Source organism: Halomonas cibimaris, assembly GCF_055379665.1.
Window position 1 is genome coordinate 2384013 of record NZ_AP043828.1, and the last position, 57671, is coordinate 2441683.

Annotated in this window: 46 protein-coding genes (2 of these 46 cut by a window edge); 27 read left to right on the forward strand and 19 right to left on the reverse strand. The window is 64.2% G+C overall.

What is annotated here, in order from left to right:
• The 7 genes from gloB to ycaO form a co-directional block, all read left to right on the forward strand.
• Positions 1-630: the 3' portion of a hydroxyacylglutathione hydrolase gene (gene gloB / locus ACZ415_RS11155; RefSeq protein WP_344704750.1), read on the forward strand. 138 nt of this gene lie to the left of the window's left edge; the window shows 630 of its 768 coding nt (coding positions 139-768); its start codon lies beyond the left edge, outside the window; its stop codon occupies positions 628-630.
• A 68-nt stretch (positions 631-698) separates the two neighbouring features.
• Positions 699-1856, forward strand: coding sequence for a transglycosylase SLT domain-containing protein (locus ACZ415_RS11160; protein ID WP_344704751.1), 1158 nt, complete (start codon positions 699-701; stop codon positions 1854-1856).
• Positions 1857-1986: 130 nt separating this feature from the next.
• Positions 1987-3777, forward strand: coding sequence for an extracellular solute-binding protein (locus ACZ415_RS11165; RefSeq protein WP_344704752.1), 1791 nt, complete (start codon positions 1987-1989; stop codon positions 3775-3777).
• 18 nt (positions 3778-3795) lie between these two features.
• Positions 3796-4869, forward strand: coding sequence for a microcin C ABC transporter permease YejB (locus ACZ415_RS11170; RefSeq protein WP_344704753.1), 1074 nt, complete (start codon positions 3796-3798; stop codon positions 4867-4869).
• Positions 4870-4872: 3 nt separating this feature from the next.
• The gene (locus tag ACZ415_RS11175) at positions 4873-5913 is read left to right on the forward strand and encodes an ABC transporter permease (RefSeq protein ID WP_344704754.1); all 1041 of its coding nucleotides are present in this window, start codon (positions 4873-4875) and stop codon (positions 5911-5913) included.
• Between the two features lies 1 nt (position 5914).
• Positions 5915-7513: an ABC transporter ATP-binding protein gene (locus ACZ415_RS11180; RefSeq protein ID WP_344704755.1), complete on the forward strand. Its 1599-nt coding sequence runs from the start codon at positions 5915-5917 to the stop codon at positions 7511-7513.
• An 87-nt stretch (positions 7514-7600) separates the two neighbouring features.
• Positions 7601-9325, forward strand: a complete 1725-nt coding sequence (gene ycaO / locus ACZ415_RS11185) for a 30S ribosomal protein S12 methylthiotransferase accessory factor YcaO (protein WP_344704756.1) — start codon at positions 7601-7603, stop codon at positions 9323-9325.
• Between the two features lie 20 nt (positions 9326-9345).
• Here the strand turns inward: ycaO and ACZ415_RS11190 are convergent, their stop codons facing one another.
• Together ACZ415_RS11190 and ACZ415_RS11195 are read right to left on the reverse strand one after the other, a co-directional pair.
• A complete protein-coding gene (locus tag ACZ415_RS11190) occupies positions 9346-10050 on the reverse strand; it encodes a pseudouridine synthase (RefSeq protein ID WP_344704805.1) in 705 nt (234 codons plus the stop codon).
• A gap of 49 nt (positions 10051-10099) precedes the next feature.
• Positions 10100-10930: an amidohydrolase gene (locus ACZ415_RS11195; protein ID WP_344704757.1), complete on the reverse strand. Its 831-nt coding sequence runs from the start codon at positions 10928-10930 to the stop codon at positions 10100-10102.
• Positions 10931-11041: 111 nt separating this feature from the next.
• Between ACZ415_RS11195 and rarD the strand changes: the two genes are divergently transcribed.
• On the forward strand, positions 11042-11938 hold the full coding sequence (rarD, locus tag ACZ415_RS11200; RefSeq protein WP_344704758.1) for an EamA family transporter RarD: 897 nt from the start codon (positions 11042-11044) through the stop codon (positions 11936-11938).
• On the opposite strand, the gene ACZ415_RS11205 is transcribed toward rarD, so the two are convergent.
• Complete coding sequence (locus ACZ415_RS11205; protein ID WP_344704759.1) at positions 11924-13591, reverse strand: methyl-accepting chemotaxis protein; 1668 nt, start codon at positions 13589-13591, stop codon at positions 11924-11926. The two genes, rarD and ACZ415_RS11205, sit on opposite strands and share 15 nt — an antisense overlap.
• A 176-nt stretch (positions 13592-13767) precedes the next feature.
• Positions 13768-15030 (reverse strand): O-acetylhomoserine aminocarboxypropyltransferase/cysteine synthase family protein, encoded by a 1263-nt coding sequence (locus ACZ415_RS11210; RefSeq protein WP_344704760.1) that lies wholly within the window; start codon positions 15028-15030, stop codon positions 13768-13770.
• A gap of 110 nt (positions 15031-15140) precedes the next feature.
• On the opposite strand from ACZ415_RS11210, the gene ACZ415_RS11215 reads away from it, so the two are divergent.
• Positions 15141-16853 carry a SulP family inorganic anion transporter gene (locus tag ACZ415_RS11215; protein WP_344704761.1) on the forward strand — a complete coding sequence of 571 codons (1713 nt, stop codon included), beginning with the start codon at positions 15141-15143 and terminating at the stop codon, positions 16851-16853.
• Positions 16854-16940: 87 nt separating this feature from the next.
• On the opposite strand, the gene ACZ415_RS11220 is transcribed toward ACZ415_RS11215, so the two are convergent.
• The 6 genes from ACZ415_RS11220 to ACZ415_RS11245 form a co-directional block, all read right to left on the reverse strand.
• Complete coding sequence (locus ACZ415_RS11220; protein WP_464387728.1) at positions 16941-17708, reverse strand: ABC transporter permease; 768 nt, start codon at positions 17706-17708, stop codon at positions 16941-16943.
• Positions 17692-18657 (reverse strand): ABC transporter ATP-binding protein, encoded by a 966-nt coding sequence (locus ACZ415_RS11225; RefSeq protein ID WP_344704763.1) that lies wholly within the window; start codon positions 18655-18657, stop codon positions 17692-17694. The genes ACZ415_RS11220 and ACZ415_RS11225 overlap by 17 nt, the downstream gene beginning before the upstream one ends.
• A complete protein-coding gene (locus ACZ415_RS11230; RefSeq protein ID WP_344704764.1) occupies positions 18654-19826 on the reverse strand; it encodes an ABC transporter permease in 1173 nt (390 codons plus the stop codon). Before ACZ415_RS11230 ends, ACZ415_RS11225 begins: the two co-directional genes overlap by 4 nt.
• Positions 19827-19862: 36 nt before the next feature.
• Positions 19863-20801, reverse strand: coding sequence for a glycine betaine ABC transporter substrate-binding protein OsmF (osmF, locus tag ACZ415_RS11235; RefSeq protein WP_344704765.1), 939 nt, complete (start codon positions 20799-20801; stop codon positions 19863-19865).
• A 97-nt stretch (positions 20802-20898) separates the two neighbouring features.
• Entirely contained in the window at positions 20899-22299 is a 1401-nt protein-coding gene (cysS, locus tag ACZ415_RS11240; protein WP_344704766.1) for a cysteine--tRNA ligase, read from the reverse strand.
• Between the two features lie 25 nt (positions 22300-22324).
• Positions 22325-24004 (reverse strand): glutamine--tRNA ligase/YqeY domain fusion protein, encoded by a 1680-nt coding sequence (locus tag ACZ415_RS11245; RefSeq protein WP_344704767.1) that lies wholly within the window; start codon positions 24002-24004, stop codon positions 22325-22327.
• A gap of 147 nt (positions 24005-24151) precedes the next feature.
• Between ACZ415_RS11245 and ACZ415_RS11250 the strand changes: the two genes are divergently transcribed.
• Together ACZ415_RS11250 and ACZ415_RS11255 are read left to right on the forward strand one after the other, a co-directional pair.
• On the forward strand, positions 24152-24676 hold the full coding sequence (locus ACZ415_RS11250; protein ID WP_344704768.1) for a peptidylprolyl isomerase: 525 nt from the start codon (positions 24152-24154) through the stop codon (positions 24674-24676).
• Positions 24677-24689: 13 nt separating this feature from the next.
• Positions 24690-25475, forward strand: a complete 786-nt coding sequence (locus tag ACZ415_RS11255; RefSeq protein WP_344704769.1) for a UDP-2,3-diacylglucosamine diphosphatase — start codon at positions 24690-24692, stop codon at positions 25473-25475.
• A gap of 89 nt (positions 25476-25564) precedes the next feature.
• Here ACZ415_RS11255 and rpsA read toward each other — a convergent pair whose 3' ends face one another.
• The 6 genes from rpsA to gyrA all read right to left on the reverse strand — a co-directional run bounded on the left by rpsA (position 25565) and on the right by gyrA (position 35309).
• Positions 25565-27241, reverse strand: a complete 1677-nt coding sequence (rpsA, locus tag ACZ415_RS11260; RefSeq protein ID WP_344704770.1) for a 30S ribosomal protein S1 — start codon at positions 27239-27241, stop codon at positions 25565-25567.
• Positions 27242-27437: 196 nt separating this feature from the next.
• The gene (gene cmk, locus ACZ415_RS11265) at positions 27438-28127 is read right to left on the reverse strand and encodes a (d)CMP kinase (protein WP_344704771.1); all 690 of its coding nucleotides are present in this window, start codon (positions 28125-28127) and stop codon (positions 27438-27440) included.
• Positions 28117-30390, reverse strand: coding sequence for a bifunctional prephenate dehydrogenase/3-phosphoshikimate 1-carboxyvinyltransferase (locus ACZ415_RS11270; protein ID WP_344704772.1), 2274 nt, complete (start codon positions 30388-30390; stop codon positions 28117-28119). The genes cmk and ACZ415_RS11270 overlap by 11 nt, the downstream gene beginning before the upstream one ends.
• Positions 30391-30395: 5 nt before the next feature.
• Positions 30396-31490 (reverse strand): prephenate dehydratase, encoded by a 1095-nt coding sequence (gene pheA, locus ACZ415_RS11275; RefSeq protein WP_344704773.1) that lies wholly within the window; start codon positions 31488-31490, stop codon positions 30396-30398.
• 5 nt (positions 31491-31495) lie between these two features.
• On the reverse strand, positions 31496-32599 hold the full coding sequence (gene serC / locus ACZ415_RS11280) for a 3-phosphoserine/phosphohydroxythreonine transaminase (protein WP_344704774.1): 1104 nt from the start codon (positions 32597-32599) through the stop codon (positions 31496-31498).
• The gene (gyrA, locus tag ACZ415_RS11285) at positions 32589-35309 is read right to left on the reverse strand and encodes a DNA gyrase subunit A (protein WP_344704775.1); all 2721 of its coding nucleotides are present in this window, start codon (positions 35307-35309) and stop codon (positions 32589-32591) included. The genes serC and gyrA overlap by 11 nt, the downstream gene beginning before the upstream one ends.
• Before the next feature lie 337 nt (positions 35310-35646).
• On the opposite strand from gyrA, the gene ACZ415_RS11290 reads away from it, so the two are divergent.
• The 10 genes from ACZ415_RS11290 to ACZ415_RS11335 all read left to right on the forward strand — a co-directional run bounded on the left by ACZ415_RS11290 (position 35647) and on the right by ACZ415_RS11335 (position 47463).
• The gene (locus tag ACZ415_RS11290; protein ID WP_344704776.1) at positions 35647-36573 is read left to right on the forward strand and encodes a recombination-associated protein RdgC; all 927 of its coding nucleotides are present in this window, start codon (positions 35647-35649) and stop codon (positions 36571-36573) included.
• An 85-nt stretch (positions 36574-36658) separates the two neighbouring features.
• The gene (locus tag ACZ415_RS11295; RefSeq protein WP_344704777.1) at positions 36659-37834 is read left to right on the forward strand and encodes a 1-acyl-sn-glycerol-3-phosphate acyltransferase; all 1176 of its coding nucleotides are present in this window, start codon (positions 36659-36661) and stop codon (positions 37832-37834) included.
• A gap of 119 nt (positions 37835-37953) precedes the next feature.
• Positions 37954-38235: a hypothetical protein gene (locus ACZ415_RS11300; protein ID WP_344704778.1), complete on the forward strand. Its 282-nt coding sequence runs from the start codon at positions 37954-37956 to the stop codon at positions 38233-38235.
• A 108-nt stretch (positions 38236-38343) separates the two neighbouring features.
• Positions 38344-40380: a methionine--tRNA ligase gene (gene metG / locus ACZ415_RS11305; RefSeq protein ID WP_344704779.1), complete on the forward strand. Its 2037-nt coding sequence runs from the start codon at positions 38344-38346 to the stop codon at positions 40378-40380.
• Between the two features lie 11 nt (positions 40381-40391).
• Positions 40392-41195 (forward strand): RnfABCDGE type electron transport complex subunit B, encoded by an 804-nt coding sequence (locus ACZ415_RS11310; RefSeq protein WP_344704780.1) that lies wholly within the window; start codon positions 40392-40394, stop codon positions 41193-41195.
• Positions 41192-41827, forward strand: a complete 636-nt coding sequence (nth, locus tag ACZ415_RS11315) for an endonuclease III (protein ID WP_344704781.1) — start codon at positions 41192-41194, stop codon at positions 41825-41827. Before ACZ415_RS11310 ends, nth begins: the two co-directional genes overlap by 4 nt.
• A 176-nt stretch (positions 41828-42003) precedes the next feature.
• On the forward strand, positions 42004-42393 hold the full coding sequence (locus ACZ415_RS11320; protein WP_344704782.1) for a response regulator transcription factor: 390 nt from the start codon (positions 42004-42006) through the stop codon (positions 42391-42393).
• A complete protein-coding gene (locus ACZ415_RS11325; protein ID WP_344704783.1) occupies positions 42380-44473 on the forward strand; it encodes a 3'-5' exonuclease in 2094 nt (697 codons plus the stop codon). Before ACZ415_RS11320 ends, ACZ415_RS11325 begins: the two co-directional genes overlap by 14 nt.
• On the forward strand, positions 44470-44694 hold the full coding sequence (locus tag ACZ415_RS11330) for a hypothetical protein (protein WP_344704784.1): 225 nt from the start codon (positions 44470-44472) through the stop codon (positions 44692-44694). The genes ACZ415_RS11325 and ACZ415_RS11330 overlap by 4 nt, the downstream gene beginning before the upstream one ends.
• A gap of 3 nt (positions 44695-44697) precedes the next feature.
• On the forward strand, positions 44698-47463 hold the full coding sequence (locus ACZ415_RS11335; protein WP_344704785.1) for a sensor histidine kinase: 2766 nt from the start codon (positions 44698-44700) through the stop codon (positions 47461-47463).
• On the opposite strand, the gene ACZ415_RS11340 is transcribed toward ACZ415_RS11335, so the two are convergent.
• Both ACZ415_RS11340 and ACZ415_RS11345 read right to left on the reverse strand, forming a co-directional pair.
• On the reverse strand, positions 47457-47804 hold the full coding sequence (locus tag ACZ415_RS11340; protein WP_344704786.1) for an HlyU family transcriptional regulator: 348 nt from the start codon (positions 47802-47804) through the stop codon (positions 47457-47459). The genes ACZ415_RS11335 and ACZ415_RS11340 overlap by 7 nt on opposite strands.
• A gap of 132 nt (positions 47805-47936) precedes the next feature.
• Complete coding sequence (locus ACZ415_RS11345) at positions 47937-49157, reverse strand: argininosuccinate synthase (protein ID WP_344704787.1); 1221 nt, start codon at positions 49155-49157, stop codon at positions 47937-47939.
• A 208-nt stretch (positions 49158-49365) separates the two neighbouring features.
• Between ACZ415_RS11345 and rnt the strand changes: the two genes are divergently transcribed.
• Both rnt and ACZ415_RS11355 read left to right on the forward strand, forming a co-directional pair.
• Complete coding sequence (gene rnt / locus ACZ415_RS11350) at positions 49366-50034, forward strand: ribonuclease T (RefSeq protein ID WP_344704788.1); 669 nt, start codon at positions 49366-49368, stop codon at positions 50032-50034.
• A 132-nt stretch (positions 50035-50166) separates the two neighbouring features.
• Positions 50167-51426 carry a 6-phosphofructokinase gene (locus ACZ415_RS11355; protein WP_344704789.1) on the forward strand — a complete coding sequence of 420 codons (1260 nt, stop codon included), beginning with the start codon at positions 50167-50169 and terminating at the stop codon, positions 51424-51426.
• A 112-nt stretch (positions 51427-51538) separates the two neighbouring features.
• Here the strand turns inward: ACZ415_RS11355 and ACZ415_RS11360 are convergent, their stop codons facing one another.
• Entirely contained in the window at positions 51539-53251 is a 1713-nt protein-coding gene (locus ACZ415_RS11360) for a protein kinase domain-containing protein (protein WP_344704790.1), read from the reverse strand.
• Positions 53252-53510: 259 nt separating this feature from the next.
• On the opposite strand from ACZ415_RS11360, the gene ppa reads away from it, so the two are divergent.
• The 4 genes from ppa to accC form a co-directional block, all read left to right on the forward strand.
• Positions 53511-54041, forward strand: a complete 531-nt coding sequence (gene ppa / locus ACZ415_RS11365) for an inorganic diphosphatase (protein WP_344704791.1) — start codon at positions 53511-53513, stop codon at positions 54039-54041.
• 169 nt (positions 54042-54210) lie between these two features.
• Entirely contained in the window at positions 54211-56097 is a 1887-nt protein-coding gene (gene dsbD / locus ACZ415_RS11370) for a protein-disulfide reductase DsbD (protein WP_344704792.1), read from the forward strand.
• Between the two features lie 375 nt (positions 56098-56472).
• Complete coding sequence (gene accB / locus ACZ415_RS11375) at positions 56473-56949, forward strand: acetyl-CoA carboxylase biotin carboxyl carrier protein (RefSeq protein ID WP_344704793.1); 477 nt, start codon at positions 56473-56475, stop codon at positions 56947-56949.
• A 31-nt stretch (positions 56950-56980) separates the two neighbouring features.
• Positions 56981-57671 carry the 5' portion of an acetyl-CoA carboxylase biotin carboxylase subunit gene (gene accC, locus ACZ415_RS11380; RefSeq protein WP_344704794.1) on the forward strand. It continues 650 nt past the right edge of the window, so 691 of the gene's 1341 nt are visible here — the first part of the coding sequence; its start codon is at positions 56981-56983; the stop codon falls past the right edge of the window.

Below are 57671 nucleotides of genomic sequence, written 5' to 3' on the forward strand. Positions count from 1 at the left end.
GAGTTGGAAACCATCCTGATCACCCACCATCATCACGACCATACCGGCGGGCTTGACGAGCTGACCAGCCGCTATTCGCCCCAGGTTATCGGGCCGGACAACCCAGCCATTGCCGGCATTACCCGAGCGGTAGGCGAAGGCGACGAAGTGCGCGTTATGGGGCGTCTTTTCGAAGTCATGGCGACCCCGGGGCACACGCTGGATCACATCAGCTTTTTTACCCCGGGTATTCCATCGCTGCTGTTTTGCGGCGACACGCTTTTTTGCGCCGGCTGTGGCCGGCTGTTCGAGGGCTCACCGGAGCAGCTGCATCAGTCACTGAAGCGCTTCGCTGCGCTGCCGGAAGAAACTCTGGTCTTTGCCGCCCACGAGTATACCCAGGCCAATTTGACCTTTGCCCGCCAGGCCGACCCGGACAACGAAGACGTCGCCTACGCGCTGCAGGAAAGCCGGCGTGCCCGCGAAGCCGAACGCCCCACGCTTCCCAGCACCATCGGCCGTGAACTCAATATCAACCCCTATCTGCGTGTCCATACCGCAAGCGTGCGCCACGCCGCCGGGACCCAGGGGGCCAACAATAGCGATCTTGCCACCCTCACCACGCTCAGGGAATGGAAAAATCGTTTCTAGCCGCCGCCGGCTGGCCGGTGCGGCGGGGAGCAGACACTGTTGATCAACGCTTTTATTGTGACTCGCCCATGACCTACCACGCCCTATGCCCGCGCTTTTTACGGGCCACCGCCGGCGCATTTATTGCCGGTGTGCTGATGCTCGCCGCCGGCCAGCCGGCGATGGCCGAAAGCCAGCATATAGACGCCGCGCCCGCAATCGACTCGGCGCCTTCTTCATTTTGGGACGCTCTGGACGCCACGCCGCAAAACGCCTGGTCGCAGCTGCGCAAAAGCTTTGCCTGGGATATCAACGCCCTGCCGCCCGATGCCCGGGCGCGCGTTGACAAGTGGATCGCTCGCTACCGCCAAAGCCCGCAAAACATTGCCAGCATCACCCGGGAGGCCAAGCCCTGGCTTGCCTGGATTATCCAGCAGGTAAACGCACGCGACCTGCCGGGCGAAATCGCTTTGCTGCCGTTTATCGAAAGCTCGTTTGACCCGGCGGCACGCAGCCACCGCGGCGCCGCCGGCCTTTGGCAGTTCATGCCGCGCACCGGCGATGCGCTCGGGCTTTTGCGCAACGGCCGCTACGACGGCCGGCTTGACGTCACCGCCTCCACCCAGGCCGCCCTGGGCTATATTGAATCCCAGGCCGAGCGCTGGTACGGCGGCGATATCGCGCTTTCCCTGGCAGCCTACAACGCCGGCGCCGGCACGGTGAACAAAGCCCGCCGCCGTGCCCAGCGTCAAGGGCGGGGCAGCGACTACTGGTCGCTCGATCTGCCGGGCGAAACCATGCAGTACCTGCCCAAGCTGTACGCCATCGCGGAAATTATCGGCCATCCCGAGCGCTACAGCGTCCGCTTGCCCGACATCGGCGCCGCCCCGGCTTTTGCCGAGATAGCGCTGGACCGGCCCATAACGCTGACCCGTCTTTCCCGCCGGCTGGACATCAGCTCGCAGCGCCTGGCCAAGCTCAACCCTGGGGCGCTGCAAAACACCCTAAGCCCCCGCGACGGCTCGGTGCTGCTGGTACCGCGGGAGGCCAACCGGCGCACGCTGACAGCTCTTGCGGGCGCCGATGATTCACCGGCGCAGGCGACCCACCGAGTTGAAAGCGGCGACAGTTTAACCGCGATTGCCATGCGCTACGATGTCAGCACCCGGGACCTGATGCGCTGGAACGCCATTGAACAGCCCCGTACCCTGCAGCCCGGGCAGCTGCTCACGCTGACAGACGGCTGACCCCAGCGCCCGCGCGCCGCTGCACAGGAGGCAAGCTGCCATGCGTCACAGGCTACGTAGCGGGAACCGAAAAGCATTCGCTGCCGCCCGGCTCGCGTTCGGGGCGGCCCTAGGCATCGCCCTGAGCGCCATGCCGGCAAGCGCCGCCGATGACAGCGGCGCGCCGCCCTCCTTCCAGCCGGCGCTTTCGCTGTACGGCGAGCCGGCCCTTGGCGACGACTTCGACCACTTCCCCCACGTCAACCCGGACGCCCCCCGGGGCGGCACCATGGTGCGTACCGCCGTAGGCGGAAGCTTCGATTCCACCAACCCCTTTATCATTCGCGGCACGCCGGCCAGCAACGTAAACCTGATCTACGACACCCTGATGGAAGCCAACCCCGGCGAGCCGTTCAGCCTCTACGGCCTGGTGGCCGAAGACGTGCGCATCGCCCCGGACCGCCGCTGGATCGAGTTTGACCTGCGCCCAGCGGCGCGCTTTCAGGACGGCGAGCCGCTCACCGCCGAGGACGTGGTCTTCAGCCTGAATATTCTCCGTGAGGAGGCCAACCCTTTCTACCGCAGCTACTACGCCGGCGTGGATGAGGCCGTGGCGATGTCGCCCCACCGAGTGCGCTTTACCCTCAACGACCCCGAATCCCGGGAGCTGCCGCTGATCGTCGCCCAGATGCCGATTCTGCCCAAACACTACTGGGACGCGCGCGATTTCACCAAGCCTACTCTGGCCGCCCACCCGGGCTCCGGCCCCTACCGTATTGATGAGGTCGACCCCGGCCGGCGCATCGTCTACGCCCGGGACCCGGACTACTGGGGAAAAGACCTGCCGGTCAACGTCGGCCGGCACAACATCGGCCGGCTGGTGTTCGACTACTACCGCGACCGCGACATCGCCTGGGAGGCGTTCAAGGCCGGCCTCACCGACTACCGCACTGATGCCCGCGCCGCCACCTGGGCCATCGGCTACGACTTTCCCGCCTATGAAAAGGGACTGGTCAAGCGCATCACCGTGCCCGACGTCAACCCGTCGCGAATGCAGGCCTTCGTCTTCAACCTGCGCAAAGATAAATTTGACGACCCCCGCGTGCGCGAGGCGCTGAGCCTGACCTTTGACTTTCCCTGGCTCAACACCAATATTTTTTACGATAGCTATCGGCGCACCCGGAGCTTTTTCCAGAACTCGCCCATGCAGGCCGAGGGGCTGCCCTCGGATGACGAGCTGGCGCTGCTTGCACCCTTTCGCGACGAGCTGATCGCCTCCCACGGCTCCGACGCGCTGTTTACCCGGCCGCTGCCCATTGACCAGCCCGAGGCCCTGCGCCCGCGGCTGAAAAAGGCCCTTGAGCTGCTGTATGACGCCGGCTATACGGTCAAGGACGGCACGCTGATCGACGCAGACGGTGCCCCGCTGCGCCTGGAAGTGCTGCTCTACGACTCCGGCCTTGAGCGGGTGGTTCAGCCGATGCTGCGCAACATGGCGCGCCTGGGCGTGCAGACCTCGATTCGCATCGTGGATATCAGCCAGTACCTGAACCGGCTGCGAAGTTTTGACTTTGACATGGTCATCAGCCAGTTTCCTCAGTCCAACAACCCCGGCAACGAGCAGCGGGATTTCTGGACCAGCGACGTGGCCAACCGCCCCCAGAGCCGCAACGTGATGGGCCTTGAAAACGAGGCGGTGGATGCGCTGGTGGAAGAGCTGATTAGCGCCGACAGCCGCGAAGCGCTCAATACCGTCACTCACGCGCTGGACCGGGTGCTGCGCTGGGGCTTTTACGTGATTCCGCACTATCATTCCGGAGAAACCCGCATCGCCGTGTGGGACAAGTTCGGCTACCCCGAGCCGTTTCCCGCGTACGGCATGGATCTGGACGCCTGGTGGGTCGACCCCGAACGCGCCGAGCAGCTGGAAGAGCGGCGTTAACCACACAAGGAGCTGCCCGTGGCCCGCTACACCCTGCGCCGACTGCTGTTGATGATTCCCACTCTGGTGGGCATTTTGCTGCTCAACTTTATTATCGTGCAGGCCGCGCCCGGCGGCCCCATCGATCAGATGCTGGCGCGCTTCGAGAACGCCGATGCCATGGCCAGCACCCGGCTGGATACCGGCGGCGGCGACATTACCGTCAGCGACGATTCCCGGGGTGCGCGGGGCATCGACGAGCGCTTCATCCAGCAGCTGGAAGAACAGTTCGGCTTCGACAAGCCCGCCCACGAGCGCTTTCTGGGCATGCTCGCCGACTACGCCACCTTCGATTTCGGCACCAGCTTCTTTCGCGACCGGCCGGTGATCGACCTGATGATCGAACGGCTGCCGGTATCGATTTCGCTGGGGCTGTGGAGCACGCTGCTGGTGTATCTGGTGTCGATCCCGCTGGGCATTCGCAAGGCGCTGCGCCACGGCTCACGCTTTGACGTCTACTCCTCGGGGTTTGTCATCGTCGGCTACGCCGTGCCCGGCTTTCTGTTCGCCATCCTGCTGATCGTGCTGTTTGCCAGCGGCGCGTATTTCGACTGGTTCCCCCTGCGCGGGCTGACCTCGCCGGGCTTTGCCGAGCTGTCGGCCTGGGGCAAGGTCAAGGATTACGCCTGGCACATGACGCTGCCGGTGCTCGCCGCCTCCATCGGCAGCTTTGCCACCCTGACCATGCTGACCAAAAACAGCTTTCTCGACGAAATTCACAAGCAGTACGTGCTCACCGCCCGGGCCAAGGGTGCCGACGAGCGGCGGGTTCTCTACGGCCACGTGTTTCGCAACGCCATGCTGATCATCATCGCCGGACTGCCCGCCGCGCTGGTGGGCATCTTCTTTACCGGCGCGCTTCTGATCGAGGTGATTTTCTCGCTGGACGGGCTGGGGCTTCTGGGCTTTGAGGCGGTGATGCAGCGGGACTACCCGGTGATCTTCGGCACGCTTTTCTTGTATACGCTGGTGGGGCTGGTGCTCAAGCTGGTGTCGGACTTGACCTATGTGTGGGTGGACCCGCGCATCGACTTTGCCACTCGGGAGGCTTAAGCCATGCGCCTGTCACCGCGTCTATCCCCCATTACCCGCCGGCGGCTTGCGGCGTTCAAGAGCAACCGCCGGGCGCGGGTCTCGCTGTGGCTGTTCGTGGCGCTGTTTGTGCTGAGCTTGGGTGCCGAGCTGATCGCCAACGACAAGCCCCTCGTCATGCAGTTTGACGGCGAGTGGTACGCGCCGCTTTTGTACGACTACCCGGAAACCGAGTTCGGCGGCTTTCTACCCACCCGGGCGGACTACCTGGACCCTTTCATGCAGGAGCAGATCAGCGAACGCGGCTGGGCGCTGTGGCCGCCGGTGCGCTTTTCCTACCAGACGCTGGACATGCAGATGACCCGCCCCTCGCCCGCACCGCCCAGCGCGCGCCACTGGCTGGGCACCGACGACCAGGGCCGGGACGTGCTGGCCCGGGTGATCTACGGCTTTCGCCTGTCGGTGGTGTTTGCCCTGGTGCTCACCGCGGGCTCGCTGGTGCTGGGCGTGGTGATTGGCGGCGTGCAGGGCTACTTTGGCGGCAAGGTGGATCTGATCGGCCAGCGCCTGACCGAGATCTGGTCAGGGCTGCCGGTGCTGTTTCTGCTGATCATTCTGGCAAGCTTTGTTCAGCCCGGCTTCTGGTGGCTGCTGGGGGTGATGCTGCTGTTCTCCTGGCTGGGGCTTGTCGATATCGTCCGCGCCGAGTTCCTGCGCGCGCGCAACCTGGAGTACGTGCGCGCGGCCAGGGCCATGGGGCTGCCGTCCCGGCTGATCATGTGGCGTCACGTGCTGCCCAACGCCATGGTGGCAACGCTGACATTCATTCCGTTTCTGTTTACCGGCGCGATCAGCACGCTGACCGCGCTGGACTTTCTCGGCTTTGGCCTGCCGCCGGGCTCGCCGTCGCTCGGGGAGCTGGCCGCCCAGGGCAAGAACAACCTGCACGCGCCCTGGCTGGGCATCACCGCCTTTTTGACGCTGGGGGTTATGCTTTCGCTTTTGGTATTCATCGGCGAAGGGCTGCGCGATGCCTTCGACCCGCGCCACGCCGGAGGACGCTGATATGACGCCACCTGTAACGCCGGCGCTTGTGTCCGTTGAGGGATTGTCTATCGCCTTTGACGGCGTACCCGTGGTGGAAGACCTCTCACTTGAAGTAAACGCCGGGGAAACCCTGGCGCTGGTGGGCGAGTCCGGCTCGGGCAAGTCGGTCACCGCGCTGGGGCTTTTGAACCTGCTGCCGCCCAACACCCGGGTAAGCGGAGCGCGCCGTCTTGAAGGCGTGGACCTGGCCACGCTTTCACCGCGCCAGTGGAACGCCGTGCGCGGCGGCCAGGTGGGCTTTGTGTTTCAGGAGCCCATGACCTCGCTCAACCCGCTGCATAAAATCGGCAAGCAGATCGCCGAAACCCTGCGCCTGCATCAGGGGCTTAGCGGCGCGGTGGCGAAAGCCCGCTCCCGAGAGCTTTTAGAGCGGGTTAAGCTGCCCCGGGCAGACGAGCTGCTCAACGCCTGGCCGCACCAGCTCTCCGGCGGCCAACGCCAGCGGGTAATGATCGCCATGGCCATTGCCAACAACCCCCGAGTGCTGATCGCCGACGAGCCCACCACCGCGCTGGACGTCAGCGTGCAGCAGGAGATTTTGGCGCTATTGCGCGAGCTGCGCGACGAATACGGCATGGGGCTTTTGTTCATTACCCACGACCTGAATCTGGTGCGCCGCCACGCTGACCGCGTATGCGTGATGCGCGCCGGCCGCGTGGAGGAAACCGGCGCGGTAGGCGACGTGTTTCACGCACCGCAAACCGCCTACACCCAAGCGCTGTTAGCCGCCGAGCCCGACGGCCGCCCCGCACCGGTAACGAACGTGGCACCGCTGCTCACCGCTAAACAGCTCGCCGTAAGCTTCCCCCGCCCCAAACGCGGGCTGTTGGGTGCCGCCCCGCCGGCGTTTAACGCCGTTCAGCCGCTGGATTTAAGCCTGCGGCCGGGGGAAACCCTGGGCATTGTCGGCGAGTCCGGCTCGGGCAAGACCACGCTGGCCTCGGCGATTATGCGGCTGGTGGCAAGCCGGGGTGAGGTAGCGCTCGGGGAGGACCGGCTGGATCGGCTCAAGGGGGCTGCCCTGCGCCGCCGGCGTCACCGCCTGCAGATGGTATTTCAGGACCCCTACGGGGCGCTGTCGCCGCGGATGCCGGTGTTCGATATCGTCAGCGAAGGCCTGCGCTTTCACTTCCCGGGGCTTGACGAGCAGCAGGTGCGCGAGCGGGTCTATCAAACCCTTGAAGACGTGGGCCTGCCCCAAAGCGTGGCGGCGCGCTACCCCCACGAGTTTTCCGGCGGCCAGCGCCAGCGCATCGCCGTGGCCCGGGCGATTATTCTGGAGCCTGAGCTTTTGGTGCTGGACGAGCCCACCTCAGCGCTGGACCGCCAGGTGCAAAAGCAGCTCATCGAGCTTTTACGCCGGCTGCAGGCCGAGCGCGGGCTGGGGTATCTGTTTATCAGCCACGATCTGGCCGTGGTCCGCGCCGTGGCGCACCGAGTCATCGTGCTCAAGGACGGCGAAGTAGTCGAACAGGGCGAGTGCGAGGCGCTGTTCAACGCCCCGCAGCACGCCTACACCCGCCGGCTGGTGGAGGCGGCCAAACCGGCTTGCGTATAGCGACATACCGGGGGGAATGATACAGTTCGCGCCCTGTTTTTGACGCCTCGCTATCGGGGCCATTTTGTTCACACTCCCGGACGCCCCATGACCCATACGTTTATTCCCGGCAAGGATGCCGCGCTTGAAACTTCGCTGGATACGCTCAAAGGCCACATCGAAGGGCTCGGCTTTACTATTGTCGAGGCGCGCTGGCTTAACCCGGCGCCCTATATCTGGTCGGTGCATATTCGTGATCGCGACTGCCCCCAGGTGTTTGCCAACGGCAAGGGCGCGACCCGCAAGGCAGCACTGGCAAGCGCCTACGGCGAGATGCTCGAACGCCTGGCCACGCGCTATCTATGGGCGGATTTTTACCTGACCCCGGCGCAACAGCATTTTCCGTTTATTCACCAGGCCGAAGAGCAGTGGTTTGCCCCGGAAACGCCGCTGGCCGACGTGCTTGACGCGGTGTTTTATCAGCGCTACGGCGACGACCTGACGCTTGCCGAGCTGAGCGACATGAACGGCGGCGACAGCGGCCGCGGCATTTGCACCCTGCCCTACGTGCGCCAGCGCGACGGCAAAACGGTCAACGTGCCGGTTAATCTGATCGGCAACATGTTTGTCTCCAACGGCATGTCCGCGGGCAACACCCGAGACGAAGGCCAGGTGCAGGGGCTGTCGGAAATTTTCGAGCGCGCAATCAAAGAGCGCATCATCCGCGATGCGATCACCCTGCCCGAGATTCCCGCCGACGTGCTGGGCCGCTATCCGCATATCCAGCAGGGCATCGCCGCCCTTGAAGACAGCGGCTTTCAGCTGCGCGCGCTGGACGCCTCGCTGGGCGGCACGTACCCGGTCATCAGCGTGGTGCTATTGAATCCCGATGACGGCGGGCTTTACGCCTGCTTTGGCGCCCACCCGCGCTTTGAGGTGGCGCTGGAACGCGCGCTCACCGAGCTGGTGCAGGGCCGCGCGCTGGACGAGCTGGGCGGCTTCCCCCCGCCGACCGCCGACATGGACCTGGTCACCGACCCGCACAACCTGGAGCTGCACTTCATCGACGCCAGCGGCTACGTCAGCTGGGCGCTTCTGGGCGAAACCCCGGACGTTGCCTTCAGCGACTGGGACGACACCCGCAGCAACGCCGAGCAGCGCGAAAGCCTCATTGCGCTTTTGCACGACGAAGGCCACGAGGTCTACATCGCCGAGCACACCGAACTTGGCGCCTACGCCAGCCGCATTCTGGTACCCGGGTTTTCCGACATCTACCTGCCCGACGAGCTGAAGTGGCACAACAACAACCAGGCCGTACCCCACCGCGCCACGCTGTTTACCCTGGCCCAGGCCGGCGAAGCCGCTTGGCAGGCGCTGCTGGCGTGCCTGGAAGACAACAACGTCAACGACCAGATGAGCGTGCTGGAATGGGCCGGCATTGTCCCCGATCCTGACACCGCCTGGGAACGGCTGCGCGTGGGCGAGCTCAAGCTGTGGCTGCTGCTGGCGCTGGGGGAACAGGACGCGGCGCTGGAGCAGCTTTCCATGGTGCGCGCCTCGGGCAACCTGGTCGCAGAGGACGAGCGCCGCTTTAGCGCTCTGGCAAGCGTGCTGGAGCTGACGGTCGCCGGAGAAGCGCTGGACGACTACGCCCGAGCACTTGCCTTCTACCACGGCAACGCCTTTGCCGAGGCCCGGGCGCTAACCTGCGGCGAGACCGTCTTTCCCGGACTCGACGCCATGGATCCGGACGCACCCACTGTAGGCCACAAGCGTCTTTTGGAAGGCTACGCCAAGGTGCTCAAGGGCCAGCAGCGCGCCGCCGGCGGCTAAAGCCGCGGGCCTTTAGCCGCTTAAAACCGTGCGATCTCGTCGTCGGTCAGCGCCCGCCATTCGCCGGGGGCGAGACCCGCAGCCAGCTCAAGCGGGCCGATGGCTCGGCGATGCAGGGCCGTAACCCGGTTGCCCAGTGCACCGAACATGCGCTTGACCTGATGGTAGCGCCCTTCGCTGATGGCAAGCTCGGCCTCAACGGGGCCCAGCATGGTCAGCGTGGCCGGGCGCGTGGGGCGGTCATCGTCCTCAAGCAGCAGGCCTTCGGCCATGCGCTCGATGGCCCAGGCGGCAGTATCGCCCTCCCAGGGCTCGGCAAGGGTGGCCCGATAAACCTTGTCGCAGCGGTGCTTGGGCGAGGTAATACGATGCAGCCACTGGCCGTCGTCGGTCATCAGCAAAAGCCCGGTGGTGTCCACGTCCAGCCGGCCCACCGGCTGCAGCCGCTCTACCCTGGGCACGTCCAAAAGATCGATAGCCCGCGGATAGAGCCCGCGCCGCGCCGTGCATTCCACTCCCAACGGCTTGTGCAGCATCAGGTAGCGTTTGCCGACCAGCTCAAGCGGCTCGTCCTGCCAGGTCACGGCGTCTTCGTCGGGGCTGATCTGCTGCGCCGGCTGCTTGACCGGCTTGCCGTTCAGCGTGACTTCGCCGGCTTTCAGCGCCTTCTTGGCCAGGCTGCGGGTCAGGGGCGTGGTTTCACTCAGAAAACGGTCAAGGCGCATGGTAGCGGGCTTATTCATGAAAACGGGTACTCATTGATACGTTGACGGATCAGGGCGTCGCGTCACCGGACGCCGTGTCGGGCAGCAGCTGGAAGTGGTCGGCGTCCTGCCAGGCGGGAAACTTGTCGCGAAAGGCGCTCAGCGCATCGCCATCCAGCGTACCGGTGTAGATACCGGCGGTATCGACCGGCGGATCCAGCAGCGCCTCGCCTTTGAAGTTTACCAGCATCGAATCACCGCTGTAGGCAAGGCCGTTGCCGCTTTCCCCTACCCGGTTGACGCCGATAACGTAGCTGAGGTTTTCGATGGCCCGTGCCTGAAGCAGCGTGCGCCAGGCGTGGCGGCGCGGCGCAGGCCAGTTGGCCACGCACAAAAGCGCATCGTACTCGAACGCCTCGCCCGCCGCGGGCTGCTGGCGCAGCCAGACGGGAAAGCGCAGATCGTAGCAGACGCTGAGCAAAAGGCGCACGCCCTTGTATTCGACCACCGGCCGCGCTGTGCCGGGGGCATAGCGTTCGTGCTCGCCGGCCATGCGAAACAGATGGCGCTTGTCGTAAACGGTCAGCTCCCCGTCGGGCCGGGCCCAGATCAGGCGGTTATAGTGCTGACCGTTCTCTTCCACGGCAATGCTGCCAGTCATCACGCAGCCGCGCGCCTTGGCCTGCTGGCAAAGCCAGGCCACGCTTGGGCTTTGCCCCATGGGCTCGGCCATTTTTCGGGCGTTCATGGTAAAGCCGGTGGCAAACATTTCCGGCAGTACGATCACGTCGGTATCGTCGCCGCCCAGATCACCCAGCTGCCGCTCCAGCCGGCGGCGGTTGGCGGCCGGGTCTTCCCAGCGCAGGTCGCTCTGTATCAGGCTTACGGTTAGCTGGCCCATGGCGTTTCTCCCTATATCAGACACGTATGCTACATTAACGCGCTACGCCGTATTTTTTCGACATTTGCACGCTTGCTATTGTGCAAACACCTTCCCCCCAGCGAGGCCGCCATGTCCAGCCATTCCGTTCGCGATCCCGACGCCGCCAAAGGGGTCGGCTTCGGTCTTGTTGCCTATCTCATGTGGGGATGTTTTCCGCTTTTTTTTGCCCTTTTTGAAGGCGTCCCGGCGTTTGAAGTGGTGCTGCACCGCATTATCTGGTCGTGTCTGTTTCTTGCCGCACTGATTACGCTGCTGCGGCGCTGGGCACCGGTGAGGGCAGCGCTGCGCAGGCCCGGGCGCCTGGGGCGGGTGCTGGCCTGCGCGGTGCTCATCGGGTTGAACTGGGGCATTTATATCTATGCGGTTGAAACCCAGCACGTGCTGCAGGCAAGCCTGGGGTATTTTCTCACGCCGCTGGTCAACGTCGGACTGGGCATTGTGGTGCTGCGCGAAACCATGGTGAAAGCCCAGCTGGCCGCACTGGGCCTGGCCACCGTGGGGATCGCCATGCAGTTTGTGCTGCTCAACGAGCTGCCTTGGCTTAGCCTGGTGCTGGCTTTTTCTTTCGGCACCTACGGGCTATTTCGCAAACAGGTAGCGCTTGATGGCCTTTCGGGGCTGTTTGTGGAGACGCTGCTGCTGCTGCCGGCGGCACTGCTGGTGTTTGCCTGGCTGGAAATTCAGGGGCTTTCGCACTTTACCCAGTTCCCCCGGACGACAACGCTGCTGATGGCGGCCGGGGTCATCACCGCGCTGCCGCTTTTGGCCTTTGCCGGGGCGGCACGGCGGCTGCGGCTGGCAACGCTGGGTTTTTTGATGTACATAAACCCCAGCATGCAGTTTCTGATCGCGCTGCTGGTTTTCAACGAGCCGTTAAGCCCTGTCCAGCTGGGCACCTTCGCGCTGATCTGGACAGGGCTTGCGCTCTATTCCTGGTCTGCCTGGCAGCAGTCAAGCGCGCGTTAGCCGCCCGCTTGCCGCCGATGCTTTCGCAGACGGGGATACATCCGGCGTCCTCGCTTTCTGCGAAACGTCGGACGAGGCGCCTTCCGGCTTGTAGCCAATGCGCAGCCCGCCCCAGTGTTCGCCGTTGACGTATACGGGCACAGACAGATCATGCATGATTTCGCCGGTATCACGCTTATAGGTTTGCAGCAGCAGCGGCTTTTCATGAGCGCCGCAGCGACGACCTGTGGGGTCATCAAAAATGCGCTTGCTGCGACAGTATGCCAGGTCGTGCTCGTAGTCGCCGGTGGGCTTGCGGCTTACCGCGCTGTTATGCGTTGGCACATACCCCCGACGATCGCAGGCGATGGCGTAGCTTAGCCCTAGCGCCTCCAGCATGGGCTCTTGCAAAGACGGCAGATAACGATCGGCCACGTCATCAAACGCCGTTTTATATAGCGGTGGCCGGGTGTTGGCTATTTTTTCGTAGCGGGCCTCAAAAAGTCCTTCCCGGGTGAGCTCACCGCGGCGCAGCGCTTGTTCAAAAAGCGTACCGATCTGGTCGGCGACTTTTCTGGTCTGATGGAAAATCGCCTGGTGACGGCCGCTTAGCCGCTGCTGCGCCAGCTCTTCGTCCACGCCCTCGGCATCGTCCATCAGCGCACGCGCCTGCTCGGCAAGGTCGTGCATGTTGCTGTTGCCCTTGTCTACGTCCTCTTCCAGCCGGCGTAGGCTATCGGCTACGGTTTGGCTGTGTTGGCGGGTGCTTTCCATGGCATCGGCCACGCTTGTGATTTCCTGGTGCACGTTTTCAACGTCGTCGCTCATGTGGCCAAGGCTTGTGCCGACGTTTTGAACATCGGATGTGCCCTGTGTGACCCGATTCATCAGCTGGCTGATTGTCTCCACTACGCTGTGACCGCTCTGGCGGATATCCTTGACAAGCCCTTCCACGTCTTTGGTGGCGTTGGACGTTTTCAGCGCCAGATTACGCACCTCGCCGGCCACAACGGCAAACCCTCGCCCGTGCTCGCCCGCTCGTGCCGCTTCGATGGAGGCATTGAGCGAAAGCAGATGCGTTTGCTCTGCAATGCCTTCAATCATCGAAGTGACGTTTCCGACCCGTTCAATGCGCTCGTTCAGCGTACCCAGCATGTCGATCGCGTCTCCCGAACGCGCTGATACATCGGTCATTTCCTGAATGATGCCGTCCAGTTCCCGGCGATTATCGTGGCTGGCCGTCCGCGCGCGCTGCGCCAGCGAAGCCACCTGCGCGGCACTGCTTGATACCTGCGTAATCGCTGCATTGATCGCGGCCATGCTCGCCGAGGCCTCCTCTGTCATGGCTTTTTGGCTATCCAGCCGCTGATCCATCAGATCGGCGTAGTAAGACACCTCGGTCGAGGCGATGGCGGTACGGCTGGCCCGCGCCATTAGCCGATAGGCCATACTGCGCAAAGAGCGATAGTCGCGCACCGGCCAAAGCCACGATCTTTCTTTGGCAAGCGCGTTTCGGTCACCGTAATACACGGCCAGCATACCGCTGAACGCCAGTGCTGCTCCCCCGAGCGCTGCACTAAACAGTCCCGCATATTGCCAAAAGCCATCCACATTAACGCCGGCAATGGAAAAAGCCAGCAGCAGCAAAGCCGCTATAACAGACGCAAAACGCATGATTATTTTTCTCTATGCTGATATGAGCGAGAGCAACAGACGGCTTTTTTCGCCGTTACCGTGGCAGAACGGAGGCGTAGCCTCCGTTGAACAGCATAAACATCTAGCGTTATATACGACGTAGCACTTTGGACGAAGGACGCAGAAGCCGACGGGCCGGCGCTGTGTGTCCCGGCCTATGCAAGCGCCTGATCGAGATCCGCCAGCAGGTCATCCAGGTGCTCGATGCCAATGGAAAGGCGCACCATTTCCGGGGTAACGCCGGCGTTTTTCAGCTCTTCGCCGTTGAGCTGGCGATGCGTCGTGGCCGCGGGAATCGACGAGCAGCTCTTGGCATCGCCAATGTTGACCAGCCGCAGGATCAGCTTTAGGGCGTCGTAAAAGCGTTCGGCAGCCGCTTGGCCGCCTTTGACGCCGAAGCTTAAAATTCCCGAGGCTTGGCCGTTCATATAGCGCTTTGCCAGGGCGTGATCGGGGTGGCTTTCAAGGCCGGCGTATTGCACCCAGGCCACCTGAGGATGGGCTTGCAGATGGCGCGCCACGGCCAGAGTGTTAGCGCAGATGCGCTCGATACGCAGCGCCAGCGTTTCCAATCCCTGCAGCAGATTCCACGCCGCCTGAGCGGACAGTGCAGCCCCCATGTTGCGCAGCGGCACAACCCGCGCTCGGGTAATAAAAGCCGCTTCGCCTACGTCTCGGGTATAGCTGATACCGTGATAAGAGGCGTCAGGCTCGGTGAGCAGCGGAAAACGGCTGGCATGGGTCGCCCAGGGAAAGCGGCCGGAATCCACAAGCACTCCGCCAAGCGTTGTACCGTGGCCGCCGATGTATTTGGTGGCTGAATGAATCACGATATCCGCGCCGTGTTCGATGGGGCGCCACAAAAACGGCGTGGCCGTGGTGTTGTCAACGATCAATGGTACGCCGTGGCGGTGGGCCACCTCGGCAAGCCCGGCTACATCAACGATGCCGCCGGACGGATTGCCCACGCTCTCACAGAAGACCGCCTTGGTACGGCCGTCAATGCACGCTGCGATGGCGTCGGGATCTCCCTTGTCGGCGAAGCGGACGTTAATACCCTGACGCGGCAGGGTATGCGCAAAAAGGTTATAGGTGCCGCCGTACAGTTCGCTGATCGACACAATATTGTCGCCGGCTTCGGCAATGGTCTGAATCGCGCAGGTAATCGCACTCATGCCTGACGCCAGCGCCAGCCCGGCAATGCCTCCCTCAAGGGCGGCAACGCGCTGTTCCAGCACATCGCAGGTCGGGTTCATGATGCGTGAGTAGATGTTGCCCTTTTCCTTTAGATCAAAAAGGTCTGCCGCGTGCCGGGCACTGTCAAAGCTGTAGGACGTGGTCTGATGGATGGGCACGGCGACCGCTTTCTGGCTATCCGGCGAATAGCCGTGATGCAACGCAATGGTTTCGGGTTTCATACGCTCTCCTGACGCGAAACAAGGGCAAAACCCAATGCTAATCAACCCTCAACCTTTACGCCAATATCGTTTACGCTGAACGTCATGATATTTCTCGCCGTGTATATTCCATGATGAAACGCTATTTTCCCGCGCTTGCCTGGCTGCCGCACTATCAGGCGCGGCTGTTCGGCGCTGACCTGCTGGCCGGCGCCATTGTTACCGTCATGGTCATACCGCAGTCGCTGGCCTATGCGCTGCTGGCCGGGCTGCCAGCGGTGGTAGGGCTATACGCCAGCATTCTGCCTCAGCTGGTGTATACGTTTTTCGGCACCAGCCGCACGCTGGCCGTGGGCCCGGTCGCCATTATTGCGCTGATGACCGGAGCGGCGCTAAGCCAGGTCGCGACTCCGGGCAGCGCCGCCTATCTGGAAGCGGCGCTGGTACTGTCTTTGCTTTCCGGCGCGGTGCTGGTTGTGATGGGCGCGCTGCGCATGGGCTTTTTCAGCAACTTTTTGAGCCATCCGGTCATCTCCGGATTTTTAACCGCCTCGGGCATACTGATTGCTGCCAGCCAGCTGGGCGGACTTTTGGGCATAGCCAGCAACGGCTTTACCCTCTGGGAGCGGTTGAGCACACTCTGGCAAAACCTGCCGGACATTGACCCGCTCACGCTTGCCATGAGCGCAAGCGTGCTAAGCTTTCTGGTCTGGGTGAGACGCTACGGCAAAACCAGCCTGAAACGCTTGGGGCTTCCCGCAGCCGCCGCCGATCTGCTCGCCCGCACCGGGCCGATTCTTGCCGTCGTGGCCACAACGCTTGCCACTTGGCTATGGCAGCTGCAAACGCATGGCGTCGCCGTGGTGGGCACCGTCCCCGCCGGCCTGCCCCCTGTCGGCCTGCCCTGGCCCGATGCTTCGCTGTGGCAAACCTTGTTCGTGCCGGCGCTGCTTATCAGCCTAGTGGGCTTTGTTGAATCGGTCTCCATGGGGCAGATGCTGGCGGCCAAGCGGCGCCAGCGCATTTCACCCAGCCAAGAGCTGATCGGGCTGGGAATGGCCAATCTTGCCGCCGGGGTTTCCGGCGCCATGCCCGTTACCGGCGGTCTATCGCGCACCGTGGCCAACTACCACGCCGGCGCCAAAACGCCCGCAGCGGGCGCGTTTGCCGCGCTGGGCATCGGCGTGGTGACGTTTACCCTGACCGACTGGCTTTACTACCTGCCCATTGCCACACTGGCGGCGTTTATCACGGTATCCATTCTGACTCTAGTGGATATTGCCACCCTGCGCGCCACCTGGCGCTATTCCCGCAGCGACTTCACCGCCCAGGCCGTGACCATTGTCTTGACCCTGGGAGAAGGCATTGAGGCGGGCATCATCGGCGGCCTGGTCGTTTCCATTGCGCTTTTTCTCTACCGTACCAGCCGCCCGCACAGCGCTTTGATCGGTCGCGTACCGGCAACCGAGCATTTTCGCAACGTGGCCCGTCACGAAGTGGAAACCGCCTCCCATGTTGCCCTGCTGCGCATCGACGAAAGCCTCTACTTTGCCAACGCCCGCTACCTGGAAGACACGCTGTATAACCTGGTGGCCAGCCGCCCGGCGCTGGAAGACGTGGTGATCGTCTGCTCGGCGGTTAATCTGATCGATGCCTCGGCGCTGGAAAGCCTGGAAGCAATCAACGCCCGGCTCAAGGATTCCGGCGTGACGCTGCACCTGGCCGAGGTCAAAGGCCCGGTGATGGATCGTCTGAACAAGAGCAGCTTTCCCCAGCAGCTTACCGGGCGCGTTTTCCTCAGCACCTATGCCGCCTGGCAGGCGCTGCGGCGTTCTACTGATTGACGTTGAGTCGATATGTTATTTTTTTACGCAACATAAAGATAACGGTATAAAAATGGCGCCAACAAAGCGGCTCAGATATCCGCGGCGTCAGGTGCGCCACATGTGGCGCTGCCATACGCTAAGCAGGCTATCCACGCCAAGGGCCAGCAGCGCGATCATGAGCGCGCCTTGCAGCACATAGGCGGTATTGCCGTTGACGATGCCGGCAATAATCGGATCACCCAGATTGCTTGCACCGACGGTAGCACCCAGCGCCGCGGTGGCGATATTAACCGTGATTGAGGTGCGTACGCCGGCAAGAATAATCGGCGCCGCCAAGGGCAGCTCAACCCGCCAAAGCCGCTGGCCGGCGGTCATTCCCATTGCACGCGCTGCGGTAATTGCTGCGGCATCCACCCCCTGCAGCCCGGCGATGGTATTGCGCACCACGGGCAGAAGCCCGTACAGCGACAGCGCCACCACGATGGGGAGCAGGCCAAACCCCAGCGCCGGTACCGCCAGTGCCAGCACCGCAACCGGCGGAAACGTCTGCCCCAACGAGGCCAGCTGGGCCACCAGCGGCATGAAATCCCGCCCGGGTGCGCGCGTTACCGCAATGCCGGCGGCTATACCGGTGCTAACGGTAATGGCCGCGGCCAGGCCCACGGTGAGCGTGTGGCGACCCAGCAGGGTAAAAAACGTCGCGCGCTGATACACCAGCTGACGGGCATCCGGCGCTACCCACTGCCATAGCGACTCCGCCAGCGGCATGGCCCAGCCGGCCAGCACCAGCAGCCCAAGCCAGACTGCAGGCATGAACCCGCGCGCGAAGCGGCGTTTATCTTGCGCCGGCAGGGCATCAGGACCCAGAGGCATCATCTTTCTCCGGCCGCGCCTTTTTCACCAGCTTGCGCAGCGACAGCTCGCCTACCGGCACGTCGTGCTGATCGACCACGGTGACGCGTTCGCAGTGGTCGCGCAGCATCACCGACAGCGCCTGGCGCAGGGTATAGCGATCGGGGATGCGCGAATGGGCAGGCAGCATAGCGCCTAGAGGTGTCATGTGATCACGCACGCGGGTCAGCGACGCCTGCTTCAACCCCCGTTCAAGGCCGCCCAGCAAAGCGTTGACAAACTCGCTTTCCGGCTTTTGCAACAAGGCCAGCGGACTGCCCTGCTGAACGATCTTGCCCTCGCGCATCACCACCAGATGGTCGGCCAGACGCAGGGCCTCATCCATATCATGGGTGACCAGCACCACGGTTTTATGCAAACGCGCCTGCAGCCCGGAGAGCATGGTCTGCAGCGTTTCGCGGGTGATCGGATCCAGCGCGCCGAACGGCTCGTCCATCAGCAGCATATAGGGGTCCGCCGCCAGCGCCCGGGCCACTCCCACACGCTGTGCCTGACCGCCGGAAAGCTGATGGGGATACTTGGACGCAAACTCAGCGGCCGGCAGGCCCAGCATCTGCATCAGCTCATCCACGCGCTGGCGCACTCGGCCGGCGGGCCATTTGAGCAGGCGCGGCACGGTGGCGATGTTGCGCGCTACGTTCCAGTGGGGAAAAAGCCCGGTGTCCTGAATAGCGTAGCCGATCCGGCGGCGCAGCTGCACCGGATCGTAGGCATTGATTGCCTGGCCGTCGAGCACGATCTCTCCGCCGGTGTGCGCAGTGAGCCGATTGATCATGCGCAGCGTGGTCGACTTGCCGCATCCCGATGTGCCCACCAGCGCACAGAATTTGCCTTCGGGCACGGTAAAGCTGATGTCGTCCACCGCCAGCGTATCGCCAAAGCGCTTGCTGACGTTGTATAGCTCGATCACAGCGCGTCTCCCTGGCGTATTGCCTCACGGCGAAAGATATCGGCCAGCGCCCCCAGCAGCGCATCGGCAATCAGCGCCATGGCAATGATGGGCAGCGCCCCCAGCAGCACCATATCCATGGCTGCCTGGCCCAGCCCTTGAAAAATAAAATCGCCCAGCCCGCCGGCGCCGATCAGTGCTGCCACCGCGGTGAGTCCGATGGCTTGCACCGTGGTAATCCGCACCCCTTCCAGCAGCACGGGAAGCGCCAGCGGCAAACGCACCTGCCAGAAACGCTGCGCCGGGCGCATGCCCATGCCGCTGGCGGCGTCAAGCACGGCCGGATTGACCGCCTCCAGCGCGATGCAGGTATTACGCACCACCGGCAACAGGCTATAGATCGTCAGGGCCAGCAGCGCCGGCGTCCATCCGATGCCGCTGACACCCAGCGCGGCAAGCCACTCCACGTTGGCCCCCAGCCAGGCAAGCGGTGCCAGCAGCAGGCCAAAAAGCGCCAGGCTGGGTACGGTCTGCAAAAAGTTGAGCAGTGCAAAAGCCGCCGGCTGACAGACACTAAAGCGCCGTATCAAAAGTGCGGTGGCGATGCCCAGTACGATGCTGGTGCCAACCGCTACGCCCACCAGCGCCAGATGTTCGCCCAGCGCCCGGTAAAACAGCGCGCTGCGCGCCTGAAACTCCTGGACCAGCGCCAGCGGTTCAAGCCACAGCGCGGCACACAGCCACCAGACACCGGCTACGCCCGCCAGCCATAGCGCCATCGCGCTGCGAGCAAGACGCATCTTCAGGCGCAGCTCCACCAGACACAGCGAGAGCAAAAACAGCACTGTCCAGCAGGCCGGCCCCAGGCTCAATCTGGCCTGGGGCATGCCGGGCTTGATCCACCCGTGTGCAGCCAGCATCAGGCCGAACGGCATCAGCGCCAGCAGCAAAACGCTTACAGCAAGCAGCGCTGCATCGCGATGGCGCACGGGATAGGTGGCAAGCACTGCCATTACCACCGGCAGCAGCGTGGCAAGCCCGGCACCCGGCCAGCCGAACGCTTGCCATAGCGGGTAGCCGGTGCCGGCCACAATGCGATTGGGCGCCACGCTGACCGCATCCAGCCCCCAGAGCGCAGCAAGCATCGCCACCGCCAGGCTAAGCAGCACGCGATTAGGGCACGGCTGCATGCGTCGTACCGGTAACGCCTCAATCAGCGACACGAATCAGCGACCCAGATCGTCGAGATAGTCGCTTGCCACCCTGCCGGCCGCACGACCGTTCACCGCCACCTCGGCGTTTAAACGCTGCAGCGTGGTGACGTCGAGGGTATCGAACACGGTTTCCAGTGCGGGCACCACGTCAGGATAGGCATCAAGCACCCACTCGCGCGCCACCGGCGCCGGCTGATACACCGGCTGAACGTTGCGGGTATCTTCCAGCACCGTAAGCCCCAGCGCGGCCAGGCCGCCGTCGGTGCCGTAGGTCATCGCGGCGTTGACGCCGCTGGTCTGGCGAGCGGCGGCGCGCATGGTGGCCGCGGTATTGCCCCCGGACAGCACCAGCAGCTGGTCTTCGCTGAGGGTAAAGCCGTAGGCCTGCTGAAACGCCGGCAGGGCCTGTTCTGACGCAACAAATTCGGCGCTGGCGGCAAATTTGAACCTACCGCCGTCGGCCAGATAGTCCGCCAGGTCGTCCAACGTCACCAGGTCGTGCTCCTCGGCCAGGTCCTGGCGCACGCTCATCGCCCAGGTATTGTTGGCGCTCGCCGGCGACAGCCACACCAGCCCGTTGTCGGCATCCTTGTCGCGCACGGTTTGCCAAGCCTGCTGCGGCTTTTGCCATACCGGGCTTGCGGTCATATCGAAGAAAAACGCGCCGTTGCCGGTATATTCCGGATACAGATCGATTTCTCCGGTCAAAAGGGCCTGGCGTACCACGCTGGTCACGCCCAGCTGCAGGCGGTTTTCCACCGGCACGTCGATACGCTCAAGCGTCTGCACAATCAGCTCGCCGAGCACGGCCCCTTCGGTATCGATCTTGGAGCCGATCACCACGGCCCTGTCGTCCGACGTCGAAGCGGCGAGCGCCGGCGAAGCGATCACCGGCGCGGCCAGTATTAAAGCCGCAAGGCCGGCGTATTTCTTGAGAAAAGAGCAGCGCATAGTCATCGTCCTTTGAGCGTGGCATCGCATCGGTCGCAGGGGCTGTTTCCCTGCCTGCCTGACGCCACTATAGCGACACACGCCGGCCGGTAACAGATCAGCCGTCGGCCGACTGGATGACCCAGCGCGTGCCTTCGCGGGAATCCTTGAGAATAACCCCTTCGCCGGCCAGCTCGTCGCGGATGGCATCTGCCAGGGCAAAATTCTTGGCCGCCTTGGCCTCGGCGCGCCGGGCAATCTGCGACTCTATATGTGCGGCATCCACGCCCGCATCGCCGCCGTGAAGAAAAGCGCCGGGCGGCTGGGACAAAAGCCCCAGCACGCCGCCAAGAGCGCGCAGCTCGCCGGCCAGCCGCGGCGCACTGGCGTCGCCTTCGGCCCGGGCGCGGTTGAGATCGCGCGTCAGCTCAAACAGCACCGCCAGCGCTTCCGGCGTATTGAAGTCGTCGTCCATGGCCTGAATAAAACGCCTGGCGTAGGCGCTTTGCGGCTCGATCAGGCTATCGTTGAAGGGCGCCGGCTCAATGCTGTCCAGCGCCGTGTACAGCCGCGTCAGCGATTTGCGCGCCTCGGTCAGCGAATCCACGGAATAGTTGATCGCGCTGCGGTAGTGGCTGGCCACCAGCAGATAGCGCACTACTTCCGGATCGTGCTCGGTGAGCACATCGCGAATGGTAAAGAAATTGCCCAGCGACTTGGACATTTTCTCCTGGTCTACGCGTACGGCGCCGGCGTGCATCCAGGTGTTGACGTAGGTCTGGCCGGTGGCGGCTTCGGACTGGGCAATCTCGTTTTCGTGGTGGGGGAAGGTCAAGTCCGGCCCGCCGCCGTGAATGTCAAAGGTGTTGCCCAGACTGCAGGTGGACATGGCCGAGCACTCGATATGCCAGCCCGGCCGGCCCTTGCCCCAGGGCGACGGCCAGTGCGCCTCGCCGGGCTTGGCCGCTTTCCACAGCACGAAATCCAGCGGGTCTTCCTTGCTATCGTCCACGTCCACCCGGGCACCGGCACGCATATCGTCGAGGTTGCGGTTGTTGAGCCTGCCGTATTCGGCAAAGCGGCGCACCCGGTAGTACACGTCGCCGTTGGCCGCCGGGTAGGCATAGCCTTTCTCGATCAGCGTCTCGATCATGGCGATGATCTCGTCAACGTGGCCGGTGGCCCGGGGCTCGGCGTCCGGCGGCAGCACGCCAAGCCGGGCTTCGTCTTCGTGCATGGCCGCGATCATGCGCTCGGTCAGCGCCTCGATGCGTTCGCCGTTATCGGCGGCGCGCTGGAGGATCTTGTCGTCGATATCGGTAATGTTGCGCACATAGGTCACGTCAAAACCGCGCGCGCGCAGGTAGCGGCTGATCAGGTCAAACGCCACCATGACCCGGGCATGGCCTAGATGGCAGTAGTCGTAGACCGTCATGCCGCATACGTACATGCCGATTTTGCCCGGCTCAAGAGGCGCCAGCGGCTCTTTGCGTCGGGTCAGGGTGTTATACACCTGCATGGGGATCTCCTTGCCTCAATCGGGCTTAGCCTTTCTTTTTGATTTTCGCCCAGGTGTCCTTGAGCCCCACGGTGCGGTTGAACACCAGATGCTCAGGCGTTGAGGCGTGCCGGTCGGCGCAGAAATAGCCCACGCGCTCGAACTGAAAACGCGATTCGGGCGTTGCCTCGGCCAGGCTTGGCTCACCGATGGCGCGGCAGGTCACCAGCGACTCAGGGTTTAGATGTTCAAGGAAGTCGGCGTCCTTGTCCCGGTCGGGCTGCTCCACGGTGAAGAGATTGTCGTACAGGCGCACCTCCATGGGAATGCCGTGCACCGCGCTGACCCAGTGCAGCACGCCCTTGACCTTGCGCCCTTCCGGATTTTTGCCCAGCGTATCGAAGTCGACCGAGCAGCGCAGCTCCGCGATTTCGCCGGCGGCGTCCTTGATGACCTCGTCGCAGCGGATGACGTAGCTGTTGCGCAGGCGCACTTCCTTGCCCGGCGCCAGGCGGAAGAACTTTTTCGGCGGCTCTTCCATGAAGTCGTGGTGGTCGATGTAGAGCTCGCGGGTCAGCGGCACTCGGCGCACGGCCATATCGTCCCGCGCGGGGTGGCCGGCGACGCTGTAGGTTTCCTCGAAGTCTTCCGCGACGTTGGTCAGCACCACCTTCAGCGGGCGCAGCACGCACATGGCGCGGGGGGCGTTGTCTTCCAGGTCGGAACGGATGGCGTGGGTGAGCATGGCGATATCCACCAGCCCGCTGTCCGAGCGGCTGACGCCGACCATGTCGCAGAACTTGCGAATGGAAGCCGGCGTATAGCCCCGGCGGCGCATGCCCGAGATCGTCGGCATGCGCGGGTCGTCCCAGCCGTCAACGAAGCCTTCGTCCACCAGCAGTTTGAGCTTGCGCTTGGAGGTCAGCGTGTAGTTGAGGTTCAGCCGGGCAAACTCGGTCTGGCGCGGCCGGGCCGGCACCGGCAGGTTGTCTAAAAACCAGTTGTACAGCGGCCGGTGATCCTCGAACTCCAGGGTACACAGCGAATGGGTCACGCCTTCAACGGCATCGGACTGGCCGTGGGTGAAATCATAGGACGGGTAGATGTGCCATTTGTCGCCGGTCTGGTGGTGGGTGGCGTGGCGAATGCGGTAAAGGATCGGATCGCGCAGGTTGATATTGGACGAGGCCATGTCGATCTTGGCGCGCAGCACACGGCCGCCTTCGGCAAACTCGCCCTGGCGCATGCGCTCCAGCAGATCGAGGTTTTCCTCCACGCCGCGCTCGCGGTACGGGCTGGGCGTGCCCGGCTCGGTGAGCGTGCCGCGGTAGTCGCGAATTTCATCCGGCGAGAGATCATCGACATAGGCCTTGCCCTCGCGCACCAGATGCTGCGCCCAGGCGTAGAGCTGGTCGAAGTAGTCTGACGCAAAACGCACCGGGCCTGCCCATTCAAAGCCCAGCCAGTGCACGTCTTCCTTGATGGCATCGATATAGGCCTGCTCTTCCTTGGCCGGGTTGGTGTCATCAAAGCGCAGGTGGCACTGCCCGCCGGTTTCCTCGGCCAGGCCGAAGTTCAAACAGATCGATTTGGCATGGCCGATATGCAAAAAGCCGTTCGGCTCCGGGGGAAAGCGCGTCACGATGCGTTCGACCTGGCCGCCCGCAATCTCCTCAAGGACCTGGTTGCGGATAAAGTTGGGCGCTTTAGGGGTCTCAGTGGTCATGGTGGCGTTGGAAACCTCGTAGTCGATGGCGTGCCGGCCTTCGCGGTACCGGGCAAAACCGGTATTATAACGTGACGCCGATGCTTAGGGCCAAGGCTAATGCCCGGTTTAAACGCGGCGACGCTTTTAATGAACAGGAATGTATCCATGATCGTACTGCAGACCAACTACGGTGATATCACCGTTGAACTCCATCACGACAAGGCGCCGAAAACCGCGGCCAACTTTGAACGCTACGTGCGCGACGGCTTTTACGACGGCACGCTGTTTCACCGGGTTATCGACGGCTTCATGGTCCAGGGCGGCGGCTTTGACCAAAACTTCAATCAAAAGCCCACCCGCGCGCCCATCAACAACGAAGCCGACAACGGCCTGAAAAACGTCAAGGGCGCGCTGGCCATGGCGCGCACCCAGGATCCGCACTCCGCCACCGCGCAGTTTTTCATCAACGTAGGCGACAACGATTTTCTCAACCACACCGGCAAAAACCTTCAAGGCTGGGGCTATGCCGTCTTTGGTGAAGTCGTCGACGGCATGGACGTGGTCAATACGATCAAGGCGGTGGCCACCACGCGCCGCGGCATGCACGCTGACGTCCCCGCTGAAGACGTGATCATTGAACGCGCCTATGTAACAGACGCGGCCCGAGACACGCCCCAGGATGACGGCTAATCCGGAGAGCCCCATGCGCACGCTGCTGGTTGCCGATCTGCATCTGAGCGAGCACACGCCGGGTACGGTGCAAGGCTTTATCCGCTATCTGGAAACGACCGCTCAGGGCGCGCAGGCCCTGTATATTCTCGGCGATCTTTTCGATGCCTGGCCGGGCGATGACCTTCTCGACCAGCCGCACCCGCTTGCCGACATCGCCCACCGGGTAATCGACGCGCTGCGCCGTCTGGCCAGTAGCGGCACGGCTGTCTACTTCATGCACGGCAACCGTGATTTTCTCATCGGCGAGCGTTTTGCCCGCTGCTGCCGGGCGGCGCTGCTGCCTGAGGTTCAGGCCGGCAAGCTGCACGGCGTCCCGGTGGTACTGCTGCACGGCGACAGCCTGTGCACCCGGGACGACGCCTACATGGCGTTTCGTCGCCAGGCGCGCGACCCTGTCTGGCAGGCGCAAATGCTGGCCATGCCTTTTGGCGAGCGCGTGGCACTGGCCCAGCGGCTGCGAGAGCAGTCCGGTGAGGCCAACGCCACCAAAGCGGAAGCCATCATGGATGTCACACCGTCCGACGTCGTGGACCTGATGGCAGAGCACGGCGTGGCCACAATGATCCACGGCCACACCCATCGCCCCAAGGTTCACGACCTGACGGTGGAAGACCGGCCGGCAAAACGCTACGTACTCGGCGACTGGAGCGAGCAGCACGGCTGGGACATCGTGATAGCCGCCGATGCCGATCAGGCCAAGCCGCGCCTGCGTCAGTTCTCTCTGGACGCCCTGCCCGCAGCAAGCGGGCTGCAATAAAAACTGCGATAAAAAAACGCCGCCCTTCAGGGCGGCGTTGGATCATGCGTTGCCAGGCACTATGCGCTGCCGGCAAACCGTCAGACGGGTTAGTCCTGTCCCATCTGCTGCTTGATCAAATCACCGATGGTCGTGGCACCGCCGGCATCCTGATCCTGTTCGCGCAGCTTTTTCATGTTCTGGCGCGTGTCGTCTTGATCCTTGGCCTTGACCGAGAGGTTGATCTGGCGGCTCTTGCGGTCAACGCTTACGATGCGCGCCTCGACGCTGTCGCCTTCGCTGAGCACGTTGCGCGCATCTTCCACGCGATCGGCGCTGATTTCGGAAGCCTTGAGCACGGCAACCACGTCGGTGGCCAGCTCAACCTGCGCCTGCTTGGCATCAACTTCAACAACGCGGCCGGTCACAATGGTGCCCTTGTCGTTGACAGACAGGAACTCGGCAACCGGGTCGGTATCCATCTGCTTGATGCCCAGCGAAATGCGCTCGCGCTCGGGATCAATGGAGAGGATAACGGCTTCGGCTTCGTCACCTTTCTTGAACTGGCGCACGGCTTCCTCGCCGGGCTCGGTCCAGGAAATGTCGGACAGGTGTACCAGCCCGTCGATACCGCCGGGCAGGCCGATGAAGATACCAAAGTCGGTGATCGACTTGATGGTACCGGAGACGCGATCGCCCTTGTTGTACTCGGCGTTGAAGGTTTCCCACGGGTTCGGAGTGCACTGCTTGATACCCAGGGAAATACGACGGCGCTCTTCGTCGATATCCAGCACCATGACGTCAACGTCGTCACCCACCTGCACCACCTTGGAGGGGTGGATGTTTTTGTTGGTCCAGTCCATTTCGGAGACGTGTACCAGCCCTTCGACGCCCTCTTCCAGCTCGGCAAAGCAGCCGTAGTCGGTGAGGTTGGTGACGGTGGCGTGCACCTTGGTGCCTTCCGGGTAGCGGCCCTTGATGTTGACCCACGGATCTTCGCCCAGCTGCTTGAGCCCCAGCGATACGCGGTTACGCTCGCGGTCAAACTTGAGCACCTTGACGTTGATTTCATCACCCACGGCGACGATCTCGGACGGATGCTTGATGCGCTTCCAGGCCATGTCGGTGATGTGCAGCAAACCGTCCACGCCGCCAAGGTCGACGAAGGCGCCGTAGTCGGTCAGGTTCTTGACGATACCCTTGATCTGCTGGCCTTCCTGCAGCGTGGCGAGCAGCGCTTCGCGCTCGGCGCTGTTTTCGGCTTCAAGCACTGCGCGACGCGAAACCACGACGTTGTTACGCTTGGGATCGAGCTTGATGACCTTGAAGTCCAGCTCTTTGTTTTCCAGGTGCGTGGTGTCGCGCACCGGACGAACGTCCACCAGCGAGCCGGGCAAAAAGGCGCGGATGGAGTCGACGTCGACGGTGAAACCGCCCTTGACCTTGCCGTTGATCACGCCTTTGACGATTTCGTCTTTTTCGAAGGCCGCTTCCAGCACTTTCCACGCCTCGGCGCGCTTGGCCTTCTCACGAGACAGGCGGGTAGCGCCGAAACCGTCTTCAACGGCCTCAAGAGCAACGTGTACGTCGTCGCCGACGGCAATGGCAAGCTCGCCGTTTTCGTCGAGGAATTGCGACGCCGGAATCTGGCCTTCGGACTTCAGACCGGCGTTAACGGTAACCCAGTCACCGTCAATGTCGACAACCTGGGCCGCGACGATGGCGCCGGGCTCCATGTTGATGTCGTTAAGAGACTGTTCAAACAGTTCAGCAAAGCTTTCGCTCATGGTGTTCCTACGTGATCAACGTTGTTTGAGGCACGATGTGCCTTCTCCGTACCACCAGCGAGTACGGGCCTAATGTCACTCTGCCTTTGCGGGCGTTAACGCTGGTTAGACCTGGTCGGGCTCATCGTGTGTGAGCTATCTGCCCGGCCACGCCGTGACGCCGCAGCAAAGGCGCCGCAAGGGAGAATCAGGTGCCTTACGCCATGCCTCGACGGGCCAGCAGTTCGGTCAGCTGTTCCACCACTTCCGGTATACTCAGGCGCGTGGTGTCAAGGGTTACGGCATCGTCTGCCGGCTTGAGCGGTGCCACGCTGCGCTGCGTGTCGCGTGCATCGCGTGCCTGAATCTCCTGCAAAAGACTCGAAAGATTAGCATCCACACCGGCTTGGCGCAACTGCGCGTAGCGCCGCCGGGCGCGCTCTTCGGCGCTTGCGGTCAAAAATATCTTCAATCCCGCCTCGTGGAAAACCACCGTGCCCATGTCGCGCCCGTCGGCCACCAGCCCCGGGGGCTGGCAGAAATCGCGCTGGCGCTTGAGCAGCGCTTCGCGCACCGCGGGCACGGCGGCCACCTGAGAAGCACGCTCGCCGGCCTGCTCGGTGCGAATCGCGCGGGTCACGTCTTCGCCTTCGAGCAGCGTCTGCACGGCACCGTCGGCTACCGGAAAGGCCACGTCAAGGTTTTCGGCGACTTCAGCCAGGCCGGCTTCGTCGTCCAGCGCCACGCCGTGCTTGCCGGCGGCAAAAGCGGTCAGCCGGTACAGCGCGCCGCTGTCCAGCAGGTGCCAGCCCAAACGCTCAGCGATCAGGCTGCTGACCGTGCCCTTGCCGGCACCGCCGGGGCCGTCCACGGTGACAACCGGTACGGGGGCGTCGTTAACGCACATGGCCACCCTCCGCGTCTAGCCCCATGCCGATACGCCGGGCGAGCTCGATAAAGTCAGGGAAAGACGTGGCGACGTTGGCGCAGTTATCAATCACGATATCGTCGCTTGCACGCAGCGCAGCGACGGCGAATGCCATGGCGATGCGGTGATCCCCCAGGCTGTCGATACGCCCGCCGCCGTAGCTGGCAGCCGAGCCGTCGCCGTTGCCGACAATATCGATGCCGTCGTCCAACAGGGTGTGCGCCACGCCCAGCGTCGCCAGGCCGTCGGCCATGGCGGCAAGCCGGTCGGATTCTTTCACCCGCAGCTCGGCAGCATCGCGCAGTCGGGTAGTGCCGGCGGCGTTGGCCGCGGCGATAAACAGCGCGGGAAACTCGTCGATGGCCAGCGGCACCTGTTCCACCGGGATGTCGACGGCCTTGAGCGGAGCATGGCGCACGCGGATGTCCGCCACCGGCTCGCCGCCCACTTCGCGCTCGTCAACCAGCTCAAGGTTCGCGCCCATCAGCTTGAGGATATTGATGATCCCGGTGCGGGTGGGGTTGATGCCCACGTGCTCCAGAGTGAGGTCCGATCCCGGGGTAATCGCCGCGGCGACCATGAAAAACGCCGCCGAGGAAATATCCGCCGGCACGTCGATGGGGCCGGCGGTCAGGCGCTTGCCGCCGGTTAGCCGGCAGGTGTCGCCGTCGCGCTCGACCGGGTAGCCAAAGCCGCCGAGCATGCGCTCGGTGTGATCCCGCGTGGGTGCCGGCTCGCGCACCCAAGTTTCGCCTTCGGCGTACAGGCCGGCGAGCAGCAGGCAGGACTTGACCTGAGCGCTGGCCACGGGCATGTCGTAATACAGGCCGGTCAGCGCCTGGCCGCCGTGAATTTTCAGCGGCGGGCGGCCGTCTTCGGCGGTGTCGATGACAGCCCCCATGGCGCGCAGCGGCTCGGCCACGCGGTTCATCGGGCGCTTGGTCAGCGAGGCGTCGCCGGCAAGCTCGCTTGAGAACGACTGGCCGGCCAAAAGCCCGGCAAAAAGGCGCATGGCAGTACCGGAGTTGCCCACGTAGATAGGCCCGGAGGGCGCCTTGAGGCCGTGAAGGCCCACGCCGTGAATGACCACCCGGCCCTGGTGGGGGCCTTCAATGGCCACCCCCATTTCGCGAAACGCCTGCAGCGTGGCCAGGCTGTCTTCGCCTTCAAGAAAGCCGGTCACGGTGGTCACGCCGTCGGCAAGGGCGCCGAGCATGATCGAACGGTGGGAAATCGACTTGTCGCCGGGCACGCGCACGCGCCCCCGGGCGCCGCCGCCCGGACGCACCCGGTAGGTCACCTGACTGTGTGGTTGCATGGCATATTCCGTTTGGTAGCTGGTTTTGTTCAGCAGCGATTCAAAATAATGCCGCGCGTGGCTGGCACGGCCAAAGGCGGCGAGCATGGCGTCGCCGTCGCCGGTCTCCACCGCGGCGCGCAGGCGGGAAAGCCCGGCTTCAAAATCGTCCAGCGAGGCCAGCACGGCGTCGCGGTTGGCGGTGAAAATATCCCGCCACATCACCGGGTCGCTGCCGGCGATGCGGGTAAAGTCGCGAAAGCCGCCGGCGGCGTAGCGGAAGATATCCAGCCGGGCGTCCTGACGGGCAAGGGTGTCCACCAGCGAAAACGCCAGCAGGTGCGGCAGATGGCTGGTTTGCGCAAGCACCGCGTCGTGGCGCTCCACGTCCATTTCCAGCACGTTGGCACCGCAACTCTGCCACAGCGCGCGCACCCGGGCGAGCGCGCCGGCGTCGGTATCGGCCTCGGGGGTGAGGATCACGTTGTGCCCGGCATACAGGTCGGGATCGGCCGCGGCCACCCCGCTTTTTTCCGAGCCGGCAATGGGATGGCCAAGCACCAGCGTTTTCGGAACGCGACCGAAGAGCCGACGCGCCGCGTCCCGCACAATGGCCTTGGTGCTGCCTACGTCGGTGACCGTCTGCCCTTTCAGCTCAGGGTTGAGCGCGCGGAGCTCGCCCAGCACGCCGGGGATGGCCAGCACCGGCACCGCCAGCACGATCGTGTCGGCCGCCGGCGCCAGCGCGGCAAGGTCAGTGCCGCCGTCGTCGATCAGCCCCATATCGATGCCGCGCCGAATTTCTCGCGCGTCCGGATCGCAGGCGATCATGCGGCCACGAAAACCGCGCTGACGCAGCCCGGCGGCCAGCGAGCCGCCGATCAACCCCAGCCCCACAATCAGCAGCGTCGCACTCTCTGCCCGGCAGGCAGTGTCTGCACGCATGGCAATCACAGCACGCCCTGAGGGTAGGAGCCCAGCACCTTGAGGTCGGCGGCGCGCAGGCGCACTTCGTCAAGCATTGCCGCCACGCGGGGCTCTTCGTGGTGGCCGACGAAGTCAATGAAAAACACGTAGTTCCACACGCCGCTGCGCGAGGGCCGGGTTTCCAGCCGGGTCATGTCGATCTGGTGGCGATGAAACGGCTCCAGCAGATCGTGCAGCGCGCCGGGCTGGTTGCGCATGGCGACCACCAGCGAGGTTTTGTCGCTGCCGGACAGCGGCGCGTCGCGGTTGCCGATGATCAAAAAGCGGGTGGAGTTGTCCGGGCGATCTTCGACCTTATCGGCGATGACTTCAAGGCCGTAGAGTTTACCCGCCATATCGCCGGCAATGGCGGCGCTGTGCCACTCGGTCTTGACCAGCCTTGAGGCCTCGGCGTTGGAGGCCACGGCCACGCGCTCGGCGTGGGGATAGTGGGCATCCAGCCATTTGCGGCACTGGGCAAACGACTGGGGATGGGAGTAGATCCGCGAGATCTTGTCGCGGCGGGTGTTTTCCCCCACCAGCAGGTGGTGGTGAATGCGCAGCACCACCTCGCCGCAGATATGGATCGACGACTCCAGAAACGTATCCAGGGTATGGTTGACCACGCCCTCGGTGGAGTTTTCCACCGGCACCACGCCGTAGTGCACCGCGCCGGCCTCGACTTCGCGGAACACCTCGTCGATCGCCGCCATGGGCAGGCTCACCGCGCTTTCGCCGAAGTGCTTGAGCGCGGCCTGCTGGGTAAAGGTGCCCTCGGGGCCCAGATACGCCACCTTGACCGGCTGCTCCAGCGCCAGGCAGGCCGACATGACTTCGCGGAAAAGCCGCGCCATTTCCTCGTCGGACAGCGGCCCTTTGTTCATCGCCATGATGCGGCGCAGCACCTGGGCTTCACGCTCGGGACGATAAAATAGCGTAGCGGGGTCTTCTGCAAGCTTGACCTCGGCCACTTCCTGGGCGCACTGAGCGCGTTCGCTGATCAGGTGGAGAATATCGCAGTCGAGCTGGTCGATGCGCTCTCGCAGCGCGTCCAGCCTGGCTGACGCATCAGATGACATGGTGGTTAGCCTTTTCGTTGTTCAAAATCGGCCATGAACGCGGTCAGCGCGTCCACGGCAGCTTCAGGCACCGCGTTGTACAGGCTGGCCCGCATACCGCCCACGCTGCGATGGCCTTTCAGGTTCAACAGCCCGGCGGCGTCGGCCTCGCGCAGAAATTCGCCGTCCAGCCGCGCATCCGCCAGGGTAAAAGGCACGTTCATCCGCGAGCGGTTGGCCGGCGCGATGGGGTTGGCGTAGAACGCGCTTTGATCAATGGCGGCGTAGAGCTTTTCGGCCTTGCGCTGATTGATGGCGTGCATGGCGGCCAGCCCGCCCACGTCGTTTTTCAGCCAGTCAAAAACCAGCCCGGCCAGATACCAGGCGTAGGTAGGCGGCGTATTGAGCATGGAGCCGGCCTTGGCGACGACGCTGTAGCGCATCGGGGTGGGCATGATCGCCTGGGCCTGCTCCAGCAGGTCGTCGCGCACGATAACAAGCGTCAGCCCCGCCGGGCCGATGTTTTTCTGCGCGCCGGCGTAAATCACGCCGAACTGCGACACGTCCAGCGGCTCGGAAAGAATGCTCGACGACATATCGCACACCACCGGCACCTCGACGCCGTCCGGGCGGCGCCCCCGGGGTACGTAGTCAAACGCCAGCCCGCCGATGGTTTCGTTGGCAGCGTAGTGCAGATAGGCGGCGTCGTCGCTCATATCCAGCGCATCCGGGCGCGGCACGGCGACGTTGCCCTCGGCTTCGGTGTTGGCCGCGACGTGCCAGTCCGCACCCAAACGCTGCGCCTCCGTCAGCGCCTTGGTGCTCCAGATGCCGGTCTGAATAAAGTTGGCACGCCCGCCGCGGCCCAGAAGATTCATGGGCAGCATGGAGAACTGCAGCGTGGCCCCGCCCTGCAAAAACAGCACCTTGTAGTTATCCGGCACGCTTAACAGCGTGCGCAGATCGGCCTCGGCGCGTTCGGCAATGGCCGTGAACTCGGGGCTTCTATGGCTCATTTCCATGGTGGAAAGGCCGTAGCCGCGGTAGTCGAGCATTTCATCCCGGGCGCGTTCCAGCACCTTCGTGGGCAGCGCCGCCGGGCCGGCGCAAAAGTTATGCTTACGGCTCATCGCTGCTCTCCTCGCCTGCTGTGTCGGGCATCGCGCGGCCTGTCTCGTTCTCTGTCACCGGGTCAATGGCGGCCGCGTTATCGTCTTCGTCGTCTGCGTTTTCATCGTCCTGTGCGCCCGGCTCGTCCACGCGCACGGTTTTGACCAGGTGCTCGTCTTTGCCCAGGCGGATCAGCATCACGCCCTGGGTGTTGCGCGAGGTGGTGGAAACTTCGTCAACGCGGGTGCGCACCAGGGTGCCGCGGTCGGTGATCAGCATCATTTCATCGCTGTCGTAGACCTGCATGCCGGCCACCAGCGCGCCGTTGCGTTCGCTTGTCTGCATGGCGATCACGCCCTGGCCGCCGCGCCCGCGCAGCGGGAATTCGCCAAGCGAGGTGCGCTTGCCGTAGCCGTTCTCGCTGGCGGTGAGGATGTAGATCGGCGACGGCGCCTCTTCGCCGGCCTCGGCGTCGGCGCCCTCGTCCTCGGCGTCGATCTGCTGGTGCTGGGGAATGATCAGGCTGATGACCTCGGCGCCGTCTTGCAGGCGCATGCCGCGCACGCCCCGGGCGGTACGGCCCATGGCGCGAACGTCGCGCTCCTCGAAACGAATCGCCTTGCCGTTGGACGACAGCAGCATGGCGTGGTCGGTGCCGGAGGTAATCTTGGCCCCCACCAGGCGGTCGTCGTCTTCCAGCTCGATGGCGATCAGCCCTACGCTGCGCGGCCGGGAGAACTGCTCAAGGCTTACGCGCTTGACTGTGCCTTTGGCGGTGGCAAAAAAGATGTAGTGGCTGGCGTCGTAGTCGCGCACCGGCATGATGGCGTTGATCGACTCGCCCTCGTCCAGCGGCAGCAGGTTGACCAAAGGCTTGCCCCGGGAGCCGCGGCTGGCGTTGGGCATTTCGTAGACCTTGAGCCAGTAGACCTTGCCGCGGTTGGAGAACAAAAGCACGGTGTCGTGGGTCGAGGCCACCAGCAGGTGCTCGATGACGTCTTCGTCCTTCATCGCCGTGGCGGACTTGCCGCGCCCGCCGCGGTGCTGGGCCTGATAGTCCGACAGCGGCTGGGTCTTGGCGTAGCCCGAGCGCGACACGGTAACCACCATGTCTTCCTCGGCGATCAAATCCTCGATGGACAGATCCAGATGGCTGGCCTGAATATCGGTGCGGCGTGCGTCGCCGTACTGGTCGCGCACGGCGACCAGCTCTTCGCGGATCACCTCCATCAGCCGGTCCGGCGAGGCTAGAATCGCGGAAAGCTCGGCGATGCGCTCAAGAATGGTGGCGTACTCGGCGAGCAGCTTTTCGGTTTCCAGCCCGGTCAGCCGGTGCAGGCGCAGCTCCAGAATGGCCTGCGCCTGAGGCGGTGACAGCCGGTAGGCGCTCGCCGTCGGATTCAGGCCGTAGCCTTCGTCGAGATCCTCGGGCTTGCACGAAGTAGCCCCGGCGCGTTCAAGCATATCGATGACCTGACCCGGCAGCCAGGTGGCGTCAATCAGCTTTTCTCGGGCGGCGGCGGCGTTGGGCGAGGCCTTGATCAGCTCGATAACCGCGTCAATGTTGGAGATAGCAACGGTCAGGCCTTCGAGGATATGGCCGCGCTCCCGGGCTTTTCTGAGTTCAAACAGCGTGCGCCGGGTGACCACTTCGCGGCGGTGGCGAACAAAGGCTTCCAGCAGCTCTTTGAGATTGAGCGTATAGGGCTGGCCGTTCTCCAGCGCCACCATGTTGATGCCAAAGACGTTTTGCAGCTGGGTCTGGGCGAAAAGATTGTTGACCAGCACCTCGCCGGACTCGCCGCGCTTGGCCTCGATCACCACGCGCAGCCCGTCCTTGTCGGACTCGTCGCGAAGCTCAGCGATGCCCTCAATGCGCTTTTCCTTGACCAGCTCGGCGATTTTCTCGATCAGCCGGGCCTTGTTCACCTGGTAGGGAAGCTCGGTGACGATGATGTGATCGCGGCCGGTCTTGTCGTCGTGCTCGATGGTGTGGCGCGCGCGCACGTACACCCGCCCGCGGCCGGTGCGGTAGGCGTCAAGAATGCCCGCACGGCCGTTGATGATGCCGCCGGTGGGGAAATCCGGCCCCGGCACGTAGTCCATCAGGTCGTCGATGGAAAGCGTATAGTCGTCGATCAGCGCCAGGCAAGCGTCGATGACTTCGTTCATGTTGTGCGGCGGAATGTTGGTCGCCATGCCCACCGCGATGCCCGAGGAGCCGTTGACCAGCAGATTGGGCAGCCGGGTGGGCAGCACGTCAGGAATGCGCTCGGTGCCGTCGTAGTTGTCGACCCAGTCGACGGTGTCTTTTTCCAGATCGGCCAACAGCTCGTGGGAGAGCCTGGCCATGCGCACCTCGGTGTAGCGCATGGCGGCGGCGTTGTCGCCGTCAATGGAGCCGAAGTTGCCCTGGCCGTCCACCAGTACGTGGCGCATGGAAAAATCCTGGGCCATGCGCACGATGGTGTCGTACACCGCGCTGTCGCCGTGGGGGTGATATTTACCGATAACATCGCCGACCACGCGCGCCGATTTCTTGTACGCCTTGTTCCAGTCGTTGCCAAGCTCGTGCATGGCGAACAGCACCCGCCGATGCACGGGCTTTAGGCCGTCGCGCACGTCGGGCAGCGCGCGACCGATAATGACGCTCATCGCATAGTCGAGATACGACTGCTTAAGCTCGTCTTCAATGTTAACGGGCAGAATGTCTCTGGCGATGTCACCCATGAAAGTCAGATCCTTTGCACTGCGTGGTTGAGCACTGCGTTACTTGGCGCTATGCGTACAGCACGGCGAATTAACGACGTGCACGCACAGCGGACAACGGCGCGCAAATATCTGCCCATCATACCATTGCCGGCGGCCCAAGGGCAGCCGCAAGACCGTGCGTGACAGCAGTTTGCTCATGGCGCCTGCCGCCTTGATGCCTGCCGTGGCGCATGCCGCCGGCCGCGATACCACGCCGGATTATCGTGCGAATACCCGGGACAGGCTGGCAGGAAGGAGGCGCTTTCGCCATAATGTGCGCCTTTTCTCCCCCGCAGTTCTCACAAGGACAGGCGACATGTGGTTTAAAAACCTGCTGCTCTACCGCGTGCACGGCGCCCCCGAGATCGATCACACCGCGCTTGACGAAGTGCTTGGCGACCACGCCGCCGTGGCGCTGGGCAGCGCCGACGCCCGGCGGCTGGGCTGGACACCGCCGGCCGGCCGCGCCGGCAACGGCCAGTACGTCCACGACATTCAGGGCCACCGGCTGCTCTCGGCGCTGCGCCAGGAGCGCCTGCTGCCGGCAGCCGTGGTGCGCGAAGAAGTCGAGGAGCGCATAGCCGACATCGAGCAGGCCGAAAGCCGCCGCGTCACACGCCAGGAAAAGACGGCGCTGAAAGAAGAAATCACCGAAGCGCTGCTGCCCCAGGCCTTTATCCGACGCCAGAAAATCGACCTGTGGTGGGACAGCCGCGGCGGGCTTTTAGGCATCAACGCGGCCTCTCGGCCCCGGGCCGAAGAAGTGCTGGATCTGTTGCGCGAAACGCTGGGCAGCTTGAAAGTGACCCCGCTGAGCGCGCAGACCCTGCCCATTCGCGCCATGACCGAATGGCTCGGCGACCCCGGCAGCCGTCCGGCCGATATGCGCCTGGGCGATCAGGTCGAACTCAAGGCCAAGGGCGACGACGGCGTACTGCGCGCCCGTCAGGTGGACCTGGACGGCGACGACATGCAGCAGCTTCTGGAAAGCGGCCGCCAAGCCAGCAAGCTGGCGCTGGGCATCGACGGCCGGCTGAATTTCGTGCTCACCGATGAGCTGGCGCTGAAATCCCTGCGCTTTGGCGATGCGCTGATCGAAGAAGCCGACCACGCCGACGACGGCGACGACGCCCTGGCGCGGCTGGAAACCGACTTCATCCTCATGGCCCAGGCGCTTGCCGATGATACCGCGCGCCTGCTCGAATGGCTGGGCGGCGAAGCGCGCACCGGCGACGCCGCCTGACACCGGCGCACAGGCTTTCGTCTACACAAGCTTTCGTCTACCGCTGCCGCACTACCTTTGCCCTACCGCCGACGGAACGGAACCCATGACGCATCACACAGCACCTTCTCACGCCGCTTCCGACCCCTGGGCGGATATTCGCCCCTATACCGATGCCGAGGTCGAGGCCGTACTCCAGCGCCTGGCCCGGGACAACGAGCTGCTCAACGCGCTGACGCAGTTTCGTCTGCCCAGGCTTGCCAAGCTCGCCCCGCCGCTGGCGCGCCTGCTGGCCAACCGCGCGGTAAGGCGCGAAGTGCAGGGCGTACGCGACGTGCGCGCCTTTCAGCAGCGCATCGCCGGCTATATGAACCGCATGATTCAAAGCAGCACCGATGCCTTTAACGTCGTCGGCCTTGAGCAGCTGGACCCGCACACCGCGTATCTGTTCATCGGCAACCATCGGGATATTTCGCTCGACCCGGCGTTTGTCAACTACGCGCTCTACCAGGCCGGGCGCAACACCGTGCGCATCGCCATCGGCGACAACCTGCTGAAAAAGCCCTACGTCACCGACCTGATGCGGCTCAACAAAAGCTTTATCGTGCCGCGCAGCGCCCGAGGCAAGCGCGCCATGCTGGCCGCCTACCAGAACCTTTCGGACTACATTCGCCACTCGATCACCGCGGACAACCACTCGATCTGGATGGCCCAGCGCGAAGGCCGCGCCAAAAACGGCGTTGACCTCACCGGCCCGGCCATCATCAAGATGCTGACCATGGCCCGGCGGCGCGCCGACAAACAGGCCAGCACCGGCGAGGCCATTGCTGAGCTGCGCATTGTGCCGGTCGCCATCAGCTACGAACTCGACCCTTGCGACGTGCAAAAAGCGCGCGAGCTTTTTGATCTGGACACCCAGGGCGGCTACGCTAAAAGCGAGTTTGAAGATATCGCCTCCATCGTAGCCGGCATCACCGGCGACAAGGGCCGTGTGCAGCTGAACTTTGGCACACCGCTGGGGGCCGACGCCGGCAGCGCTGAGGAAGTCGCCGCCGAGATCGACCGCCAGGTCATCGGCGGCTACCGGCTTTTTCCCACCCACTACCTGGCCCTTGAAGCCCTGGGCGAGGCGCCGGAGCTGGTCTCGCACACGGCCATTACCACAGCCGACCGCGAGCGCTTCGCCAAGCGGCTCGCTGAGGTGCCGGAAGAGCTGCGCCCCTACTGGCTGGCGCAGTACGCCAACCCGGTCAAGCACAAGGCCGGCCGGCTTACGCGCTAGCCGCTTGCGCCCTGCGTGGCAGGGCAAAAAATGCTATGGTCACAGCGCCCTGCGGCCCGGCCCGCGGGGCATGTGCAAGACACGGCATATCAAGGCACGGTGTATCGAGGAGACGACTCATGTCCGCTTCAGAAATTCAGAAAACACGCATTATCAACGAGCTGCAGGGCTTTATCCGCAAGCTGTTACAAGATCCCAACATTCTTGAGCAGTCGCTGGCCGTTGCCCGCCGCGAGCTCGACAACGGCGGCGGCGCCGAGAGCATGGCGCGCGTCGCCAACGAAATCTCCGACACCACCAGCGTGCATATCCCGGAAGATCCCGCCGAGCACTCCGAGGCCGACCGGTTGTTTCTCGCCTTGCTGCGCGAAGTTGTACTCGAAGAGCAGGCGCTTTACTGATCCGGCCACCGGCGGGCTGCGCGCCAGCCCCGGGCACCGCCGCGCTGCGGCGTAGTGCCGGCGCTTTTTCCTTTCCCTAGCCTGACGTTAACGGAAGCTTCATTTCCCATGCCTAACACCGCCACGCGCCAGATTCTGGTTACCAGCGCGCTCCCCTACGCCAACGGTGATATCCACCTGGGCCACCTGCTTGAGTATATCCAGACCGATATCTGGGTACGCTTTCAGAAAAGCCGCGGCCAGCAGTGCCATTACGTCTGCGCCGACGACGCCCACGGCACCGCGATCATGCTGCGCGCCGAGCAGGAAGGCATTACACCGGAAGCGCTGATTGCGCGCGTCTCTCGGGATCACCAGCAAGACTTTGCCCGGTTCGGCGTGGCGTTTGACAACTACTACTCCACCCACTCGGCAGAAAACCGCGCGTTCAGCGAGCTGATCTACACGCGCCTGCGCGACGCCGGCCACATCGCCACCCGCGATATCGAGCAGATGTATGACCCCGAGCGCGGCCTGTTTCTCGCCGACCGCTTTATCAAGGGCACCTGCCCCAAGTGCCACGCCGACGATCAGTACGGCGATAACTGCGAAGCCTGCGGCGCGACCTACACCCCGGCAGAGCTGATCGACCCGGTGTCGGCGATCTCCGGCGCGACGCCCGAGGTCAGAGGCTCGACCCACTACTTTTTCAAACTGCCGGACTTTGCCGATTTCATGCAGCGCTGGATCAACGACGATCGCGTCCAGCCGCAGATTCGCAACAAGCTCATGGAGTGGTTCGAGGACGGCTTCAACGAGTGGGACATCTCCCGGGATGCGCCCTACTTCGGCTTCGAAATTCCCGACGCCCCGGGCAAGTATTTCTACGTCTGGCTGGACGCGCCCATCGGCTACCTGGCGAGTTTCAAAAACCTTTGCGAGCGCGAAGGGCTGGATTTCGACAGCTACTGGAAGCCGGACTCCGACGCCGAGGTGTACCACTTCATCGGCAAGGACATTGTCTATTTCCACGCGCTGTTCTGGCCGGCCATGCTTCACGGCGCAGGCTTTCGCACGCCCACCGCAGTGAACTGCCACGGCTTTGTTACCGTGGACGGCGCCAAGATGTCCAAGTCTCGGGGTACCTTTATCAAGGCGGCCACCTACGCCGACCACCTCAATCCGGAATACCTGCGCTACTATTTTGCCGCCAAGCTGACTTCGCGCATTGATGACCTCGACCTCAACCTGGACGACTTCGCCGCCCGAGTGAACTCGGATCTGGTGGGCAAGGTGGTCAACATCGCCAGCCGCTGCGCCGGCTTTGTCAAAAAGCTCGGCGGCGGCACGCTTTCCGCGCACTGCGCCGAACCCGCCATGGTGGCGCGCTTTATCGAAGCCGGCGACGACATCGCCGAACACTACGAAACCCGCGAATTCGGCCGCGCCATGCGCCGGGTGATGGAGCTGGCCGACGAGGCCAACACCTACATCGCCGAGGCCGAGCCCTGGGTGCTGGCCAAGCAGGACGGCCGCGAACAGGAAGTGCTCGACATCTGCTCGGTGGGCATCAATCTGTTCCGCCAGCTGATGGTCTATCTCGCCCCGGTCGTGCCGGCCATGGCCGAGCAGGCCCAGGCGTTCCTCAAGCTCGACACCCTGAGCTGGGCAAGCCGCCACGAAGTGCTGACCGAGCATGCCATCAACAAGTTCAAACCGCTGATGACCCGCGTTGAACGCGACAGGATCGATGCGATGATCGAGGCGTCAAAAGAAGACATCGCCGCCGAGCAAAAGCTCAAGGACGCCCCCAAAGGCCCGCTGGTGGACGACCCCATCGCCGAGGAAATCAGCTTTGACGACTTCACCAGGGTCGATCTGCGCATTGCCCGCATTGCCCGCGCTTCCTACGTCAAAGGCGCCGACAAGCTCCTGCAGCTGACCCTGGATCTGGGCGGCGAGACGCGCAACGTGTTCTCCGGCATCCGCTCGTCCTACGCCCCGGAAGCGCTGGAGGGCCGGCTGACGATCATGGTAGCCAACCTGGCACCGCGCAAGATGCGCTTTGGCGTCTCCGAAGGCATGGTGCTGGCGTCCGCCAACGACGCCGGCATCTACCTGCTCTCGCCGGACGACGGCGCCGAGCCCGGCCAGCGCGTGACCTGAGTGGCTGCCCCATGAGTCGCAACGCCTCGCTGATCGAAGCCGTCGATGCCCTGCTGCCCCAGACCCAGTGCGGCAAGTGCGGCTTTGACGGCTGCTTGCCCTACGCCCGCGCCATCGCCGAGGGCGAGCCGGTCAACCGCTGCCCGCCCGGCGGCGAGGCCACCCTTGAACGGCTTATCGAGCTGACCGGCCAGCCGCCCCAGACGCTTGCCGAACCGGCCCAGCCGCCGCTGGCCGCCGTCATCCGCGAGGACGAATGCATTGGCTGCACCAAATGTATTCAGGCCTGCCCGGTGGATGCCATTCTCGGCGCGGCCAAGCGCATGCACACGGTGATTACCGACGAGTGCACCGGCTGCGAGCTGTGCGTAGCACCCTGCCCGGTAGACTGCATCGACATGGTGGCCCACCCCGGCTGGCAGGCGGCCACAAGCGAAGCCGAGCAGCACACCTTTCTGGAGCGCCGCGCCGAGCTGGGGCGGATGCGCCACCGCGCGCGCCAGGCACGCCTTGAGCGCGAAGCCCGAGAAAAGCGTCAGGAAAAGCGCCGGCGGCGCCTGCAAAAGCGCCGCACCCCGCAAGCTGGTTCAGCAAGCGACGGCCAAGCGGCCGCGCTGCGCCAGAAAAAGCTTGCCGTGCGCGCCGCCGAGCAGGCGCTCAGGCGCGTGCAGCAGCAGCGCGACAGCGCCGTGCGCCGCCAAGACGCAAATGCCGAAGCCACCGCCCGAGCGCAGCTGCCCAAAGCCGAGCGCCTGCTGGCTGACGCGCGAAAAGCACTGGACAACGCCGCCGACGAATCAGAGAAGACGCCATGAACGCGCAGAAGCGCTACGAGATCTTTGCCCGGCTGCAAGCGGCAAACCCGCACCCGCAAACCGAGCTCAACTGGACCACGCCGTTTGAACTGCTCACCGCGGTGCTGCTCTCCGCCCAGGCCACCGACGTGAGCGTCAACAAGGCCACGGCCAGGCTGTTTCCCGCGGCCAACACGCCCCAGGCAATCATCGATCTGGGCGTTGACGACTTGAAAGCGCACATCAAAACCATCGGCCTTTACAACACCAAGGCCGAAAACCTGATGAAAACCTGCCGCCTGCTGGTGGAAAAGCACGCAGGCGAGGTCCCGCGCACGCGCAAAGCCCTGGAAGCGCTGCCCGGGGTCGGGCGCAAAACCGCCAACGTCATCCTCAACACGGCGTTTGGCATGCCCACCATCGCCGTGGATACGCATATCTTTCGCGTTGCCAACCGCACCGGGCTGGCCCCGGGCAAAAACGTGGTAGAAGTCGAGCACAAGCTTTTGCGCCACGTGCCGCGCGCGTTCAAGCGCGACGCCCACCACTGGCTGATTTTGCACGGCCGCTATACCTGTATCGCACGCAAGCCCCGCTGCGGCAGCTGCCTTATCGAAGATCTTTGCGACTACCCCGAAAAAACCGAGCTGTAACGCCGCTCAGCCTTGCCCCACACCCGCCGCCTTCGCCCTTGTTGGCGGTATAGCTACCCCCGGCATTCGGCCAAGGTCGCCTTGGCCGTCGGCGCATCCGGTGCCTAGACTGCCAATACGGCACTGCCGCTCTATAGCGCTGCAACAACGCCACAACAACGCCGCGGGAGAACGCCATGGCACAGGCTAAGGTACTGGTGGTAGACGACGAACCCAACATCCTGCTTTCGCTTGAATTTCTAATCCAGCAGGCCGGATTTACGGTCACCACCGCCGGCGACGGTGAAAGCGCCCTTGAACACGTTGATACCGCCCCGCCGGACCTGGTGCTGCTCGACATCAGCCTGCCCGGCATCAGCGGCTTTGACGTGCTGGAGCGGCTGCGCGGCAACGACGCCACCCGCGCGCTGCCGATCATCATGCTCACCGCCCACGGCCGCGAGGTCGAGCGGGAAAAAGGCATGGCGCTGGGCGCCGACGACTACATCACCAAGCCGTTTTCCACCCGCGCGCTGGTCGACAAGGTCAGCGCCCTGCTGGCGGAGACCGATCATGACACGCCGTGAGCGCCGCGGGCTGCCCCGCCGCCAGCGGCTGGTGGGCCTGTGGCTTGTGCTCAGCGGCGGCAGCCTGGCCGGCGGCGCGCTGTTTGCCGCCTGGCTGGACACCCGGCTGGGCGCCGACGGCTGGGCACGCGCCGTGCTGTGGCTGGGGTGTTTCTCCGGCGGGGCGACCCTTCTGCTCGCCGGGCTGGTGCTCGAACGTATGCTGTTCACGCCGCTGCGCCATCTTCAGGCGCAGCTGGCACGGCTGGTCGCCAGCCCGGATGCACACGAAAAGCGCCCGCCGGAAGGCTGGCTGGCCGGACTGGGGCCGGATCTTGCCCGCGTGCAGGAAAGCTGGCAGGCCGACCGCACGCGCCTGGCCGATGCCCGCAGCGAAGGCGCCCGGGAAGCCGCCGGCACCCGCCAGCGGCTGGAAGCGCTGCTGCAAACCCTGCACACGCCGCTGCTGCTGTGCGATCGCCACCGCCGTATTTTGCTGTTCAACGCCGCCGCCGAACACTTCTTTGACGGCGAGCCGGCCCCGGGGCTGGGCAAGCGCATAGACGCGCTGCTGCCGGCGGCCAGCCTGCACGGCACCCTTGACCGGCTGCCCGCCGACGGCACACCGCGCAAGGTGCTCCTTCCCCGCGGCACGCGCTGGCTCAAGGCCACGCTGCGCCGGGTCGCACAGAGCGACGGGGAAAGTCTGATCACACTGGAAGACGCCACCCACGCCTGGCGTACCGAAATGGGCGTGCGCGCCGAGCTTGCCGCCGGGCTTGGCGATCTGCGCCGCCGCGCCGCCGGCCTTACCGGCGCTGCCGATGCGCTCAAAGAGCTGGGCGGCCTTGAAGCCGACACGCTGCGCCAGCGCCTGGCCCGGGCCATTGACGAAGACGGGCCGGCGCTTGGCGAAAGCATTGCCCGGCTGAGCCGGCTTGTCGACGACATGCAGCGCCAGGGCGAGCAGCTCTCGCCTATCTGGTCCAACGATTTCTGGCAGGCGCTGGACGAACAGCTCGACCCGGCGCAACGGCTGATCACCCCGGTGGGTATGCCGGCCTGGTTTCAGGGCGACGCCCCGGCGCTGATCGCCCTGCTTGATTCGCTTTTGCACTACCTTCAGGCGCAGTGCGCTGCCGGCGGTCCGGCTATTGCCGACGCCGAGGGCAAACCGCTCGAAGGCGAAATCACGCTGGGCAACAAACAGGTCTATCTCGATTTGATCTGGCACGGCCGCGCCGTGCCCAACGCTGAGCTGGCCCGCTGGCAGCGCCTGGCGCTGAATCGTCTACCGCTTTCACCTACCGCCGGCGAAGTGCTGCGCCAGCACGCCAGCGAGATGTGGAGTCTGGCCGATGCCGACGGCAAGCGCGCGCGCCTGCGCCTGCCGCTGCCCGCCAGTGAACGGGCCGGCCCGCCGCTGCAGGCCGTGCCGCCGCGCCCGGAGTTTCACGACTTCGGCATTGCCCGGCTGCCTTCACCGGACGAACCCCGAGCCGGGCTCGCCCTGCGCAGCCTGGAAATCGTCGCCTTTGATACCGAAACCACAGGTCTTGCCTTGCGCCAGGGCGATCGCGTGGTCAGCCTGGGGGCATGCCGCATCGTCAACGCCCGCGTACTGGCCGACGATACCTTCGCCCGCCGCGTCAATCCGGGCCGCCCGATCCCCGCGGAAAGCACCGCCATTCACGGCATCAGCGACGCCGACGTAAGCGATGCCCCGCCCCTTGACGCGGTGCTGAGCGAGTTTCGCGACTACCTCGGCGACGCCGTGCTGCTGGCCCACAACGCCTCTTTTGACATGCTCGCCATCAGCCATCAGGGCATCGACTTTGACATGCCGGTGCTGGATACCCTGCTGCTTTCCCGGGCGCTGGACGAAGCCCTGGACGGCCACGACCTGGACAGCCTGGCCGCGCGCTACGCCATCGACTTTCCTCCCGGTACGCGCCACACCGCGCTGGGCGATGCCCGGGTGACCGCCGCGCTGTGGCTGGCCCTGCTGCCGCGGCTGGAAGCCCGCGGCATCGATACGCTGGAAACGCTGCTGGCCCTGCAGGCCAACGCCGTTGATAGCGAGGATGCCACCGCACCATGACGACACCGCTACGCCAGCGTTCGCGGCGCGGCGAGCGCCTTGGCGCACTGCTTGTCGCCGCGGCAATCCTGTTCAGCCCGCCGCTGCTGCTGGTCGTGGATCGTATGGCCTCGGCCACCGGCATCGAGGGGGTACTCTACCTGTTCGGCGCCTGGGCCGGGGTGATCGGGCTGGCCGCTTGGCTTATGGAAAGCCGCAGGGCGCGCGGCCGGGACCGGTGAGCCATGCGGCATGAGGCTTTCATTCTCGCGGCGGCCTTTGGCTACCTGGCGCTGCTGTTCGTGGTAGCCGCCTGGGGCGACCGCCGCGCCGAGGCCGGGCGCTCGGCCATCGGCTCGCCCACGGTGTATGCGCTGTCCATCGCCGTGTACTGCACCGCCTGGACGTTCTACGGAAGCGTCGGACGCGCCTCGTCCCAGGGGCCGCACTTTCTGCTGATCTATCTGGGGCCGACGCTTGCCATGCTGGCCGCGCCCTTTGTCATCCGCAAGATGGTGCGCATCGCCGCCCGCCAGCGCATCACCTCGATTGCCGACTTTATCAGCGCTCGCTACGGCAAGAGCGCCGGGCTGGGCGCGGTGGTCGCGCTGATGGCGCTGATCACCAGCACGCCCTATATCGCCCTGCAGCTCAAGGCCATCACCGTCAGCCATGCCGTGCTGGTCAACTACCCCGCGCCGGCCGATGCCGCCCTGGATCAGCCGAGCTTCTGGATCGACAAGTCCTTCTGGGTGGCGCTGGTGCTGGCGGTGTTCATCATTCTGTTCGGCACCCGCCACCTGGACGCCAGCGAGCGCCACGAAGGCATGGTCGCGGCCATTGCCGTGGAGTCGCTGGTCAAGCTGGTGGCGTTTCTTGCCGTGGGCATCTTCGTGGTGTTTGTGATGTTCAACGGCCCCGGCGATCTGTTCGGCCAGGTGGCCAGCACGCCGGCGCTCTCTCAGGTACTGGGGCTTGAGCAGGTGCCCGGCGGCGCCACCGGCTGGGTGGGCGTGCTGATTCTGGCCGTGCTGGCCTTTCTCACCCTGCCGCGCCAGTTTCAGGTGCTGGTGGTGGAAAACGTCGACGAAACCCACATCGACCGCGCCAGCTGGGTCTTTCCGCTGTATCTTTTGCTGATCAACCTGTTCGTAGTGCCTATCGCCCTTGCCGGGCTGCTGCTGGGCGGCGACGGCGCCGATCCGGACAGCTTTGTGCTCACCCTGCCGCTCGCGGCGGGCGCCGAGGCGCTGCCGCTGCTGGTGTTCATCGGCGGGCTGTCCGCCGCCACCGGGATGATGATCGTCGAAACCATTGCGCTGTCGACCATGGTCAGCAACCAGCTGGTAATGCCTTTGCTCCTGCGGTTTCAGCGCCTGCACTTGAGCGGTACGGGCCGGCTGGCCGCCTGGCTGCTGGGCATTCGCCGGGTGGCCATCGTGGTGATTCTGCTGCTGGGCTACGTGTATCACGCGCTGATCGGCGACGCCTACAGCCTGGTCACCATTGGGCTCGTTTCCTTTGTGGGCGCCGCGCAGTTTGCCCCGGCGCTGCTGGTTGGCCTTTACTGGCGCGGGGCCACACGGGCCGGCGCGCTGTGGGGGCTGGGCGCCGGCTTTTGCCTTTGGGGGTACACCCTGCTGCTGCCGGGCTTTGCCCAGTCCGGCTGGCTTGACGCCGCGCTGATTCATCAAGGGCCGCTGGGCGTGGGCTGGCTCAAGCCTTACGCGCTGTTCGGCCTTGAGGGCTGGGACATCTACACCCACGCGCTGCTGTGGAGCCTGCTGGCCAACCTTGGGCTGTTCGTCGGGGTGTCGCTGTTTACCCGGCCCACGGCGCTGGAGCAGACCCAGGCGGCGCTGTTTACCGAAGCGCTGCACCCCAACCTGCCCAGCGCTTCGCTGTGGCAAGGGCAGACCACGCGAGGAGAGCTCGGCGGGCTGCTGCGCCGCTACCTGGGTGACGCCGCCATTGAGCGTGTTTTTGTCGATGCCGGCGACGGCGGCGACGGCGGCGACGGCGACAGCCGCGCGGCCTCGCCGCGGCTGATCACCCGCGCCGAGCAGGCGCTGGCCGGCTCGCTGGGCAACGCCTCGGCTCGGGTGCTGATCAACTCCGTGGTGCGCGGCGAAGCGCTGGACCTGGCCTCCATCCTCAGCATTTTGGATACCACCTCTCAGACGCTGGAGTACAACCGCCGGCTGGAGCAGAAATCCGCCGAGCTGGAACGCGCCAGCGAAGCGTTGCGCCAAGCCAACGACCGGCTACGCGAGCTGGACCGGCTCAAGGACGAGTTTATCGCCACGGTCAGCCACGAGCTGCGCACGCCGCTGACGTCCATCCGCGCCTTCGCGGAAATTCTTCACGGCGACGACGGCCTGGACGCCGACAGGCGCCGCCATTTTCTTGACGTTATCGTTCACGAAAGCCAGCGCCTTTCCCGGCTGATCGAAGAAATTCTTGATCTTGCCCGGCTGGAAAGCGGACGTTTGACGCTCAACCCCGAGCACCTCGACCTCGCCGTGCTGGCACAGCGCAGCGTGGACGCCGTGGCCCAGCTGCACCGCCAACGCGGCATCGCGCTGGCAGCCGAGCTCGGCGACGGCCCGGCCACGGTCACAGGCGACGCCGACCGGCTGGAGCAGGTCATCATCAATTTGCTGGACAACGCCGGCAAGTTTGCCGATCGCCACGCTCCCGAGGTGCTTATTCGCCTTGAGCGTCATCGCAACCGCTACCGCCTGAGCGTGGAGGACAACGGCCCGGGCATTTCCCCCGAGGAGCGCGAGCGGGTGTTCGACAAGTTCCATCAGCTGCAGCACAACGACGACAAGCGCGGCCGCCCCCGGGGCAGCGGGCTGGGGCTTGCCATCAGCCGGGGCATCGTTGCCCACCTGGGCGGCCGGCTGTGGGCCGACGCGGGCCCGCGGCTGGGCGGCGCTCGTTTAACGCTGGAGCTGCCCCTGGCCGCAGACGAGCCGGCCGAAGCCGCTATGAACAGCGGTCATTGAGCGTCGCTATCGCCGTCGGCGCGGCGACGCGGATCGCTACCGAACATGGCCTCGCCGGTTTCGTCGATAAAGCGCTGCGCTTTGCTCACCGTCATGGCTTCACAGCTTTCGCGGTCGGGCAGCACGTCAGAGCGCTCGAAGCGGTGCTCCAGCGCTTCACCGTCGTCCTGCGGCCGCTGGATCACGCCGCTGACGCGAAACCGGCCGTCCTCGATGTCGGGTTGAGCAATAATCACATAGCCCTTGTAGGCAACCGGCTCGGCCGGCGGTGCAGCGCTTGCTTGCTCGGCGCGCCCAGCGCTGCCGGACAGGGTAGAAAACAGTTTTTTCAGCATGGTCATCCTCCCACCTGGGCGGTTCGGCCATCCCTTGACGGCACAGGACGGCAAAGGCCAGGCCCTTGCCGTCCTGTCGCGATGCGCGCCGGGCACCAGGCTCAGCGGCGCGTCTCGTCAACCGGCTTCAGGCGCCGCTCAGCTTTGCTTGCGGCCCTTGCCGGCGGCAATGCGCAGACGCAGGGCGTTGAGCTTGATAAAGCCTTCGGCGTCTTTCTGGTCGTAGGCGCCTTCGTCGTCTTCAAAGGTAGCGATGGACTCGTCGAACAGCGACGCCTCGGACTTGCGGCCCACCACGGTAGCGCTGCCCTTGTAGAGCTTCATGCGCACCACGCCGGAGACGTTTTTCTGGGTCTCGTCGATGGCGGCCTGGAGCATGCGGCGCTCAGGGCTCCACCAATAGCCGTTGTACACCACTTCGGCGTACTTGGGCATCAGCTGGTCTTTCATGTGGGCTTCTTCGCGGTCCAGCGTCAGCGACTCGATGGCGCGGTGGGCGCTGAGCATGATGGTGCCTCCCGGCGTTTCGTAGCAGCCGCGGGACTTCATGCCCACGTAGCGGTTTTCGACGATATCGAGACGGCCGATACCGTTGTCGCCGCCCAGCTTGTTGAGCGTTTCCAGCACTTCGTGAGCGCGCAGGCGTTCGCCGTCGATGGCGACGATGTCGCCGTTTTCATAGGTCAGCTCCACGTAGGTGGGCGTTTCCGGCGCGGCTTGTGGCGATACGCTCCAGCGCCACATGTCTTCTTCGGCTTCGGCCCAGGGGTCTTCCAGAATGCCACCTTCGTAGGAGATGTGCAGCAGGTTGGCATCCATGGAGTACGGGGACTTTTTCTTCTGACCGGAGAAGTCCACCGGAATCTGGTGCTGCTCGCAGTAGGCCATGAGCTTTTCCCGGGAGTTGAGGTCCCATTCGCGCCACGGTGCGATCACCTGGACGCCGGGCTTGAGCGCGTAGGCACCCAGTTCAAAGCGTACCTGGTCGTTGCCCTTGCCGGTAGCGCCGTGGGAGATGGCGTCGGCGCCGGTCTCGTTGGCGATTTCCACCAGACGCTTGGCGATCAGCGGGCGGGCAATGGAGGTGCCCAGCAGGTATTCGCCTTCGTAGACGGTGTTGGCGCGGAACATGGGGAAGACGTAGTCGCGAACAAACTCTTCGCGCAGGTCTTCGATGTAGATTTCCTTGACGCCCAGCGCCTCGGCCTTGGCGCGTGCCGGCTCAACTTCTTCGCCCTGGCCGATGTCGGCGGTAAAGGTGACCACCTCGCAGCCGTACGTTTCCTGCAGCCATTTGACGATAACGGACGTGTCCAGGCCGCCTGAATAGGCCAGAACCACCTTTTTGACATCGGACATCGTGTGCTCCTTATGAAAAAAACGGGTCAAAATCAAACGCCAAGTATAGCGCCCCGGGGCGCCGGCGAATACCGCAAGCGCCCCGCGCGTATAAAGCACGCGGGAAAAGCTGCTAGAATCTCGGGCGTTTGTCGCCAGCCCGCCGGCGCGCGGCCTTTGTAATGTCCGCTATTCCACCTGCCCACCCTCTGCCAATCAGGAGAGCTGCATGAGCGAGGCAATTGCCCGCGATCTAATGGCCCAGCGTTTTCGCAGTTACTTGCCGGTCGTGATCGATCTGGAAACCGGCGGCTTTAATGCCGCAGGCGATGCGCTGCTGGAAATCGCGGCGGTCACGCTGACCATGGACCCGGACGGCAACCTGTTGCCCGATGCCACCTACGCCCACCATATTCGCCCTTTTGAAGGGGCCAACGTGGAACAGGCGGCGCTGGACTTCACCGGCATTCGGCTTGACGACCCGCTGCGCCAGCAGGTGGCGCTGGGCGAGTGCGAAGCGCTGGGCAACATTTTTCGCCCCGTGCGCAAGGCGATCAAAGCTCACGGCTGCACGCGTGCGGTCTTGGTGGGACACAACGCCGCCTTTGACCACGGTTTTCTCAACGCCGCGGTCAACCGCTGCGGCATCAAGCGCAATCCGTTTCATCCGTTCTCCAGCTTTGACACCGCCTCGCTTGCCGGGCTGGTGTACGGCCAGACGGTGCTCGCCCGGGCCTGCCGTGCAGCCGGCATCGCCTTTGACAACGAGGCTGCACACTCGGCGCGCTACGATACCGAGCGCACCGCTGAGCTGTTCTGCGCGATGGTCAACCGCTACAAGGATCTCGGCGGCTGGCGGCTGGCCCAGCAGGAACAGGGCATGGACCAGGCCGACTGACGGCACCGCCAGGCCGGCAGATGCAGCCGCCCACGCTTTGCGCTAGAATCCGCCACCGTTATCGCCCACCCCGGGGCCTTGCCGCCCCGGGCGTTTTGTTACGCCCCGCTTTTCAGGAGTGCCACCGTTTCCATGGCCCAGCACAACGCTTTTTACGCCCAGTCCGGGGGCGTCACCGCCGTCATCAACGCCAGCGCCTGCGGCGTAATCGAAGCCTGCCGTGAAGCGCCGGAACACATCAACAAGGTCTACGCCGGGCGCAACGGCATCATCGGCGCGCTGACCGAGGAGCTCATCGACGTCAGCGCCGAAAGCGATGAAACCATCGCCGCGCTGCGCCACACGCCGGGCGGCGCTTTCGGCTCGTGTCGCTATAAGCTCAAGGATATCGACACCCACCGCGCCCAGTACGAACGGCTGATCGAGGTGTTCCGCGCCCACGATATTCGCTATTTCTTCTACAACGGCGGCGGCGACAGCGCCGATACCTGCCTGAAGGTGTCCCAGCTGTCCGAGAAGATGGGCTACCCGCTGACCGCCATTCACGTGCCCAAGACCGTGGACAACGACCTGCCCATTACCGACTGCTCGCCGGGGTTTGGCAGCGTCGCCAAATACATCGCCACCTCAACGCTTGAGGCGTCGCTGGATATCGCCTCGATGTGTGCCACTTCCACCAAGGTGTTTGTGCTTGAGGTCATGGGCCGCCACGCCGGCTGGATCGCCGCGGCCGGCGGCCTGGCCGGCCAGGGCGAAGGCGAGCCGCCGCACGTGATCATCTTCCCCGAGGTCGCCTTTGATCGCGACGCGGTGATGGCCAAGGTCGACGAAAGCGTCAGAAAATACGGCTACTGCGTGATCGTCGTCTCCGAAGGCGCACGCTACGAAGACGGCACCTTCCTGGCCGACGCCGGCAATACCGACGCCTTCGGCCACCGCCAGCTGGGCGGTGTGGCGCCGACGCTTGCCGGCATGGTCAAGCAGGATCTGGGCTACAAATACCACTGGGCCGTGGCCGACTATCTGCAGCGCGCCGCCCGCCATCTGGCGTCCAGAACCGACGTCGAGCAGGCCTACGCCGTGGGTCGCGAAGCGGTAGCGCTGGCCCTTGCCGGCAAAAATTCGATGATGCCGGCGATTCGCCGTATCACTCAGGCGCCTTACCAGTGGGACGTGATTTCCGCGCCGCTCTCCGAAGTCGCCAACCAGGAAAAGTTCATGCCGCGGGACTTCATCAGCGAAGACGGCTTTGGCATTACGCCTGCCTGCCGCGAATATCTTGCACCGCTGATCCAGGGCGAGGACTTCCCCCCGTTTAAAAACGGCCTGCCCGTGGTGGCCAAGCCCGAGCTCAAGCAGGTGGAAAAGCGCCTGCCCGAGTTTACCCTCTAAAGCGACGCTGCAAGCCGGCATTTCGGCCCCGCCCGCGGGGCCTTTTGCTGTGTGACCGAGCCTGCGTCTCTCCCAGGGATTTCCCACAGCAGGGACCTAGCGCAGCAAGGACCTAGCGCAGCACCCAGGAAAGCACCAGCAGCAGCAGCAAAATCCCCGCGACACCCTGCCAGAAACGTCGGGCGTCGGCGCGCTGGGCGGCGTCCGGCGGGGAAACGTGGCGACGCTTTTGCAGGGCAAACGTCAGCTCTGACAGGCGGCGAAAACGCAGCGCGCGCTGCGGGTCCAGCGCGCGACGCAAAATGTCGTCGAGCGCCGGGGTAACTTCGGGGTTGGCGCTGCGCGCGCTGCGGTAGCTAAGCGACTCCAGATCCGTGTGCTGGCGCAGCCGATCCGGCGTCAGCCGATACGGCAGCTGGCCGGTGAGCAGCCAATACACCGTCGAGGCGTAGCCGTACTGGTCGCTGCGCTGGCCGATAGCGTCCCCCAGGGCATACTCCGGCGCGCTATGCACGGTAAAGCCGATAGGACGGAGAAGTTCACCGGACTGTCGATGGCCGTCGGCATCGTGAAGATGGCAGGCGCCAAAGTCGATGAGCACGACCTTGCCGTGCTCGTCGATGAGCACGTTGTCCGGATTGATCTGCTGGTGCAGTACGCCGCGACGGTGCAGCGCCTGAACGGCCCGGCCCAGCTGATCGGCCATTTCCAGACGCTGCTCCAGGGTGGCCTGAGGGTGGCGCGCGGCCCACGTACGCAGGGTGTCCCCGCGTATGCTGCCAAGCAGGTAGTAAAGGTAGTGACGCGGCCGTGACGGCTGGATCGCGCGCACCACAAACGGCGATTTGATCCGCTCCACTACCCACTGCTGCAGAAGAAAGTGCGTCAGGTAGGCGTTGCGCAGCGAAAGCTCCGGGCTGGGCGCTTTCATCACCATTTCCGCCCGGGTATGCACATCCCGTACCCGATACACCCGGGACTGGGCCGTGCGCGACAGCACCTCGGTAACCTCCAGCCCGTCCAGCCGATCCCCCGGGGCAAGCTCCGGGGGAATCGGCAGCTCGCCGTACACCAGGCCGGGCTCGTCGCTTTGCACGTCGGGCAGCTCATCGATGCGCACCAGCTGAAAACAAAACGGCGCCACCGCATAGCCACGCTCGCGCGCCCGGGCCGTGGCCTCGTCCACCAGGCGCTGGCAGGCCGCGTTAAGGTCGCTTGCATCCTGGCGAATCAGCCGCACGTAGTCCGAAGGCAGCAAGGTTCCCGCGGCGGCCTGGGTGGTAAAAAGGAAAATATCGCCTTGCTTGAGCGCAAGCTCGGTGTAGTCAATGTCTACGTTGTTATCCAGCCCCAGTGCCCGGGAAAGATAGCGGTAGCCGCCCAAATCGGTCACGTGGTCTGCGCTTAGCTGCTCGAACTCTGCCCCGCGCAGCCGGAACACCAGGGTATCGCCCAGGTGAAACAGATACGCGCTTTGCCGGCGAAAGATCAGCGCCGACAGCGAAGCCACAAAGCTGGTCTCCCGGCGGCGGCTTTGCCCGTGGCACCAGCCGTTCAGCGCCTGCAGCACCCGCGTGGCCGAGCGTTTGACGCTCCAGTGATCCGGCGTGGAAAAATAATCGGCCGCAAAGGCTCTCACGCCAAGTGCTGCTGCCTGTCCGGCACGCGCACCGGGCGCGACCGCATCGCCCATCAGCGCACAGCCGCCCTTGGCGTGGATCAGCGGTTTATCCGGTAGCCGTACCGTCATTGCGCTGCGGTGCCCGCACCGGCCCGGCGTCACCAGCGCCTGGCCGTAACTGATAAGCAACTGTGCGTGCGCCACATACTCCTCCCGGCTCAGCCTTACGGCAACGCTCTGTACGGTAAGCGTCAAACAGGCGCAGAGCATACACCGTGTACGCTGTAGATCACCATGCGACTTAGTGCATACAAAGCGCACGGCTGCCTGCGCGGCATATGCATTTTGTCGCATTGGCAATCCTTGCGCCTTGTTCGTATAATTCGGCGCCAACATGTCCGGCATCAGCCTGTGCTGCCCTGCCCCGACGATTTGCAACACGCACTCGCCCAAGGACCCAACGATGAACTTTGACAATATTCCCGCCGGCAAGGACTTGCCCAACGATATCTACGTGGCGATTGAAATCCCGGCCAACCACGCGCCGATCAAATACGAAATCGACGAAGACATGGGCGCACTGCTGGTTGATCGCTTCATGGCCACGCCGATGTTCTACCCGGCCAACTACGGCTACATCCCGCGCACCCTGGCCGACGACGGCGATGCCCTGGATGCGCTGGTCGTCACGCCGCATCCTGTCGCCCCGGGCAGCATTGTTCGCGCGCGTCCGGTGGGCGTGCTCAACATGACCGACGAGGCCGGTGAAGATGCCAAGCTGGTGTGCGTGCCCCACACCAAGCTGTCTGCGCTTTACGAAGACGTCAAAGAAGTCACCGACCTGCCCGAACTTTTGCGCCAGCAGATTGCCCATTTCTTTGAGAACTACAAGGATCTGGAAAAAGGCAAATGGGTAAAAGTCGAATCCTGGGAAGGTGCCGACGCCGCGCGCAAGGCCATCGAAAAATCGGCCGCGGCCTACCACAAGGCCTGACGGCGGCCGCTGCCATGCGGTAAAGTGCTTTTACGGGCTGCCTTCGGGCAGCCCGTTTGCGTTTCCGGCGATGATTAACGTTTGATGAAGGTAAGGGTATTCCGTGTTGTTTCCTGCTTGCTCACCTGTCCGCCCAACCGGCCCCGCTCGGCGCTGCGCGACGTGGCTTTTGACCGCACTGCTGCTTGCCGTGTCGCTGGGCAGCGCCCAGGCGCAGTGGTTCACCAACGACAAAGACGATTTTCTCCCGGTGCGCGAGGCGTTTCAGCCGGCCGCCTGGCACGACGGCGACACGCTGTATATCGGCGTTGAAGCCGCCGAAGAGCACTATCTTTACCGCCACCGCTTCGCCGTGGAAAGCCAAAGCGCCGAGGTCACCCTGGGCACGCCCGAGCTTCCGCCGGGTACGTTCACCACCGATGAATACCTGGGCGATGTCTACGTCTTTCGCGACAGCGTCGTTTTTGAAACCCCGCTGAACGAGCCGCACAGCGGCCCGTTTGACATTGAGCTGACGTTTCAGGGATGCGCCGATGCCGGGCTTTGCTATCCCCCGGAACGCATGACCCTTGAAGCGGCCGAAACCGCGCCGCCGGCAGCCTTTGCCGATCACCGCAGCGCGCCGTCGCCGGCCGCTGACAGCGCCGATAGTCCGGCAGCAAAAGCATCAACGGCCTCCGGCGCAGCGGCGCCGACAAGCCCTGCGGCCAACGTCGAATTCAGCGGCCCGCAAAGCGAGGACCGCCACTTCGCCACCCTGCTTGACGAGGCCAGCCTGCCGCTGGCGCTGGGGCTTTTTTTCATCGCCGGGCTGGGGCTGACGTTCACGCCTTGCGTGTTGCCGATGCTGCCGATCATGTCGTCGATTATCGTCGGGCAAAACCCCACCCGGCCCCGAGCCTTCGTGCTCTCGGCCAGCTACGTGCTGGGCATGGCACTGACCTACGCACTGGTCGGCGTGCTGATGGGGCTGTTCGGCGCCGGGCTCAACCTGCAGGCGCATCTGCAGTCGGCTCCGGTGCTGATCACCTTTGCCGTGCTCTTTACCCTTTTTGCCCTGGCCATGTTTGGCGCCTTTAACCTGCGCATGTCGCCGCGTATCGCCACCAAGGTTGACGGCTGGCAGGCGCGCGCTCAGCAAAGCGGCCCGCCGGGGCTGGCCGTCGCCGGGGCGCTGTCGGTGCTGGTGGTGTCCCCCTGCGTGACCGCGCCGCTGGCCGGTGCCATGGTGTTTATCTCCTCCACCGGCGACGGTGTGCTGGGCGGCTCAGTGCTGTTTGCACTGGGGCTTGGCATGGGCGTTCCTCTGCTGCTGGTCGGCACCTTCGGCGCCACTGCCTTGCCGCGCTCCGGCGCGTGGATGAACGGCGTCAAGATCGCTTTCGGGCTGCTGCTGCTGGGCGTGGCCGTGTGGATGATCGAGCGGCTGGTGACGGCCCCTGTCGCCTTGATGCTGTGGGCGGCACTGGCCGTGGGCTCGGCGCTGGCGCTGGGCGCGCTTGACTTCAACCAGCCCCAGGGCTGGGGACGAGCCCGCCAGGCGCTGGGCATTTTGCTGCTGGCCTGGGGGATCGCCCTGCTGCTGGGCGCCGCGCAGGGCAACGGTAATCCGCTGCGCCCGCTGCAGGGCGCGCAGCGGGCGGTTACCGGCGATGGGCAAACGGCGGCGGTCGCGCCCGAGTTTACCCGGGTCGATACCCTGGCCGATCTTCAGACAGAAATTGACCGCGCCGCCTCCCGGGGCGAGCCGGCCTTTGTTGACTTCACCGCCGAGTGGTGCATTTCCTGCCAGATCATGAAACGCGAGGTCTATCCCGACCCCCGCGTGGCCCGGGCACTGGGCGACTATGCGCTGATTGAAGCCGACGTCACCGAAACCGACCCCAGCACGCGAAAACTGCTTGAGGCCTATGACCTGTTTGGCCCGCCGAGCCTTTTGTTTTTTGCCGACGGCGAAGAAATCACCCAGGCGCGAATCCAAGGCGAAATCGACGCGGACAATTTCAGCGCTCATCTCCAGAAACTGGATCAGTGGCTGGCGGGCCAAACCGGCTAGCCCCTGCCTCATCGCTGATGCCGCCACCGTCAGCGCCGGCACAGCAGCGCTTGCCGGCGCTGGACACGCTCCGATTTTTTCGGCAAACTTCGCCTCCAGGTCGGGGGTAAGGCGCAGTGTAAAGCGCAGATAAGGCGGCAACGTGCACTAACGTGCGGCGTTCTCTGTTTTTCTCTTTTTGGTTTACTGCGCCAGAGAACGCCGGCGAAACATACCTGCTGCGCCGTTTGAGCGCGTCCCGGGCGCTACTCAAACGCCGCCGCTGTGTGCCGGTAGCTGTGGCTGTCCTTTGTCGGCATCTCGGCCCTTCACCGTGTTCTTGCGCGTCTACTTTTGTCATTTTTCACTTTTTTCAATGAGTAATGGGATTCCCTCATGGATATTCGCAAAGTCAAAAAACTGATCGAACTGCTGGAAGAATCCAACATTAGCGAAATCGAGATTCAGGAAGGCGAAGAATCGGTGCGCATCAGCCGCCATCCCAACGGTACCGCCTACGCGCCCCAGCCCATGGCCCAGTATGCCCCGGCACCGCATTCCGCTCAGGCGCCCGACCCCGCCGCGCCGGGTACGGCCACGCCGGCAGCGCAAGACGCCCCTGCCGGGCCTGCCTACCGCGGCGACCCCGTCACCTCCCCCATGGTGGGCACTTTCTATCGCAGCCCGGCGCCGGGCGCCAAACCGTTTGCCAACGTCGGCGACACGGTGAAAAAAGGCGACACCGTATGCATCGTTGAAGCCATGAAGATGATGAACCAGATCGAAGCCGACCGCGACGGCGTGGTAGAGGCCATCCTGGTAGAAGACGGCGAAGCGGTGGAATTCGACCAGCCCATGATCGTCATTGCCTGATCTTTCATTTTTGACACGGGTGGAATTTCCCATGCTGGACAAGGTATTGATCGCCAACCGCGGTGAAATTGCCCTGCGCATTCTGCGCGCGTGCAAGGAGCTGGGCATCAAAACAGTCGCGGTACACTCCCAGGCCGATCGCGAGCTGATGCACGTGCGCCTGGCCGATGAAGCCGTGTGTATCGGCCCGGCCGCCTCGTCGCTTTCGTATCTGCATATTCCGGCGCTGATCAGCGCCGCTGAAGTCACCGATGCAAGCGCCATTCATCCCGGCTACGGCTTTCTTTCGGAAAACGCCGACTTTGCCGAGCAGGTCGAGCGCTCGGGCTTTACGTTTATCGGCCCCCGGGCCGATACCATCCGCCTGATGGGCGACAAGGTCAGCGCCATCAAAGCCATGAAAGCCGCCGGCGTGCCGACCGTTCCCGGCTCCAACGGACCGCTGGGTGACAACGACGAGGCGAACCTGGCCACCGCACGACGCATCGGCTATCCGGTCATCGTCAAGGCGGCCTCCGGCGGCGGCGGACGCGGCATGCGCGTGGTGCACACCGAAGGCCACCTGCTCTCCGCCATCAGCATCACCCGCACCGAGGCGCACTCCGCTTTCGGCGATGGCACGGTATACATGGAAAAATTCCTGGAAAAGCCGCGCCACGTAGAAGTGCAGGTGCTGGCCGACGGCCAGGGCAACGCCATTCATCTGTTTGATCGCGACTGCT

Coding starts and splice junctions, on each gene's coding strand:
- ACZ415_RS11160 (WP_344704751.1), top strand. CDS start 699: ATGACCTACCACGCCCTATGCCCGCGCTTTTTACGGGCCACCGCCGGC.
- ACZ415_RS11165 (WP_344704752.1), top strand. CDS start 1,987: ATGCCGGCAAGCGCCGCCGATGACAGCGGCGCGCCGCCCTCCTTCCAG.
- ACZ415_RS11175 (WP_344704754.1), top strand. CDS start 4,873: ATGCGCCTGTCACCGCGTCTATCCCCCATTACCCGCCGGCGGCTTGCG.
- ACZ415_RS11180 (WP_344704755.1), top strand. CDS start 5,915: ATGACGCCACCTGTAACGCCGGCGCTTGTGTCCGTTGAGGGATTGTCT.
- ycaO (WP_344704756.1), top strand. CDS start 7,601: ATGACCCATACGTTTATTCCCGGCAAGGATGCCGCGCTTGAAACTTCG.
- ACZ415_RS11190 (WP_344704805.1), bottom strand. CDS start 10,050: ATGCGCCTTGACCGTTTTCTGAGTGAAACCACGCCCCTGACCCGCAGC.
- ACZ415_RS11195 (WP_344704757.1), bottom strand. CDS start 10,930: ATGGGCCAGCTAACCGTAAGCCTGATACAGAGCGACCTGCGCTGGGAA.
- rarD (WP_344704758.1), top strand. CDS start 11,042: ATGTCCAGCCATTCCGTTCGCGATCCCGACGCCGCCAAAGGGGTCGGC.
- ACZ415_RS11205 (WP_344704759.1), bottom strand. CDS start 13,591: ATGCGTTTTGCGTCTGTTATAGCGGCTTTGCTGCTGCTGGCTTTTTCC.
- ACZ415_RS11210 (WP_344704760.1), bottom strand. CDS start 15,030: ATGAAACCCGAAACCATTGCGTTGCATCACGGCTATTCGCCGGATAGC.
- ACZ415_RS11215 (WP_344704761.1), top strand. CDS start 15,141: ATGATGAAACGCTATTTTCCCGCGCTTGCCTGGCTGCCGCACTATCAG.
- ACZ415_RS11220 (WP_464387728.1), bottom strand. CDS start 17,708: ATGCCTCTGGGTCCTGATGCCCTGCCGGCGCAAGATAAACGCCGCTTC.
- ACZ415_RS11230 (WP_344704764.1), bottom strand. CDS start 19,826: ATGCAGCCGTGCCCTAATCGCGTGCTGCTTAGCCTGGCGGTGGCGATG.
- osmF (WP_344704765.1), bottom strand. CDS start 20,801: ATGCGCTGCTCTTTTCTCAAGAAATACGCCGGCCTTGCGGCTTTAATA.
- cysS (WP_344704766.1), bottom strand. CDS start 22,299: ATGCAGGTGTATAACACCCTGACCCGACGCAAAGAGCCGCTGGCGCCT.
- ACZ415_RS11245 (WP_344704767.1), bottom strand. CDS start 24,004: ATGACCACTGAGACCCCTAAAGCGCCCAACTTTATCCGCAACCAGGTC.
- ACZ415_RS11250 (WP_344704768.1), top strand. CDS start 24,152: ATGATCGTACTGCAGACCAACTACGGTGATATCACCGTTGAACTCCAT.
- ACZ415_RS11255 (WP_344704769.1), top strand. CDS start 24,690: ATGCGCACGCTGCTGGTTGCCGATCTGCATCTGAGCGAGCACACGCCG.
- rpsA (WP_344704770.1), bottom strand. CDS start 27,241: ATGAGCGAAAGCTTTGCTGAACTGTTTGAACAGTCTCTTAACGACATC.
- cmk (WP_344704771.1), bottom strand. CDS start 28,127: ATGTGCGTTAACGACGCCCCCGTACCGGTTGTCACCGTGGACGGCCCC.
- ACZ415_RS11270 (WP_344704772.1), bottom strand. CDS start 30,390: ATGCGTGCAGACACTGCCTGCCGGGCAGAGAGTGCGACGCTGCTGATT.
- pheA (WP_344704773.1), bottom strand. CDS start 31,490: ATGTCATCTGATGCGTCAGCCAGGCTGGACGCGCTGCGAGAGCGCATC.
- serC (WP_344704774.1), bottom strand. CDS start 32,599: ATGAGCCGTAAGCATAACTTTTGCGCCGGCCCGGCGGCGCTGCCCACG.
- gyrA (WP_344704775.1), bottom strand. CDS start 35,309: ATGGGTGACATCGCCAGAGACATTCTGCCCGTTAACATTGAAGACGAG.
- ACZ415_RS11290 (WP_344704776.1), top strand. CDS start 35,647: ATGTGGTTTAAAAACCTGCTGCTCTACCGCGTGCACGGCGCCCCCGAG.
- ACZ415_RS11295 (WP_344704777.1), top strand. CDS start 36,659: ATGACGCATCACACAGCACCTTCTCACGCCGCTTCCGACCCCTGGGCG.
- ACZ415_RS11300 (WP_344704778.1), top strand. CDS start 37,954: ATGTCCGCTTCAGAAATTCAGAAAACACGCATTATCAACGAGCTGCAG.
- metG (WP_344704779.1), top strand. CDS start 38,344: ATGCCTAACACCGCCACGCGCCAGATTCTGGTTACCAGCGCGCTCCCC.
- ACZ415_RS11310 (WP_344704780.1), top strand. CDS start 40,392: ATGAGTCGCAACGCCTCGCTGATCGAAGCCGTCGATGCCCTGCTGCCC.
- nth (WP_344704781.1), top strand. CDS start 41,192: ATGAACGCGCAGAAGCGCTACGAGATCTTTGCCCGGCTGCAAGCGGCA.
- ACZ415_RS11320 (WP_344704782.1), top strand. CDS start 42,004: ATGGCACAGGCTAAGGTACTGGTGGTAGACGACGAACCCAACATCCTG.
- ACZ415_RS11325 (WP_344704783.1), top strand. CDS start 42,380: ATGACACGCCGTGAGCGCCGCGGGCTGCCCCGCCGCCAGCGGCTGGTG.
- ACZ415_RS11330 (WP_344704784.1), top strand. CDS start 44,470: ATGACGACACCGCTACGCCAGCGTTCGCGGCGCGGCGAGCGCCTTGGC.
- ACZ415_RS11335 (WP_344704785.1), top strand. CDS start 44,698: ATGCGGCATGAGGCTTTCATTCTCGCGGCGGCCTTTGGCTACCTGGCG.
- ACZ415_RS11340 (WP_344704786.1), bottom strand. CDS start 47,804: ATGACCATGCTGAAAAAACTGTTTTCTACCCTGTCCGGCAGCGCTGGG.
- ACZ415_RS11345 (WP_344704787.1), bottom strand. CDS start 49,157: ATGTCCGATGTCAAAAAGGTGGTTCTGGCCTATTCAGGCGGCCTGGAC.
- rnt (WP_344704788.1), top strand. CDS start 49,366: ATGAGCGAGGCAATTGCCCGCGATCTAATGGCCCAGCGTTTTCGCAGT.
- ACZ415_RS11355 (WP_344704789.1), top strand. CDS start 50,167: ATGGCCCAGCACAACGCTTTTTACGCCCAGTCCGGGGGCGTCACCGCC.
- ppa (WP_344704791.1), top strand. CDS start 53,511: ATGAACTTTGACAATATTCCCGCCGGCAAGGACTTGCCCAACGATATC.
- accB (WP_344704793.1), top strand. CDS start 56,473: ATGGATATTCGCAAAGTCAAAAAACTGATCGAACTGCTGGAAGAATCC.